Origin of the sequence: Chiayiivirga flava (assembly GCF_014202825.1) — a bacterium.
GTDB lineage: Bacteria > Pseudomonadota > Gammaproteobacteria > Xanthomonadales > Xanthomonadaceae > Chiayiivirga > Chiayiivirga flava.
The window spans coordinates 1-54,278 of sequence record NZ_JACHHP010000008.1; the positions used below are offsets into that span (position 1 = coordinate 1).

General features: G+C 68.7%; 60 protein-coding genes (1 of these 60 running past the window's edge). 48 read left to right on the forward strand and 12 right to left on the reverse strand.

The features are described from left to right. The 34 genes from HNQ52_RS16310 to HNQ52_RS16475 form a co-directional block, all read left to right on the forward strand. Positions 1-276, forward strand: a 276-nt coding sequence (locus tag HNQ52_RS16310; RefSeq protein WP_484484180.1) for an EF-Tu C-terminal domain-related protein, incomplete at its 5' end; no start/stop codon positions are given. 110 nt (positions 277-386) lie between these two features. Beyond that, positions 387-698, forward strand: a complete 312-nt coding sequence (gene rpsJ / locus HNQ52_RS16315) for a 30S ribosomal protein S10 (protein ID WP_183962309.1) — start codon at positions 387-389, stop codon at positions 696-698. 10 nt (positions 699-708) lie between these two features. After that, on the forward strand, positions 709-1,347 hold the full coding sequence (gene rplC, locus HNQ52_RS16320) for a 50S ribosomal protein L3 (RefSeq protein ID WP_183962311.1): 639 nt from the start codon (positions 709-711) through the stop codon (positions 1,345-1,347). 12 nt (positions 1,348-1,359) lie between these two features. After that, positions 1,360-1,962: a 50S ribosomal protein L4 gene (gene rplD, locus HNQ52_RS16325; RefSeq protein ID WP_183962314.1), complete on the forward strand. Its 603-nt coding sequence runs from the start codon at positions 1,360-1,362 to the stop codon at positions 1,960-1,962. After that, positions 1,959-2,255 carry a 50S ribosomal protein L23 gene (gene rplW / locus HNQ52_RS16330; RefSeq protein WP_183962316.1) on the forward strand — a complete coding sequence of 99 codons (297 nt, stop codon included), beginning with the start codon at positions 1,959-1,961 and terminating at the stop codon, positions 2,253-2,255. The genes rplD and rplW overlap by 4 nt, the downstream gene beginning before the upstream one ends. A gap of 16 nt (positions 2,256-2,271) precedes the next feature. Next, the gene (rplB, locus tag HNQ52_RS16335) at positions 2,272-3,093 is read left to right on the forward strand and encodes a 50S ribosomal protein L2 (RefSeq protein WP_183962318.1); all 822 of its coding nucleotides are present in this window, start codon (positions 2,272-2,274) and stop codon (positions 3,091-3,093) included. Between the two features lie 12 nt (positions 3,094-3,105). Beyond that, a complete protein-coding gene (gene rpsS / locus HNQ52_RS16340) occupies positions 3,106-3,381 on the forward strand; it encodes a 30S ribosomal protein S19 (protein ID WP_183962320.1) in 276 nt (91 codons plus the stop codon). An 11-nt stretch (positions 3,382-3,392) separates the two neighbouring features. After that, a complete protein-coding gene (gene rplV / locus HNQ52_RS16345; protein WP_183962322.1) occupies positions 3,393-3,728 on the forward strand; it encodes a 50S ribosomal protein L22 in 336 nt (111 codons plus the stop codon). Positions 3,729-3,746: 18 nt separating this feature from the next. Next, positions 3,747-4,493, forward strand: a complete 747-nt coding sequence (gene rpsC / locus HNQ52_RS16350; protein WP_183962324.1) for a 30S ribosomal protein S3 — start codon at positions 3,747-3,749, stop codon at positions 4,491-4,493. A 6-nt stretch (positions 4,494-4,499) separates the two neighbouring features. Further along, positions 4,500-4,913 (forward strand): 50S ribosomal protein L16, encoded by a 414-nt coding sequence (gene rplP / locus HNQ52_RS16355; RefSeq protein WP_183962326.1) that lies wholly within the window; start codon positions 4,500-4,502, stop codon positions 4,911-4,913. Continuing rightward, on the forward strand, positions 4,913-5,098 hold the full coding sequence (gene rpmC, locus HNQ52_RS16360) for a 50S ribosomal protein L29 (RefSeq protein ID WP_183962328.1): 186 nt from the start codon (positions 4,913-4,915) through the stop codon (positions 5,096-5,098). Before rplP ends, rpmC begins: the two co-directional genes overlap by 1 nt. A gap of 10 nt (positions 5,099-5,108) precedes the next feature. Next, complete coding sequence (rpsQ, locus tag HNQ52_RS16365) at positions 5,109-5,375, forward strand: 30S ribosomal protein S17 (RefSeq protein WP_183962330.1); 267 nt, start codon at positions 5,109-5,111, stop codon at positions 5,373-5,375. Between the two features lie 12 nt (positions 5,376-5,387). Further along, positions 5,388-5,756: a 50S ribosomal protein L14 gene (gene rplN / locus HNQ52_RS16370; RefSeq protein ID WP_183962332.1), complete on the forward strand. Its 369-nt coding sequence runs from the start codon at positions 5,388-5,390 to the stop codon at positions 5,754-5,756. A 17-nt stretch (positions 5,757-5,773) separates the two neighbouring features. Beyond that, positions 5,774-6,088, forward strand: a complete 315-nt coding sequence (rplX, locus tag HNQ52_RS16375; protein WP_183962334.1) for a 50S ribosomal protein L24 — start codon at positions 5,774-5,776, stop codon at positions 6,086-6,088. Positions 6,089-6,099: 11 nt separating this feature from the next. After that, on the forward strand, positions 6,100-6,639 hold the full coding sequence (gene rplE / locus HNQ52_RS16380; RefSeq protein ID WP_183962336.1) for a 50S ribosomal protein L5: 540 nt from the start codon (positions 6,100-6,102) through the stop codon (positions 6,637-6,639). A gap of 18 nt (positions 6,640-6,657) precedes the next feature. Further along, on the forward strand, positions 6,658-6,963 hold the full coding sequence (gene rpsN / locus HNQ52_RS16385; RefSeq protein ID WP_183962338.1) for a 30S ribosomal protein S14: 306 nt from the start codon (positions 6,658-6,660) through the stop codon (positions 6,961-6,963). Positions 6,964-7,090: 127 nt separating this feature from the next. After that, entirely contained in the window at positions 7,091-7,486 is a 396-nt protein-coding gene (rpsH, locus tag HNQ52_RS16390; protein ID WP_183962340.1) for a 30S ribosomal protein S8, read from the forward strand. 12 nt (positions 7,487-7,498) lie between these two features. Next, positions 7,499-8,026 (forward strand): 50S ribosomal protein L6, encoded by a 528-nt coding sequence (gene rplF / locus HNQ52_RS16395; RefSeq protein ID WP_183962342.1) that lies wholly within the window; start codon positions 7,499-7,501, stop codon positions 8,024-8,026. 78 nt (positions 8,027-8,104) lie between these two features. Continuing rightward, a complete protein-coding gene (gene rplR, locus HNQ52_RS16400) occupies positions 8,105-8,464 on the forward strand; it encodes a 50S ribosomal protein L18 (protein WP_183962344.1) in 360 nt (119 codons plus the stop codon). A gap of 126 nt (positions 8,465-8,590) precedes the next feature. Further along, positions 8,591-9,106 carry a 30S ribosomal protein S5 gene (gene rpsE / locus HNQ52_RS16405; protein WP_183962346.1) on the forward strand — a complete coding sequence of 172 codons (516 nt, stop codon included), beginning with the start codon at positions 8,591-8,593 and terminating at the stop codon, positions 9,104-9,106. Beyond that, entirely contained in the window at positions 9,099-9,311 is a 213-nt protein-coding gene (gene rpmD / locus HNQ52_RS16410) for a 50S ribosomal protein L30 (protein ID WP_183962348.1), read from the forward strand. Before rpsE ends, rpmD begins: the two co-directional genes overlap by 8 nt. Before the next feature lie 28 nt (positions 9,312-9,339). Continuing rightward, positions 9,340-9,777 carry a 50S ribosomal protein L15 gene (rplO, locus tag HNQ52_RS16415; protein ID WP_183962350.1) on the forward strand — a complete coding sequence of 146 codons (438 nt, stop codon included), beginning with the start codon at positions 9,340-9,342 and terminating at the stop codon, positions 9,775-9,777. Between the two features lie 94 nt (positions 9,778-9,871). Continuing rightward, a complete protein-coding gene (secY, locus tag HNQ52_RS16420; protein WP_221282133.1) occupies positions 9,872-11,140 on the forward strand; it encodes a preprotein translocase subunit SecY in 1,269 nt (422 codons plus the stop codon). Between the two features lie 203 nt (positions 11,141-11,343). Further along, on the forward strand, positions 11,344-11,700 hold the full coding sequence (gene rpsM, locus HNQ52_RS16425; RefSeq protein ID WP_183962354.1) for a 30S ribosomal protein S13: 357 nt from the start codon (positions 11,344-11,346) through the stop codon (positions 11,698-11,700). Between the two features lie 3 nt (positions 11,701-11,703). Continuing rightward, positions 11,704-12,093: a 30S ribosomal protein S11 gene (gene rpsK, locus HNQ52_RS16430; protein ID WP_183962356.1), complete on the forward strand. Its 390-nt coding sequence runs from the start codon at positions 11,704-11,706 to the stop codon at positions 12,091-12,093. Between the two features lie 13 nt (positions 12,094-12,106). Then, a complete protein-coding gene (rpsD, locus tag HNQ52_RS16435; RefSeq protein ID WP_183962358.1) occupies positions 12,107-12,736 on the forward strand; it encodes a 30S ribosomal protein S4 in 630 nt (209 codons plus the stop codon). Between the two features lie 91 nt (positions 12,737-12,827). Continuing rightward, the gene (locus tag HNQ52_RS16440) at positions 12,828-13,826 is read left to right on the forward strand and encodes a DNA-directed RNA polymerase subunit alpha (protein WP_183962360.1); all 999 of its coding nucleotides are present in this window, start codon (positions 12,828-12,830) and stop codon (positions 13,824-13,826) included. Between the two features lie 172 nt (positions 13,827-13,998). Continuing rightward, complete coding sequence (gene rplQ, locus HNQ52_RS16445; RefSeq protein WP_183962362.1) at positions 13,999-14,385, forward strand: 50S ribosomal protein L17; 387 nt, start codon at positions 13,999-14,001, stop codon at positions 14,383-14,385. A 139-nt stretch (positions 14,386-14,524) separates the two neighbouring features. Continuing rightward, positions 14,525-15,772 carry a Dol-P-Glc:Glc(2)Man(9)GlcNAc(2)-PP-Dol alpha-1,2-glucosyltransferase gene (locus HNQ52_RS16450; RefSeq protein ID WP_183962364.1) on the forward strand — a complete coding sequence of 416 codons (1,248 nt, stop codon included), beginning with the start codon at positions 14,525-14,527 and terminating at the stop codon, positions 15,770-15,772. Positions 15,773-15,779: 7 nt separating this feature from the next. Further along, positions 15,780-17,048 (forward strand): Dol-P-Glc:Glc(2)Man(9)GlcNAc(2)-PP-Dol alpha-1,2-glucosyltransferase, encoded by a 1,269-nt coding sequence (locus HNQ52_RS16455; protein WP_183962366.1) that lies wholly within the window; start codon positions 15,780-15,782, stop codon positions 17,046-17,048. Positions 17,049-17,090: 42 nt separating this feature from the next. Then, a complete protein-coding gene (locus tag HNQ52_RS16460) occupies positions 17,091-17,594 on the forward strand; it encodes a disulfide bond formation protein B (protein ID WP_183962368.1) in 504 nt (167 codons plus the stop codon). A gap of 66 nt (positions 17,595-17,660) precedes the next feature. Continuing rightward, positions 17,661-19,034, forward strand: coding sequence for a class II 3-deoxy-7-phosphoheptulonate synthase (locus HNQ52_RS16465; RefSeq protein ID WP_183962369.1), 1,374 nt, complete (start codon positions 17,661-17,663; stop codon positions 19,032-19,034). Between the two features lie 99 nt (positions 19,035-19,133). Further along, positions 19,134-22,298 carry an amidohydrolase family protein gene (locus HNQ52_RS16470; protein ID WP_183962371.1) on the forward strand — a complete coding sequence of 1,055 codons (3,165 nt, stop codon included), beginning with the start codon at positions 19,134-19,136 and terminating at the stop codon, positions 22,296-22,298. Positions 22,299-22,308: 10 nt separating this feature from the next. Beyond that, positions 22,309-23,628: an amidohydrolase family protein gene (locus HNQ52_RS16475; RefSeq protein WP_183962373.1), complete on the forward strand. Its 1,320-nt coding sequence runs from the start codon at positions 22,309-22,311 to the stop codon at positions 23,626-23,628. On the opposite strand, the gene HNQ52_RS16480 is transcribed toward HNQ52_RS16475, so the two are convergent. Together HNQ52_RS16480 and fusA are read right to left on the reverse strand one after the other, a co-directional pair. Beyond that, on the reverse strand, positions 23,625-24,206 hold the full coding sequence (locus HNQ52_RS16480) for a P-loop nucleotide/nucleoside kinase family protein (RefSeq protein WP_183962374.1): 582 nt from the start codon (positions 24,204-24,206) through the stop codon (positions 23,625-23,627). The two genes, HNQ52_RS16475 and HNQ52_RS16480, sit on opposite strands and share 4 nt — an antisense overlap. Before the next feature lie 54 nt (positions 24,207-24,260). Further along, on the reverse strand, positions 24,261-26,309 hold the full coding sequence (gene fusA / locus HNQ52_RS16485; RefSeq protein WP_183962376.1) for an elongation factor G: 2,049 nt from the start codon (positions 26,307-26,309) through the stop codon (positions 24,261-24,263). Between the two features lie 323 nt (positions 26,310-26,632). Here fusA and HNQ52_RS16490 point away from each other — a divergent pair, with 323 nt between their 5' ends. From HNQ52_RS16490 to HNQ52_RS16525, 7 genes are all read left to right on the forward strand, one after another. Then, a complete protein-coding gene (locus tag HNQ52_RS16490) occupies positions 26,633-27,214 on the forward strand; it encodes a glycine zipper 2TM domain-containing protein (RefSeq protein WP_183962378.1) in 582 nt (193 codons plus the stop codon). A gap of 169 nt (positions 27,215-27,383) precedes the next feature. Beyond that, positions 27,384-28,526: a carboxylate-amine ligase gene (locus HNQ52_RS16495; protein WP_183962380.1), complete on the forward strand. Its 1,143-nt coding sequence runs from the start codon at positions 27,384-27,386 to the stop codon at positions 28,524-28,526. A 7-nt stretch (positions 28,527-28,533) separates the two neighbouring features. Continuing rightward, positions 28,534-29,325 carry a gamma-glutamyl-gamma-aminobutyrate hydrolase family protein gene (locus HNQ52_RS16500; RefSeq protein WP_183962382.1) on the forward strand — a complete coding sequence of 264 codons (792 nt, stop codon included), beginning with the start codon at positions 28,534-28,536 and terminating at the stop codon, positions 29,323-29,325. Between the two features lie 354 nt (positions 29,326-29,679). After that, complete coding sequence (locus HNQ52_RS16505; protein WP_183962384.1) at positions 29,680-32,289, forward strand: bifunctional aspartate kinase/diaminopimelate decarboxylase; 2,610 nt, start codon at positions 29,680-29,682, stop codon at positions 32,287-32,289. Then, on the forward strand, positions 32,282-33,970 hold the full coding sequence (locus HNQ52_RS17330; RefSeq protein ID WP_246387902.1) for a MurL-like N-terminal domain-containing: 1,689 nt from the start codon (positions 32,282-32,284) through the stop codon (positions 33,968-33,970). Before HNQ52_RS16505 ends, HNQ52_RS17330 begins: the two co-directional genes overlap by 8 nt. After that, positions 33,951-35,387, forward strand: a complete 1,437-nt coding sequence (murD, locus tag HNQ52_RS16520; protein ID WP_183962386.1) for a UDP-N-acetylmuramoyl-L-alanine--D-glutamate ligase — start codon at positions 33,951-33,953, stop codon at positions 35,385-35,387. Before HNQ52_RS17330 ends, murD begins: the two co-directional genes overlap by 20 nt. 61 nt (positions 35,388-35,448) lie before the next feature. Continuing rightward, positions 35,449-36,231 carry a dienelactone hydrolase family protein gene (locus HNQ52_RS16525; RefSeq protein WP_183962388.1) on the forward strand — a complete coding sequence of 261 codons (783 nt, stop codon included), beginning with the start codon at positions 35,449-35,451 and terminating at the stop codon, positions 36,229-36,231. 258 nt (positions 36,232-36,489) lie between these two features. On the opposite strand, the gene HNQ52_RS16530 is transcribed toward HNQ52_RS16525, so the two are convergent. Then, a complete protein-coding gene (locus HNQ52_RS16530; RefSeq protein WP_246387903.1) occupies positions 36,490-37,494 on the reverse strand; it encodes a polyprenyl synthetase family protein in 1,005 nt (334 codons plus the stop codon). Positions 37,495-37,667: 173 nt separating this feature from the next. On the opposite strand from HNQ52_RS16530, the gene ssb reads away from it, so the two are divergent. Continuing rightward, complete coding sequence (ssb, locus tag HNQ52_RS16535) at positions 37,668-38,207, forward strand: single-stranded DNA-binding protein (RefSeq protein ID WP_183962390.1); 540 nt, start codon at positions 37,668-37,670, stop codon at positions 38,205-38,207. 47 nt (positions 38,208-38,254) lie between these two features. Here ssb and HNQ52_RS16540 read toward each other — a convergent pair whose 3' ends face one another. Genes HNQ52_RS16540 through HNQ52_RS16555 form a run of 4 tightly spaced genes read right to left on the reverse strand, consistent with a single transcriptional unit; the run spans position 38,255 to position 42,786 of the window. Next, positions 38,255-39,247 carry a lysylphosphatidylglycerol synthase transmembrane domain-containing protein gene (locus HNQ52_RS16540; protein WP_183962391.1) on the reverse strand — a complete coding sequence of 331 codons (993 nt, stop codon included), beginning with the start codon at positions 39,245-39,247 and terminating at the stop codon, positions 38,255-38,257. Beyond that, the gene (gene clsB, locus HNQ52_RS16545; RefSeq protein ID WP_183962393.1) at positions 39,240-40,544 is read right to left on the reverse strand and encodes a cardiolipin synthase ClsB; all 1,305 of its coding nucleotides are present in this window, start codon (positions 40,542-40,544) and stop codon (positions 39,240-39,242) included. The genes HNQ52_RS16540 and clsB overlap by 8 nt, the downstream gene beginning before the upstream one ends. Further along, positions 40,541-41,341: an endonuclease/exonuclease/phosphatase family protein gene (locus HNQ52_RS16550; protein WP_183962395.1), complete on the reverse strand. Its 801-nt coding sequence runs from the start codon at positions 41,339-41,341 to the stop codon at positions 40,541-40,543. The genes clsB and HNQ52_RS16550 overlap by 4 nt, the downstream gene beginning before the upstream one ends. Beyond that, positions 41,338-42,786 carry an alpha,alpha-trehalose-phosphate synthase (UDP-forming) gene (locus HNQ52_RS16555; protein ID WP_343059409.1) on the reverse strand — a complete coding sequence of 483 codons (1,449 nt, stop codon included), beginning with the start codon at positions 42,784-42,786 and terminating at the stop codon, positions 41,338-41,340. The genes HNQ52_RS16550 and HNQ52_RS16555 overlap by 4 nt, the downstream gene beginning before the upstream one ends. 251 nt (positions 42,787-43,037) lie before the next feature. Between HNQ52_RS16555 and HNQ52_RS16560 the strand changes: the two genes are divergently transcribed. From HNQ52_RS16560 to HNQ52_RS16575, 4 genes are all read left to right on the forward strand, one after another. Next, the gene (locus HNQ52_RS16560) at positions 43,038-43,469 is read left to right on the forward strand and encodes a CopL family metal-binding regulatory protein (RefSeq protein ID WP_221282132.1); all 432 of its coding nucleotides are present in this window, start codon (positions 43,038-43,040) and stop codon (positions 43,467-43,469) included. A gap of 229 nt (positions 43,470-43,698) precedes the next feature. Continuing rightward, positions 43,699-45,417, forward strand: a complete 1,719-nt coding sequence (locus HNQ52_RS16565) for a TolC family protein (RefSeq protein WP_183962399.1) — start codon at positions 43,699-43,701, stop codon at positions 45,415-45,417. Positions 45,418-45,576: 159 nt separating this feature from the next. Then, complete coding sequence (locus HNQ52_RS16570; protein ID WP_183962401.1) at positions 45,577-46,995, forward strand: multicopper oxidase family protein; 1,419 nt, start codon at positions 45,577-45,579, stop codon at positions 46,993-46,995. After that, the gene (locus HNQ52_RS16575; protein WP_183962403.1) at positions 46,992-48,173 is read left to right on the forward strand and encodes a BaiN/RdsA family NAD(P)/FAD-dependent oxidoreductase; all 1,182 of its coding nucleotides are present in this window, start codon (positions 46,992-46,994) and stop codon (positions 48,171-48,173) included. The genes HNQ52_RS16570 and HNQ52_RS16575 overlap by 4 nt, the downstream gene beginning before the upstream one ends. 122 nt (positions 48,174-48,295) lie before the next feature. Here HNQ52_RS16575 and HNQ52_RS16580 read toward each other — a convergent pair whose 3' ends face one another. From HNQ52_RS16580 to HNQ52_RS16590, 3 genes are all read right to left on the reverse strand, one after another. Next, entirely contained in the window at positions 48,296-49,147 is an 852-nt protein-coding gene (locus HNQ52_RS16580) for an Lnb N-terminal periplasmic domain-containing protein (RefSeq protein WP_183962405.1), read from the reverse strand. Positions 49,148-49,176: 29 nt separating this feature from the next. After that, positions 49,177-50,331 carry a chromate efflux transporter gene (gene chrA, locus HNQ52_RS16585; RefSeq protein WP_246387904.1) on the reverse strand — a complete coding sequence of 385 codons (1,155 nt, stop codon included), beginning with the start codon at positions 50,329-50,331 and terminating at the stop codon, positions 49,177-49,179. A 105-nt stretch (positions 50,332-50,436) separates the two neighbouring features. Further along, positions 50,437-51,336, reverse strand: a complete 900-nt coding sequence (locus tag HNQ52_RS16590; RefSeq protein ID WP_183962409.1) for a dienelactone hydrolase family protein — start codon at positions 51,334-51,336, stop codon at positions 50,437-50,439. Positions 51,337-51,556: 220 nt separating this feature from the next. Between HNQ52_RS16590 and HNQ52_RS16595 the strand changes: the two genes are divergently transcribed. Then, positions 51,557-52,057: a M48 family metallopeptidase gene (locus HNQ52_RS16595; RefSeq protein ID WP_183962411.1), complete on the forward strand. Its 501-nt coding sequence runs from the start codon at positions 51,557-51,559 to the stop codon at positions 52,055-52,057. Between the two features lie 10 nt (positions 52,058-52,067). Here the strand turns inward: HNQ52_RS16595 and HNQ52_RS16600 are convergent, their stop codons facing one another. After that, the gene (locus HNQ52_RS16600; RefSeq protein WP_183962413.1) at positions 52,068-52,622 is read right to left on the reverse strand and encodes a hypothetical protein; all 555 of its coding nucleotides are present in this window, start codon (positions 52,620-52,622) and stop codon (positions 52,068-52,070) included. A gap of 65 nt (positions 52,623-52,687) precedes the next feature. Beyond that, the gene (locus HNQ52_RS16605) at positions 52,688-52,954 is read right to left on the reverse strand and encodes a DksA/TraR family C4-type zinc finger protein (protein ID WP_183962415.1); all 267 of its coding nucleotides are present in this window, start codon (positions 52,952-52,954) and stop codon (positions 52,688-52,690) included. 247 nt (positions 52,955-53,201) lie between these two features. Here HNQ52_RS16605 and HNQ52_RS16610 point away from each other — a divergent pair, with 247 nt between their 5' ends. Further along, positions 53,202-54,278, forward strand: the 5' portion of a protein-coding gene (locus HNQ52_RS16610) for a TldD/PmbA family protein (RefSeq protein WP_183962417.1). It continues 558 nt past the right edge of the window; only the first 1,077 of its 1,635 coding nucleotides appear in the window; the start codon lies at positions 53,202-53,204; its stop codon lies off the right edge, out of view.

Consider the following 54,278-nt stretch of genomic DNA (forward strand, 5'->3'; position numbering starts at 1 on the left):
GAATTCGAAGCCGAAGTGTACGTGCTGTCGAAGGAAGAGGGCGGCCGCCACACCCCGTTCTTCAAGGGTTACCGTCCGCAGTTCTACTTCCGCACGACCGACGTGACGGGCGCCTGCCAGCTGCCGGAAGGCGTGGAGATGGTGATGCCGGGCGACAACGTGAAGATGGTGGTGACGCTGATCGCGCCGATCGCGATGGACGAAGGCCTGCGTTTCGCGATCCGCGAAGGCGGCCGCACCGTCGGCGCCGGCGTGGTGGCGAAGGTTCTGAAGTAAGCATCGCTCGACTGCTGCCGGGGTTCGCGCCCCGGCAGTGTTCCAGACATGTTCGTACGACGCGCCGGAAACGACGCGCCACTTATCCAGCTCTTTGAAGGAATACCGCAATGGCGGACCAGAAGATTCGGATTCGACTCAAGGCGTTCGACCATCGCCTGATCGATCGCTCCGCGAGCGAGATCGTCGAAACGGCCAAGCGGACCGGCGCGCAGGTGCGCGGCCCGATCCCGCTGCCGACCAAGATCGAACGCTACACCATTCTCGTGTCGCCGCACGTCGACAAGGACGCGCGCGACCAGTACGAGACCCGCACGCACAAGCGCGTGCTCGACATCGTCGATCCGAACGACAAGACCGTGGACGCGCTCATGAAGCTCGAACTCGCGGCCGGCGTCGACGTCCAGATCAAGCTGTACTGAGGCACCGACCATGACCATCGGAATTGTAGGCCGCAAGTGCGGCATGAGCCGGATCTTCACCGAAGCCGGCGAATCCATCCCGGTGACGCTGATCGAGGCGTCGCCCAATCGCATCGTGCAGATCAAGTCGGACGACACCGACGGCTACACCGCGGTGCAGGTCACCGCCGGCAACAAGCGCTCCGCGCTGGTGAACAAGCCGCTCGCGGGTCACTACGCCAAGGCCAAGGTCGAAGCCGGCCGCGGTCTGTGGGAGTTCCGCGTCGACGCGGACAAGGTCTCGGGTTACGAGGTCGGCGGCGAGATCCGCGCCGACATCTTCGAGGTCGGCCAGAAGGTCGACGTCCAGGGCGTGACCAAGGGCAAGGGTTTCCAGGGCACGATCAAGCGCTGGAACTTCACCATGGGCGACGCGACGCACGGCAACTCGCTGTCGCACCGCGCGCCGGGTTCGCTCGGTCAGCGCCAGACGCCGGGTCGCGTCTTCCCGGGCAAGAAGATGTCCGGCCACATGGGCGATCGCCAGCAGTCGACGCAGAATCTCACGGTCGTGAAGGTCGACGTCGAGCGCGGTCTCATCGCGATCCGCGGCGCCGTTCCCGGCGCTCCGGGCGGCGACGTGATCGTGCGTCCGGCCTCGAAAGGTTAAGGGAGAACGATGATGGAACTTTCAGTCGTCGGTAGCAACGAAGCGCTGTCGGTGTCCGACGCGGTCTTCGGTCGCGAGTTCCGCGAGGACCTTGTGCACCAGGTCGTCGTTGCCTACCGCAACGCCGGTCGCGCCGGTACCAAGGCGCAGCTCACGCGCTCGGACATGTCCGGCACCACCAAGAAGTTCAAGAAGCAGAAGGGCGGCGGCGCGCGTCACGGCGATTACCGCGCTCCGATCTTCGTCGGCGGTGGCCGCGCGTTTGCCGCCAAGCCGCGCGATTTCTCGCAGAAGGTCAACCGCAAGATGTACCGCGGCGCGATCCAGTCGATCCTGTCCGAGCTCAACCGCCAGGGCCGCATCACCTTCGTCAGCTCGTTCGAATGGACGGACGCGAAGACCAAGTCGCTTGCGGCCAAGTTCAAGGACATGGGCGTCGAGCGTCCGCTGATCGTCACCGAAGACGCGTCCGAAGCGCTGTTCCTCGCCGCCCGCAACCTGCCGTACGTGCAGGTGCGCGACGCGCAGGGCATCGACCCGGTGTCGCTGGTCGGCGCGCGCAGCGTGATCATGACCGTCGACGCGGTGAAGAAGATCGAGGAGTGGTTGGCATGAGCACCGAAAAGATTCTGAGCACCCTGCGTTCGCCGCACGTGTCCGAAAAGACCGCGCGCGCGCAGGAGCTGTCGAACCAGTACGTGTTCGAAGTGGCCCAGGGCGCGACCAAGGCCGACGTGAAGAGCGCGATCGAATCGCTCTTCTCCGTCACGGTCGAGGGCGTGAACCTGGTCAACGTGAAGGGCAAGATGAAGTCCTTCAAAAACCGTGCTGGTCGCCGCGGCGACTGGCGCAAAGCCTACGTTCGCCTGGCCGAAGGCCAGAGCATCGACGTGATGGCTAAGGCCTGAAGGTAAGTAGTACGCCATGGCACTGATCACTCACAAGCCGACTTCGCCGGGCCGCCGCTCCAAGGTGAGCGTCGTGACCCCGAACCTGCACAAGGGCGCGCCACATGCCCCGCTGCTCGAGCCGCAAGGCAAGACCGGTGGCCGCAACAACGCGGGCCGCATCACCACGCGTCACCGCGGCGGTGGCCACAAGCAGCACTACCGCCTGATCGACTTCAAGCGCGACAAGGAAGGCATCGCCGCGCGCATCGAGCGCATCGAATACGATCCGAACCGCACCGCGCACATCGCGCTCGTGCTGTACGCCGACGGCGAGCGCCGCTACATCATCGCGCCCAAGGGCGTGTCGGTGGGCGACCCGCTGATGGCCGGCCGCGACGCGCCGATCAAGACCGGCAACACGCTGCCGCTGCGCAACATCCCGATCGGCTCGACGGTGCACTGCATCGAGATGAAGCCGGGCAAGGGCGCCCAGATCGCGCGTTCGGCCGGCGCCTCGGCGCAGCTGATCGCGCGCGAGCAGGGCTACGCCACGCTGCGCCTTCGCTCCGGCGAAATGCGCAAGGTGCCGGCGGATTGCCGCGCCACCCTGGGCGAAGTCGGCAACAGCGAGCACAGCCTGCGCAAGATCGGCAAGGCCGGCGCCAAGCGCTGGTTGGGCATTCGCCCGACCGTCCGCGGCGTGGTCATGAACCCGGTCGACCATCCGCACGGCGGTGGTGAAGGCCGCACCTCGGGCGGTCGTCACCCGGTCTCCCCGTGGGGCCTGCCGACCAAGGGCTACAAGACCCGCAACAACAAGCGCACCGAACAGTTCATCGTTCGCCGCGGCAAGTAACAGGACAAGGTCATGGCACGTTCACTCAAGAAGGGCCCGTTCGTCGATCTCCACCTGCTCAAGAAGGTGGACGCCGCGAGCGCGAGCAACAGCAAGAAGCCGATCAAGACCTGGTCGCGGCGCTCGATGGTGATCCCCGACATGGTCGGTTTCACCATCGCCATCCACAACGGCAAGCAGCACGTGCCGGTGCTCGTCAACGAGAACATGGTCGGGCACAAGCTCGGCGAGTTCGCCGTGACGCGCACCTTCAAATCGCACGGCGGCGACAAGAAGTCGGGCAAGTAAGGAACATGACGATGGAAACCAGAGCCATCCTGCGCGGCGCGCGCATCTCGGCCCAGAAGGTCCGCCTGGTCGCGGATCAGGTCCGCGGACTCCCGGTCGGCCGCGCCAGCGACCTGCTGCAGTTCAGCCCGAAGAAGGCCGCCCACGTCGTGCGCAAGCTGCTGTTGTCCGCGGTCTCCAACGCGGAGAACAACGACGGCGCCGACGTCGACGATCTGAAGATCACGCGCATCTTCGTCGACGAAGGCTCGACGATGAAGCGCTTCCACGCCCGGGCCAAGGGCCGCGGCGCCCGCATCCTCAAGCGCACCAGCCACATCACCGTGGTTGTGGGCGACGCCAAATAACGGACGGAAGGAACACCCATGGGTCACAAAGTACATCCGACCGGAATCCGTCTTGGCATCGCCAAGGACTGGAATTCGAAGTGGTACGCCAACAAGCGTGAGTTCGCGGGCTACCTCGCGGCCGACCTCAAGGTGCGCGAGATGCTGCGCAAGAAGCTGGCGCAGGCCGGCATCAGCCGCATCCAGATCGAGCGTCCGGCCAAGACCGCCCGTGTGACGATCCACACCGCCCGTCCGGGCGTGGTGATCGGCAAGAAGGGCGAGGACATCGAGAAGCTGCGCAAGGAAGTCTCGACCATGATGGGCGTTCCGGCGCACATCAACGTGACCGAGGTGCGCAAGCCCGAGCTCGACGCCCAACTCGTCGCCGAATCGATCGCGCAGCAGCTCGAGCGCCGCATCATGTTCCGCCGCGCGATGAAGCGCGCCGTCGGCAACGCGATGCGCCTCGGCGGCCTCGGCATCAAGGTCAACGTCTCGGGCCGTCTCAACGGTGCGGAAATCGCCCGTTCGGAGTGGTACCGCGAAGGTCGCGTCCCGCTGCACACGCTGCGCGCGGACATCGACTACGGCTTTGCCGAAGCGAGCACCACGTACGGGATCATCGGCGTGAAGGTCTGGATCTACAAGGGCGAAGTCTTCGACTACACCCAGCAGGCCCAGGAGAAGGCGGACGATTCGCAGCCCTCGCGCGGCGATCGTGGCGACCGTGGTGACCGTGGCGATCGCGACCGTCCGTCGCGCCCGGCCCGCGAACAGAGGTAATCAGTCATGCTGCAACCGAAACGAACCAAGTACCGCAAGGTGCACAAGGGCCGCAACGAAGGCTACAGCTGGAACGGCGCTGCGGTGTCCTTCGGCGAGTACGGCCTGAAGGCGACCACGCGCGGCCAGCTGACCTCGCGCCAGATCGAGGCCGCGCGCCGCACGATCAGCCGCTACGTCAAGCGCGGCGGCAAGCTCTGGATCCGCGTGTTCCCGGACAAGCCGATCACCAAGAAGCCGATCGAAGTGCGTATGGGTAACGGCAAGGGCAACGTCGAGTTCTGGGTCGCTCCGATCCAGCCCGGCCGCATGCTCTACGAGATCGAAGGCATTCCGGAAGACTCCGCGCGCGAAGCGTTCCGCCTCGCCGCCGCGAAGCTCTCGGTCCAGACCACCTTTGTCACCCGGACGGTGCGCTGATGGACATCAAACAGTTGCGTAGCAAGTCGCCCGAGGAACTGGCAGCACACCTGCTGGACCTGCGTCGCGAACAGTTCAATCTGCGCATGCAGAAAGGCACGGGTCAGTTGAACCAGACCCACCAGGTTCGGAATGTCCGTCGCGAAATCGCGCGGCTCAAGTCCGTCCTCGGCACGAAGAAGTAAGGGTGCGGACATGAGCGACAACGAAACCAAGGCAAAGCACACGGTCGAAGGCCGCGTGGTCAGCAACAAGATGGAAAAGACCGTGACGGTCCTGGTGGAACGCCAGGTCAAGCACGGCCTCTACGGCAAGTACATCAAGCGCTCGACGAAGCTGCACGCGCACGATGAATCCAATGCCTGCAAGGAAGGCGACGTCGTGCGCGTGACCGAGATCGCGCCGATGTCCAAGACCAAGAACTGGCGCGTGGTGGAAATTCTCACCCGCTCGGCCGAATAAGGAGGACGAGCCATGATCCAGACTCAATCCTACCTCGACGCCGCCGACAACTCGGGCGCCAAGGAACTGATGTGCATCAAGGTGCTCGGCGGCTCCAAGCGCCGGTACGCCCACATCGGCGACATCATCAAGGTCAGCGTCAAGGACGCGATCCCGCGCGGCAAGGTCAAGAAGGGCGAAGTCTACGACGCCGTCGTGGTGCGCACCCGCAAGGGCGTGCGTCGCGCGGACGGTTCGCTGATCCGCTTCGACGGCAACGCCGCCGTGCTTCTGAACAACAAGCTCGAGCCGATCGGCACGCGCATCTTCGGACCGGTCACGCGCGAACTGCGCGGCGAGAAGTTCATGAAGATCGTCTCGCTCGCCCCGGAAGTGCTGTAAGGCGAAAGGACAGAACCATGAACCGCATTCGCAAGGGCGACCAGGTGGTCGTCATCACGGGCAAGAACAAGGGTCAGCGCGGCGAAGTCGTGCGTATCAGCGGCGACAAGGTCGTCGTCTCGAACGTCAACCTCGTCAAGCGCCACACCAAGCCCAACCCGCAAGCCAACCAGCCCGGCGGCATCGTCGAGCGCGAGGCTGCGATCCACATCTCCAACGTCATGCTCTTCAATTCGGCGACGAAGAAGGGTGACCGCGTTGGCATCAAGGTGCTCGAGGATGGACGCAAACAGCGTGTGTTCCGCTCGAGCAATGAGGCGGTCGACGCCTGAGGAATGCTGAAATGAGCCGGCTTGAGACTATCTACAAAGAAACCGTCGTTCCGAAACTGATGGAACGCTTCGGCTACAAGAACGTGATGCAGGTGCCGCGCCTGTCCAAGATCACCCTGAACATGGGTGTGGGCGAAGCCGTGGGCAACAAGAAGGTGCTGGAAAACGCGGTGGCCGACATGGCCAAGATTTCGGGCCAGAAGCCCATCGTGACCCACGCCCGCGTCTCGGTCGCCTCGTTCAAGATCCGCGACGGCTGGCCGATCGGCTGCAAGGTCACCCTGCGCCGCCACCAGATGTACGAGTTCTTCGACCGCCTGATCAACATCTCGCTGCCGCGCGTGCGCGATTTCCGCGGCCAGTCGGGACGTGCATTCGACGGCCGGGGCAACTACAATATGGGGCTCAAGGAGCAGATCATCTTCCCGGAAATCGACTTCGACCAGATCGATGCCGTCCGCGGAATGGATATCGCCGTGACCACGACCGCCCGCACCGACGAAGAAGCCAAGGCGCTGCTCGAAGCGTTCGGCTTCCCGTTCCGCAACTGACTTCGCGAGATTTAGACCATGGCAAAGACCTCGATGATCAACCGCGATATCAAGCGGAAGAAGATCGCGAAGAAGTTCGAAAGCAAGCGCGCGGAGCTCAAGAAGATCATCGCGAATCCGAAGGCCTCGTACGAGGAAAAGTCGGACGCGCAGATGAAGCTGCAGAAGCAGCCGCGCGATGCGTCGCCGTCGCGCCAGCGCAACCGCTGCGAGATGACCGGCCGTCCGCGCGGTGTCTATCGCAAGTTCGGCCTGGGCCGCAACAAGCTGCGCGAAGCCACCATGCGCGGCGACGTGCCGGGCCTGCGCAAGGCCAGCTGGTAACACACTCCGCCGGCGGCGACGCCGTCGGTCCTTCCGCCGGCCCCGGCCGGCGGACGCACACGCTCCACCCACAATCTGGTTTCGCGATTCTTTCGCGGATATCGGTGCTTCGATCCAAGGAAACATCATGAGCATGACTGATCCCATCGCCGACATGCTGGTGCGCATCAAAAATGCGGCCGCGGTTGGCAAACAGACGGTGAAGATGCCGTCGTCCAAGAACAAGGTCGCGATCGCGGAAGTGCTGAAGGCCGAGGGTTACCTCGCCGACGTGCGCGTGACCGGCGACGGCCCCAAGCCGATCCTCGAAATCGCGCTGAAGTATTACCAGGGCAAGCCGGTGATCGAGCGCCTGGAGCGCGTCTCGAAGTCGAGCCTGCGCGCCTACCGCGGCAAGGACGCGCTGCCGAAGATCCTCGGCGGTCTGGGCGTCGCGATCATCTCGACCTCCAAGGGCATCATGACCGACAGCCAGGCCCGCACCGCGGGCGTGGGTGGCGAAGTCATCTGCCTCGTCGCCTAAGGAGACTTCACGATGTCCCGTGTAGCCAAGAAAGTCATCAACCTCCCGAAGGGCGTTGAAGTCAACGTGTCGGCCGAGCAGTTGTCGGTCAAGGGTCCGAAGGGCACCCTCAACCTCGTCAAGCCGCAGGGCGTGGACGTGAAGATCGAGAACGGCCAGGCGACGATGGTCGCCGCCAACGCCGACGACATCGCGCTGGCCGGCACCATCCGCGCCATCCTCGCGAACATGGTCGCCGGCGTCACCGACGGCTTCACCCGCAAGCTCGAACTCGTCGGCGTCGGTTACCGCGCCGCGATGCAGGGCAAGGACCTGAACCTCTCGCTCGGCTTTTCGCACCCGGTGCTGTTCCCGGCGCCGGAGGGCATCACGATCGAGACGCCGACGCAGACCGAAATCCTGATCAAGGGCAGCGACAAGCAGCGCGTCGGCGAAGTGGCCGCGAAGATCCGTTCGTTCCGCCCGCCGGAGCCCTACAAGGGCAAGGGCGTGCGTTACGCCGGCGAGAAAATCATCATGAAGGAAGCCAAGAAGGCTTAATGCGGTTCCCTCCGCAAGAGCCCGGCCATCCTTGGCTGGACTTTCCAAAGCCAACTTGTCGTCTCTGAGGTTACGAATATGTCCGTTGAAAAGAACATCGCCCGCCTGCGCCGCGCCAAGTCCACGCGCGCGCACATCCGCAACCTCGGCGTCGCGCGCCTGTCGGTGCTGCGCACCGGCCAGCACCTGTACGCGCAGGTCTTCTCGTCCGACGGTTCGACCGTCATCGCGTCGGCCTCGACGCTGCAGGCGGACGTCAAGGACGGCCTGAAGAGCAACAAGAACAAGGACGCCGCGGCCAAGGTCGGTCGCGTCATCGCCGAGAAGGCCCGTGCGGCCGGCATCGAGGCGGTGGCGTTCGACCGTTCGGGCTACCGCTACCACGGCCGCATCAAGGCCCTGGCCGATGCGGCGCGCGAAGGCGGCCTCAAGTTCTGATCGGTTTTGCGACACCGGACGCGGTCATTTGCCCGCGTTCGTCTCCCTGGCCTTGTCGGCCGCGATACATCCAACAACTCCAAGCGGCCAACGTGCCGTAATCACTGATCCGGAAATTATCGAACCATGAGCAGCAACGATCGTAACGATCGCGACAACGGCGACGGCATGCTGGAAAAGCTTGTCGCGGTCAATCGCGTCAGCAAGACCGTCAAGGGCGGTCGCCAGTTCACCTTCACCGCGCTGACGGTCGTCGGCGACGGCGCCGGCAAGGTCGGCTTCGGGTATGGCAAGGCGCGCGAAGTGCCGGTGGCCATTTCCAAGTCGATGGAGCATGCGCGCCGCGCGATGATCAACGTCGAACTGAACAACGGCACGGTGTGGTACGCCATCAAGGCCAACCACGGCGCGGCCAAGGTGTTCATGCAGCCGGCGTCGGAAGGTACCGGCGTGATCGCCGGCGGTGCGATGCGCGCCGTGCTCGAAGCGGTGGGCGTGAAGAACATCCTCGCCAAGGCCGTCGGTTCGCGCAATCCGATCAACCTCGTGCGCGCCACGATCAAGGGCCTGCAGGCGATGTCGTCGCCCGGCCAGATCGCGGCGAAGCGCGGCAAGTCCGTGGAGGAACTGCGCAATGGCTAAGACCGCGAAGAAGGCCGACGCGGCCGCGACCGGCACCGTGAAGGTGCGCCTGGTCAAGGGCCTGCGCGGAACCCAGGCACGCCACCGCCTGTCGGTGAAGGCGCTGGGCCTGAACAAGATCAACGACGTGCGCGAACTGCCGGACAACCCGTCGGTCCGCGGCCTGATCGCCACCGTGTATTACCTGGTGCAGGTCGAGCAGTAAGCCTGCCGATCGCCTGAAGGAAACAGTCATGCAGCTCAACACACTCACCCACGCCCCCGGCGCCCGCAAGGAACGTGTCCGCGTCGGTCGCGGCATCGGTTCGGGCCTGGGCAAGACCTGCGGCCGCGGCCACAAGGGCTCCTACGCGCGCACCGGCAAGGGCAAGATCAAGCCGGGTTTCGAAGGCGGCCAGATGCCGCTGCAGCGCCGCCTGCCGAAGGTCGGCTTCCGCTCCAAGCTGAAGATCGACACGGCCGAAGTGCTGCTCTACAAGCTCGCGCTGGTCGAGGGCGACACGATCGATTTCGCCGCGCTGCGCGCCGCGAAGCTGGTCCCGTCGACGGCGAAGTACGCCAAGATCGTGCTCAAGGGCGGGATCGACAAGAAGATCGTGCTCAAGGGCATCGCGACGACCGCCGGCGCCCGCGCCGCGATCGAAGCCGCCGGCGGCAAGATCGAGGAGTAAGGCTTTGTCGCAGGCATCCAAAGCCGCGTCCGCCCTCGCCGGCGCGGGCAAGTTCACCGAGCTGCGGCAGCGCCTGCTGTTCGTGCTCGGCGCGATGATCGTGTTCCGTCTGGGCACCTTCATCCCCGTGCCCGGCGTGGATTCCGAAGCGATGCTCGCGTTCATGGACGCGCAGGCCGGCACCATCGTGGACATGTTCAACATGTTCTCCGGTGGTGCGCTGGAGCGCTTCAGCATCTTCGCGCTCAACGTGATGCCCTACATCTCGGCCTCGATCATCGTGCAGCTGTGCGCGCAGATCTTCCCGAGCCTGCAGTCGCTGCGCAAGGAAGGCGAATCCGGCCGGCGCAAGCTCACGCAGTACACGCGTTACGGCACGATCCTGCTCGCCGTTTTCCAGTCCTACGGCGTGGCCTTCGCGCTGCAGTCCCAGGGCGCCGCGGCCGGGCAGGCGATCGTGTTCAATCCGGGGCCGGGCTTCCTGTTCACGGCCGTGGTGTCGCTGACGGCCGGCACGATGTTCCTGATGTGGCTCGGCGAGCAGATCACCGAACGCGGCGTCGGCAACGGCATTTCGCTGATCATCTTCGCCGGCATCGTCGCGGGGCTGCCGAGCGCGGTCATCAGCACGCTGGGACTTGCGCAGAGCGGCGAGCTGAGCTGGTTTTCGGTGATTGCGGTGTTCGTGCTGGTGCTGCTGGTGACGGCGTTCGTGGTGTTCGTGGAGCGCGGTCAGCGCCGCATCACGGTCAACTACGCGCGTCGCCAGGGCGGGCGCCAGGCGTACATGAACCAGAGTTCGCACCTGCCGCTCAAGCTCAACATGGCGGGCGTGATCCCGGCGATCTTTGCGTCGTCGATCATCATGTTCCCGGCCACGGCGTCGAGCTGGTTCGCGGCCGGCTCCGAATCGCGCTGGTTGCAGGGCGTGGCATCGGCGCTGGCGCCGGGCGAGCCGCTGCACATGGTGCTGTTCGCGGTGCTGATCGCGGGTTTTGCGTTCTTCTACACCGCGCTCGTGTTCAATTCGCAGGAAACCGCGGAGAACCTGAAGAAGTCGGGTGCATTGATCCCGGGCATCCGTCCGGGCAAGGCGACCGCGGACTACATCGACGGCGTGCTGACCCGGCTCACGGCCTGGGGCGCGCTGTACCTGGTGCTGGTCTGCCTGCTGCCGGAAATCATGCGCACGATGTGGGCGGTTCCGTTCTATTTCGGTGGCACCTCGCTGCTGATCGTGGTCGTGGTGGTGATGGACTTCACCGCCCAGATCCAGGCGCATCTGATGTCGCATCAGTATGAAAGCCTGATGAAGAAGTCCAACTTGAAGGGCGGTTCCCGCGGCGGCTTCGCGCGGGGATAAATCGATTCTGTCCCGCGCAAGAGTCGCGCGGGCGCCCGGTACAACGGGCAGGATCGGCTTGACGCCGGAGCGTGGGCACACTCCCCACGCCGGGTCTCCTGCTGCCTCCGGGCAGCGGGGGGCTTCTAACTAACCCGAAGCCTTGTTATCATTTCTGATTCACTGCGCCCGAAAGGCGCAAAATCACTGTCGGAGAACGCGTAATGGCGCGCATTGCGGGTGTCAACCTTCCCGTCCAGAAACATGTCTGGATCGGGCTGCAGAGCATTTTCGGGATCGGTCGCACCCGGTCGAAGAAGGTCTGCGATTCCGCTGGGGTCGAATCCAGCACCAAGATCCGTGACCTCACCGAAGCCCAGGTCGAGCGCCTGCGTGCCGAGGTGGGCAAGTACATCGTGGAAGGCGACCTGCGCCGCGAAGTCGGCATCAGCATCAAGCGCCTGATGGACTTGGGCTGCTACCGCGGCCTGCGCCACCGCCGCGGCCTGCCGATGCGCGGCCAGCGTACCCGCACCAATGCCCGCACCCGCAAGGGCCCGCGCAAGGCGATCAAGAAGTAAATCATGAACAAGCCAGCTGCCAAGACCAAGAAGAAGATCCGTCGCGTCGTCACCGACGGCATCGCGCACGTGCATGCATCGTTCAACAACACGATCATCACGATCACCGATCGCCAGGGCAATGCGCTGTCGTGGGCCACGTCCGGAGGTGCCGGCTTCCGCGGTTCGCGCAAGTCGACCCCGTTCGCCGCGCAGGTCGCCGCCGAGAAGGCCGGCAAGGCCGCGCTCGACTACGGCCTGAAGACGCTCGAAGTGCGCATCAAGGGCCCGGGCCCGGGGCGCGAATCGGCCGTGCGTTCGCTCAACAACGTCGGCTACAAGATCATCAACATCGTCGACGTCACGCCGATTCCGCACAACGGCTGCCGTCCGCCGAAGAAGCGCCGCGTCTAAGGAACCCACGACCATGGCACGTTATATCGGTCCCACCTGCAAACTCGCCCGTCGCGAAGGCGCAGACCTCAGCCTCAAGAGCCCGGCGCGCGCGCTCGACTCCAAGTGCAAGCTCGAACAGAAGCCCGGCCAGCATGGCCCGGTGGCCAAGAAGGGCCGCCTGTCGGACTACGCCGTGCAGCTGCGCGAGAAGCAGAAGGTCAAGCGCATCTACGGCCTGCTGGAGCGCCAGTTCCGCAACTACTACAAGAAGGCGTCGTCGAAGAAGGGCAACACCGGCGAGTCCTTGCTGCAGCTGCTCGAAACGCGTCTTGACAACGTCATCTACCGGATGGGCTTTGCCGTCACGCGCGCGTCGGCCCGCCAGCTCGTGTCGCACCGCGGCATCACGGTCAACGGCAAGGTCGTCAATCTGCCGTCGTACCAGGTGCGCCCGGGCGACGCGATCACGCTGACCGAAAAAGCCCAGCGCCAGCTGCGCGTGCAGGAGTCGCTGACCCTGTCGCAGGAAATGGATCTGTTCCCGAGCTGGGTCGAAGTCGACGCGAAGAAGTTCGCAGGCGTGTTCAAGGCCGTTCCGGAACGCAGCGACCTGCCGTCGGATATCAACGAAGCGCTGATCGTCGAGCTGTACTCGAAGTAAGCCTCGTCTCCGGTGGGCGCCTCCGCGGCGCCCCCTGCGGTATCCGCGCATCGCCGCTGCGCTGTTTGCAAGTCTCCCTGGAGAACGCTGAATGTCCGTTTCCCCGAATCAGGTACTGCGTCCGCGCGGTCCCAACATCGAACGCATCGGAACGCACCGTGCCAAGGTCGTGATCGAGCCGCTGGAGCGCGGTTACGGCCACACCCTCGGCAACGCGCTGCGTCGCGTGCTGCTCTCCTCGATTCCCGGCTTCGCCGTGACCGAGGTCGAGATCGATGGCGTGCTGCACGAGTACACCACCGTCGAAGGTCTGCAGGAAGACGTCATCGACCTGCTGCTGAATCTGAAAGACGTCGCCATCCGCATGCACAACGTCGAGCAGGCCACGCTCACGCTGGTCAAGCAGGGCCCGGGCGTCGTCACCGCCGGCGACATCAAGACCGACCACAACGTCGAGATCCTCAATCCCGAGCACGTGATCTGCCACCTCACCAAGGACACGGCGCTGAACATGCGCCTGAAGGTCGAGCGCGGTTACGGCTACCAGCCGGTGTCGGCGCGCCGCCGTCCGGACGAGGAAACCCGTGCGATCGGCAAGCTGATGCTCGATGCGTCGTTCTGCCCGGTGCGCCGCGTGGCGTACGAAGTCGAGAGCGCCCGCGTCGAACAGCGCACCGACCTCGACAAGCTCGTGCTGCACATCGAAACCAACGGCACGATCGACGCCGAGGAAGCCGTCCGCACCGCGGCCGACATCCTCACCGACCAGCTGTCGGTGTTCGGCGACTTCACCCAGCGCGACCGCGGCGCGGCCAAGCAGGTCGGCGGCAGCGGCGTGGATCCGGTGCTGCTGCGCCCGATCGACGATCTGGAACTGACGGTGCGTTCGGCCAACTGCCTCAAGGCCGAGAACATCTACTACATCGGCGACCTGATCCAGCGCACCGAAGTCGAGCTGCTGAAGACCCCGAACCTCGGCAAGAAGTCGCTGACCGAGATCAAGGAAGTCCTGGCGCAGCGTGGCCTGTCGCTCGGCATGAAGCTCGAGAACTGGCCGCCGGCGGGTCTGCAGGCCGGCATGCTGGGCTGATGCATCGGGCGCGCCGGTCCCGGCGCGCCGTTTCACGCGATGTGTTCCAGGCGGGCCGCGTCATCGCCCGCGACGGTCACGGACAGGAGGTCCGGGCCGACCACAAGACCAACAATGTTGGCCACGGACGGCATCAGCAAAGCCACAGAACAACTTTCAGAGGATTCACTCCATGCGTCACATGAAGTCCGGCCGCAAGTTCAACCGCACCAGCGCCCACCGCGAAGCGATGTTCCGCAACATGGCGGCGTCGCTGATCAAGCACGGCCTGATCCGCACGACCCTGCCGAAGGCCAAGGAACTGCGCCGCGTCGCCGAGCCGCTGATCACGCTGGCCAAGGTCGATGGCGTCGCCAACCGCCGCCTCGCGTTCGCGCGCCTGCGCGACAAGGAAGCCGTCGGCACGCTGTTTGTCGAACTTGGACCCCGTTACCAGTCGCGTCCGGGCGGTTACCTGCGCATTCTCAAGTGCGGTTTCCGCGACGGCGACAATGCGCCGATGGCGTATGTCGAACTCGTCGATCGTCCGCGCGCGCAGGCCGACGCCGCCGCCGAGTGATCGCGGCCGTCAGGTGAGTTTCCCGAGCCCCGGACGGCAACGCCCGGGGCTCGGCGTTTCAGCGGTCCGGAACCGGTCACGGCGCGCGACGGCGCAGACGTCCGGCGTCGCCGAGGCCACGAGGTAGTCGACCCAGCGCATGCCCGCCCCCTTCTCAACGTCCCGCAGCCGCATCGAACTGGGCTGGCTCGGCCTCGCGCTGGCGTGGGCCGTGATGGTGCTGTGCACCTGGACCGGCGCGGTGCTCGGCGACGAGTGGGTGCATTGGCACCAGATCGCGCGGTTCGTGCATCACGACTATCGCGTCTTCGACGAATATCTCACCAACATTCCCGGCTACCACTGGCTGATGACCGCGCTGCTCTGGCTGTTTGGCGGCGAGTGGGTGGGCCAGGCGCGCGCGATCAATTCCGCCTTCGGGCTTGCCGCGCTGCTGGCGTTCCACGTCGCGCGGCGCGATCTGCACCCGTCCGACGCGCAGCGAGAAACCGCGCTGATGCTGTTCCTGCCGGTGCTGTTCCCGTACTGGTTCCTGGTCTACACCGACACGCTCGCGCTGGCGTTCCTGCTCGCCGCGGCGCTGGCGCAGGTGCGCGGCCGGCACGGCTGGGCCGCGCTGGCGCTGGTCGGCTCGATGGCGGTGCGGCAGAACAACGTGTTCTGGGTCGGCTTCCTCGCGTTGCTGACGCTGTGGCCGCTATGGCGCGACGCGCGTTTCCGGGTCTGGACGGTGTGGCGCGACAGTATCGCGCTGGCCTGGCCGTACGGGCTGGCCGTGCTCGCGTTCCTCGCCTACTGGGCGTGGAACGGGTCGATTTCCTACTCCAATGCGCAAGGCGTGAATGCGCACCCGGACGTGAAGTTCGACGTCGGCAATCCGTATTTCCTGCTGTTCATCGCAGGCTGCCTGCTGCCGTTGCAGGCCGTCGCCGGCGTGCGGCGGTTTGTCGCGGCCGCGCGGCGCCGGCCGTGGCTGTGGCTGGCGCCGGTGCTCGTGTTCGGGCTGTACGCGTGGCTGTTCAAGGTGCATCACCCGTACAACACCTTCGAGGGCGACTACTTCCTGCGCAACACCTTGCTGCAGACCGTGGCGAAGCAGTACACGCGGCCGTGGTTCGTCTTCGGCGCCATCGCCACGCTGGCGGCGTGCGGTCTGGCATGCACGCGCTTCGTGCGCTCCGAATACCGCTGGCTGCTGCCGCTGTCGCTGGTGTTCGTCGGCGCGTCGTGGCTCATCGAGACGCGTTACGCGATCGTGCCGATGGCGCTGCTGCTGCTGCTGCGCGTGCCCGAACGCGACTGGATGGAGCGTGTCACCCTGGTCTGGTGGATCGGCATCGCGACGTGGTTCGCGGTCGGCATCTTCGATTTTCATTTCATGATCTGATCCGGCGATGGCGTCCGCACCGTTCGCATCGCGGCGCAGCCGCGTCCAGCTCGGCGTGCTGTGCATGGCGCTGGTGTGGATCGCGATGTGGTTCGTCGGCTGGACCACCATCCCGCACTCGGACGAGTGGCTGCACTACTACCAGAGCCTGTATTTCAGCCGCGGCAACTTCGAGGTGTACGTCGGCACGCTGACGAACATCCCCACGTACCACGTGTGGCTCGCCTTGCTGATGAAGGTGTTCGGGTTCGAGGCGCTCGGCGCGGCGCGGGTCGTCAACAGCCTGTACGGGCTTGGCGCGCTCGGCGCGTTGTATGCCATCCGCCGCACGCTGCACCAGGCCGATGCGCTGCGTTCGACCGCGCAGCTGATGTTCCTGCCGCCGCTGTTCGTGTTTTTCTTCATCGCCTACACCGACGTGCTGGCGCTGGCGCTGATCCTCGCCGCGCTGCTCGCCTGCCTGCGCGGTCGGCACGGGTGGGCCGCGCTGGCGCTGCTGCTGGCCACGGCGGTGCGACAACCGAGCGTGTTGTGGGCGGTGTGTTTTGCGCTGGTCGCCGCGTGGCCGGTGCTGCAGCGGGCGTACGCGGCGGCGCCGTGGCGCGTTGCGACGCTTGCGCCGCACGCGAAGGACACGCTGCGGATCGTCTGGCCGTACATCGGCACGGTGGTCGCGTTTTTCGTTTACTGGGCGTGGAACGGATCGATTTCGTTCTCCAACGCGCAGGCCGAAGAGGCGCACCCGGACCTGAAGTTCGACGTCGGCAATCCGTACTTCCTGCTGTTCCTCGCCGGCTGCCTGCTGCCGCTGCAGACCTGGGCCGGGCTGCGGCGGTTCGCGGTTGCGGCGCGCCGGCGGCCCTGGTTGTGGCTGGTGCCGGTGGCGGTGTTTGCGCTGTATGCGACGGCATTCGAGGTGGCGCATCCGTACAACACGTTTGCCGGCGACTATTTCCTGCACAACATGTTTTTGCAGCGGCTGGCGGTGGACCGGGTGCTGTGGGGCGTGGTCGGCCTGGGCGCCACGCTCGCCGCGTGCGGCCTCGGCTGCACCCGCTTCGCGCTGCCGCAGGGCTGGCTGGTGTTGCCGTTCGGCGTGCTTTTCGTCGCCGCATCGTGGCTGATCGAACCGCGCTATGCCATCGTGCCGCTGGCGCTGCTGCTTGCGCTGCGGGGGTCGGAGAGCGATCGCGGCGAAGCCATCACGCTGGCACTTTGGGCCGTTGCCGCGGTCTACGTGGCCTGGGGCGTGTTCGAGTTCCGCTTTTTTCCCTGAGCCGCCGTCGCCCGACGCCATTCCACCTGCGAGGATGCATCGATGAATCCGTTCACCTGGTCCTACCGCTGGCAGGCCGCGCTCGGCGCCGGCATCTGCGCCGCGATGCTCGGCTATGCGCTGTACGTGCAGCACGGCATGTTCATGCAGCCGTGCCCGCTGTGCATCCTGCAGCGCGTCGCCTTCGTGGCAATGGGCGTGTTCTTCCTGCTTGGTGCGGTCACGGGGGAGCGTCCGGCGTGGCTGCGCAAGCTGTCGGCGGCGCTGGTGTTCCTGTCGGCCGCCGCCGGCGCCGGCATCGCGGGCTGGCATGTGTATCTGCAGAGCCTGCCGCCGGGCGACGTGCCGTCCTGCAGCGGGATGGACATCGGCTACATGCTCGATGCGTTCCCGCTGCAGAAGGTGGTCGAGAAGATTTTCACCGGCTCGGGCGAATGCGCGGTCGTGGACTGGACCTTCCTCGGACTCTCGATGCCCGCCTGGACCCTGATCTGGTACGTCATCCTTGGCGCGGGCGCGCTCTGGGCGGGCTTCCGCCGTCGATAGCCGGCCGCGGGCCGAGGACTGTGGCATCATGTCGCAATGCAACGAAACACTCTCCGGCACACCGCCATGAACGCCAGCGAAACCCGCCCGCAACCCGTCAATCTGCCGCAGGACTGGACGCCTGCGTCGTGGCAGCGTCGTACCGCGCTGCAACAACCGGTGTACCGCGATCCGATCGCGCTCGGCGCAGCGCTGGAGCAGCTGGGGCGCTTGCCGCCGCTGGTCACCTCGTGGGAAATCCTCGCGCTCAAGCGGCAGATCGCGGATGCGCAGGAGGGCCGCCGTTTCGTGCTGCAGGGCGGCGACTGCGCCGAAAGCTTCAGCGACTGCGAATCGGGCCTGATCTCCAATCGCCTGAAGGTGCTGCTGCAGATGAGCGTGGTGTTGGTCTACGGCCTGCGCCTGCCGGTGGTGCGCGTGGGCCGGTTCGCCGGGCAGTACGCCAAGCCGCGTTCGGCCGACACCGAGACCCGCGACGGCGTTACGCTGCCGTGCTACCGCGGCGACCTCGTCAACGCCCCGGCGTTCACGCCCGCGGCGCGCGAGCCCGATCCGCAGCGCCTGATCGAAGGCCACGCGCGCTCGGCGATGACGATGAATTTCGTCCGCTCGCTGATCGACGGCGGCTTCGCCGACCTGCACCACCCCGAATACTGGAACCTCGACTGGATGGGGCATTCGCCGCTGGCGGCCGAGTACCAGAAGACGGTCGCGGCGATCGGCGACGGCGTGCGTTTCATGGAAACGCTGTCCGGCACGCCGATCCACAACCTCAACCGCATCGACTTCTACACCTCGCACGAAGCGCTGCTGCTGCACTACGAGGAGGCGCTGACGCGCCAGGTGCCGCGCCAGTGGGGCCACTTCAACCTGTCCACGCATTTCCCGTGGATCGGCATGCGCACCGCCGCCGACGGCGGCGCGCATCTGGAATACATGCGCGGCATCCGCAACCCGGTGGCGGTGAAGGTGGGCCCGACGGTCAAGCCGGACGAGCTGCTGCGCCTGATCGACGTGCTCAACCCGGACGACGAGCCCGGACGCCTGACCCTGATCCACCGCATGGGCAACGCGAAGATCGCCGACGGCCTGCCGCCGCTGCTCGATGCGGTGAAGCGCGACGGGCGCCGGGTGTTGTGGGTGGCCGATCCGATGCACGGCAACACCGAAAGCCTGGCCAACGGCGTGAAGACGCGCAGGTTCGCCAACGTCTGCGGTGAGGTGGACCAGGCGTTCGATATCCACGCCGCGGCAGGCACGCGCCTGGGCGGCGTGCATCTGGAGCTCACCGGCGAAGACGTGACCGAGTGCATGGGCGGCGCGCGCGATCTCACCGAAACCGATCTGGCGCGTGCGTACCGCTCGCAGGTCGATCCGCGCTTGAACTACGAACAGTCGCTGGAGTTGGCGATGCTGATCGTGCGCAAGCGCGGCGGCTGACGGGCGACGAATCGCCGAGCCGACGCACCCATGACTTCTGGGGGATAGGGCCCCGGTCTGCCGCCGCTATCGTGGCTCGACGTTCCACGGGGAAAACCGATGCATTTCCATTCGACGCCGCCGTGCCGCGGCATGTTGCTGCGCGCCGCAATGCTGGCCGCGCTTGCCGGCACTGCCCATGCGCAGCAGGGCACCGTGCCCAGCGAAGGTATCGCCGATCGCCCCTCGCGCCTTGTCGCGCTGGTGGACGCGCGCGCCGTCACCGAACCGGGCACGGTCACGGACAACGCCACGATCGTGCTGCGCGACGGCCGCATCGAATCGGTGGCCCGCGGCGGCAAGCCACCTGCGGGCGCCGAGGTGCGCGATCTTGCCGGCAAGACCGTCTTCGCCGGTTTTGTCGACCCGGTGTCCACGCTCGGCCTGCCCGACGACATGCGCGCCGGCGGCATCAAGCCGCTCGCGTCTCCCGGCCAGCCGCCGCACGAACAGACCACCGACCAGGCCGGCGCCCGCCACTGGAACCGCCGCGTGCGGCCCGAGTGGTCGGTGGCCGACCGCCTCGACATCAAGCCCGACGAATCGAAAAACCTGCGCGCGCTCGGCTACACCGCCGTCCTGTCCGCGCCGCAGGCCGGCATCGTGAAAGGCCAGGGCGCCGTGCTCAGCCTGCGCGATGGCAGTGCGGAACGGGATCTGCTGCTCGCGCGCGACCGTAGCCAGCATCTGGGCTTCGACTTCGCCTACGGCAGCGAGTACCCCGGCTCGCTGATGGGCGCCATCGCGCTGATCCGCCAGACGCTGCTCGACGCGCGCTGGCAGCACTCGGTCCAGACCTACACCGGCCGGGCGCCGATCGATCGTGCCGCGGCCAATGCCGCGCTCGACGCGCTGTACCCGGCCGCCACCGGCACACAGCGCGTGTTCTTCCAGCTCGACGACGAGCTCGACGTGGGTCGCGTCGCGAAGATCGACACCGAATTTGGCCTCGACACCGTGCTGATCGGCACCGGCTTCGAATACCGCGTGCTGCCGCAGGTGCGTGCCGCAGCATCGCCGTTCGTGTTGCCGCTGAATTTTCCCGACGCGCCGGACATCGAGAACGCGGAGGTCTCGATCAACGCCTCGCTCGCCGACCTGCAACACTGGGAGCAGGCGCCGGCCAACGCCGCGCGCGTGGCGGCCGCGGGCGTCGAGTTCGCTTTCACCACGCACGGCATCAAGGAGCCGGACAAGCAGTTCTGGAACAACCTGCGCCGCGCCGTTCGCGCCGGGCTGAGCGAGGACGCGGCGTTGCGCGCGCTCACGGTGACGCCGGCGGCGCTGATCGGCGAAGCGGCGCGCCTGGGCCGGATCGCGCCGGGGCAGCTTGCGAACCTTGTCGTGGCCGATGCGGCGCTGCTGCGCGACGACAACGCGGCGATCTACGAAACCTGGGTCGAAGGCGAGCGCTTCGAGCACAAGCCGCTGGCGGCGCCCGTCCTCGCCGGCGACTGGACGCTCGCCTGGGCCGACGGCAAGGGCCCCGCGCGCTGGCGCGTGAAGGGATCGGGCGACAAGGTCGACATCACCGCCGGCAGCGCCACCTTCAAGGCCAGCGTCGCCGGCGAGCGACTCGTCGCCCTCCCGCCGAATGCGCTGTTCGGCGCGGGCGAGGGCGGGGCGCGCATCGCGGCCACGATGCGCGGCGATGCCATCGAAGGCTACCGCGATCTTGCCGACGGGCGCCGCGTGCGCTTCACCGGCACGCGCACCGGCACCGCGCCCGCGGCCGACACGACGAAGGACGACACATCCGCCGATCCGATTCCCGCGTACCGCGGTTATCCGGCCGGCGAGTACGCGCGCGACGCGGCACCCGCGCGCGAGACGCTGCTCATCACCAATGCCACGGTGTGGACCAACACCGACGACGGCGTCCTCACGAACGCCGACGTGCTCGTGCGCGACGGCAAGATTGCCGCCGTCGGCATCGGACTCGCCGCGCCGTCGGGCGCGAAGACCCTCGACGCCGGCGGCCGCCACGTCACGCCCGGCATCATCGACGCGCACTCGCACACCGCCATCGCGCGCAACGTCAACGAACCCTCGCATGCGGTCACCACCGAGGTGCGCGTGGCCGATGTCATCGACCCGACCGACATCGACATCTACCGCCAGCTCGCGGGCGGCGTCACCACCGCCAACCTGCTGCACGGCTCGGCCAATCCGATGGGCGGCCAGAACGCGGTCATCAAGCTGCGCTGGGGCGCCGATGCCGACGGCCTACTGCTCGACGGGGCAAAGCCCGGCGTGAAGTTCGCGCTCGGCGAAAACGTCAAGCAGTCCGGCTGGGGCGACAGCTTCAACACGCGCTACCCGCAGACGCGCATGGGCGTGGAGCAGATCATGCGCGACCACTTCAACGCCGCACTCGCGTACGACGCGGACATCGCACGCAAGGACGGCGTGCCGCGCCGCCGCGACCTGCGCCTCGAAGCGCTGGCGCAGATCGTGTCCGGCGAACGCCAGATCCACATCCACTCCTACCGCCAGGACGAGATCCTGATGTTCGTGCACCTCGCGAAGGAGTACGGCATTCCCGGCGTGACCTTCCAGCACATCCTCGAAGGCTACAAGGTGGCCGACGCGATGGCCGGCATCGGCGCCGGTGCCTCGACGTTCGCCGACTGGTGGGCCTACAAGATGGAGGTGTACGACGGCATTCCGCACAACGGCGCGCTGATGACGCGTGCCGGCGTGGTGAGTTCGTTCAACTCCGACAGCAATGAGATGGCGCGCCGGCTCAACATGGAGGCGGCCAAGGCGGTGAAGTACGGCGGCCTGAGCGAGGAGGAGGCGCTCAAGCTCGTCACGCTCAATCCGGCGAAGCAGCTCGCCGTGGCCGAGCGCATCGGCGCGCTGGCACCGGGCATGGATGCGGACCTCGTGTTGTGGTCCGACCATCCGCTGTCGAACTACGCGCGTGCCGATCTCACCTTCGTCGACGGCCGCCGTTACTTCGATCGCGAACAGGACCGCGCGCTGCAGCAGCAGGTGGCCGGCGAGCGCGAACGCCTGTTGCAGAAGATCGGTCGCGCCCGCCTCGACACGCTCGCATTGAAGCCGGAAGACGCGAAGGACGCGGCCAAGGCACCGGACCCGGCACTCGTCGCGCTGTTCCTGCGCGACCGGCACGCCTTCGAATCGCTCGCGCCGTCGCGCTCGGTCTACCACAACGGCGCCGATCTCCAGAGTTGCGGCATCAACGACCATGTGCACTGAGGCCACGACGATGACATCGCTCCGTATCGCAACCCTCGCGCTTGCAGGGCTCCTCGCCTCGGCCGCGACCGCGCACGACGGCGTGCCCGCGGCGCCGCAGTCCGGCCCTGTCGTCATCGACGGCGCCACCGTGCATACCGTGTCCGGCGACACCATCGAACGGGGCCGCGTGCGTTTCGAGGACGGCAAGATCGTCGCCGTCGGCGGCGGCGATGTCTCGACCGCCGGCGCCACCGTCGTCGATGCGACGGGCAAACACGCCTATCCCGGCCTTATCGCGGCGTACAGCGTGCTCGGCCTGGTCGAAGTGGGTGCGGTGCGCGCCACCGTCGACGTGGCCGAGGTCGGCGCCAACGCCGCCAACGTGCGCGCCGAAGTGGCGGTGAACCCGGACAGCGAACTGATTCCCGTCACGCGCAGCAACGGCGTGCTGCTGGCGCTCAGCGCGCCCCAGGTCACCGGCGACGGCGTCATCGGCGGCACCTCGGCGCTGCTGCAGCTCGAAGGCTGGACGTGGGAAGACATGACCGTGCGTGCGCCGATCGCGCTGCACGTGTACTGGCCGAGCGGCTTCGTGCCGGCGGGGTTTCCCGAGGAGATGGCCGAGGCCGCGCGCAAGGCGGTGGCCGGCAAGCGCGACGCGCTGGCGCGCGCGTTCGAGCAGGCGCGCGCCTACGCCGGCGACGGCACGCGCACCGGCGCGGACGATTTGCGCCTGGCCGCGATGAAGCCGTTCGTGGCGGGCGAGCGTCCGGTGTTTTTCCACGCCGAGGATGTGCAGAGCCTCAACGACGCGCTCGATTTCGCGCAGAAATACGCGCTCAGGCCGGTGCTCGTCGGCGCCGGTGAAGCCTGGCGCCTCACCGACCGCCTGCGTGCGCTGCGTGTGCCGGTGATCGTCGGCGGCACGCACACGCTGCCGTTGCGGCGCTTCGATCCGGTCGACGCCACGTTCGCGAACGCCGCGAAACTGAAGGCGGCCGGCATCGATTTCGCCATCGCCACGCCGGGCGACGGCTTCGACACGACCAACCTGCGCAACCTGCCGTATCACGCCGCGACCGCGGCTGCGTACGGTCTGTCGAAGGACGACGCGCTGCGCGCGATCACGCTGTGGCCGGCGCGCATCCTCGGCGTCGACGATCGCGTCGGCTCGCTCGACGTGGGCAAGGACGCGACGCTGTTCCTCACCGACGGCGATCCGCTCGAAGCGCGCACCACGGTCGAACGCGCGTGGATCGGCGGCCGCGAAATCGATCTGGCCAACCGCCAGATGCGGCTGTACGACAAGTACCGCCAGAAGTATCCGCAGACGCGCGACGCGCGCTAGCCGGCGGCGATGCGGGCACGGGCCGCGGCCAGTGCCGCGGCCACGAGTGCGTCCTTCGGCAGGCGTGCATCGATGGCAACGCAGGTGGCCGGTGGCGGCTCGAAGCGCGCCATGATCTCGTCGACGAGGGCCGGGCTGCGATCGAGCGCGAGGTGGCGGCCGGTGGCGATGTCGTGCGCCACGCGCCGGCGCGCGACCTCCGGCGGGCAGTCCAGGAACAGCGGCAGCGACAGCACGCGGTGCGGCGCCAGCGTGCGGTCGAGCCGTTCCAGGTCGCGGTGGCGCGAGAACGTCACGCCGTCGATGACGCTGCCGCTGCCGAGCATGCAGTTGACCTCCACCGCCAGCAGCACGGCGCGCATCGCGGCGCTTTTTTCGGCATAGCTGTAGCTGCACCGCGGGAACATCGCGGCGCGGATCGTGTCGCGGCACACGCGGCGCAGGCCGAATTCGCGTTCGAAGGCCGCCGCCACCACCGACTTGCCGGCGCCGGGCAGGCCGATCAGTGCAACGACCAGCGGCGGCGGCATGTTCGCCGCGGCATCGTGCGATCCGGTCGGGCTGTCGATGTCGCTCATGCACGCAGCCTTGCGCGGCGGCACGCGCAACGCAAGCGTTCTCCGGCCGTCCGGTCAATCCTCCTCGACGCGCGGTCGGAAGCTCTCCACCAGCTGCTTCTGCACGTTCGGCGGCACCGGCTCGTAATGGCTGAATTCGATGGTGTAGCGCCCGCGGCCGGCGCTCGCGGCCTTGAGCTCGTTCGAATAGTCGGTGACCTCGGCCAGCGGCACCTGCGCCTTCACCACCAGCTCGCCGCCGCGCTGCGAGTCGGTGCCGTTGATGCGAGCGCGCTTGCCGGCAAGACCGCCGGTGATGTCGCCGATGTGCTGCTCGGGCACGGTCACGTCGAGGTTGACGATGGGTTCGAGCAGGATCGGGCGCGCCTTGCCGATGGCGTCGAGGAAAGCCTTCCTGCCTGCGGCAACGAACGCCACTTCCTTCGAATCGACGGGGTGGTACTTGCCGTCGTAGACGATCACGCGCACGTCCTGCACCTGGTAGCCGGCCACCGCGCCGTGGTCGAGCACCTGGCGTATGCCCTTCTCGATCGCCGGAAGGAACTGGTTCGGAATCGCACCGCCGCGGATCTCGTCGACGAACTCGAATCCGCCGCCGCGCGGCAACGGCTCGATGCGCAGGAACACCTCGCCGAACTGGCCGGCGCCGCCGGTCTGCTTCTTGTGGCGGTGGTGGCCGTCGGCGCGTGCGCCGATCGTTTCGCGGTAGGCGATGCGCGGCGGGCGCGTGCTGACCTCCACCTGGTAGCGCTCCTTCATCCGCTCCAGCATCAGCTTCAGGTGCAGCTCGCCGAGGCCGCGGATGACGGTTTCGTTGAGTTCGGCGTTGTGTTCGACGCGGAAGCAGGGGTCTTCCTCGGCCAGACGATGCAGCGCGGTGGCGAGTTTCTGCTCCTGGCCCTTGTGCAGCGGCTCGATCGCGAGACCGAACATCGGCCGCGGAAAATCGAGGGGCTTGAGGTGGATGTGATCCTCGTCGTGGCTGTCGTGCAGGATCGCGTCGAAGTGCACGTCCTCGATCTTCGCCACGGCCGCGATGTCGCCCGGGACCGCTTCGTCGATTTCCACGTGTTCGCGCCCGCGCAGCCGGTACAGGTGCGCCACCTTGAACGGCTTGCGCCCGTCGTCGACGAACAGCTGCGTGTCGCGTCGCACGGTGCCCTGGTAGACGCGGAAGATCCCGAGCTTGCCGACGAACGGGTCGTTGACGATCTTGAACACGTCCGCGATCACGTGCGCCTGTGGGTCCGGACGCGATGCGATCGGCGTCGCGTCCGCGCCGATGCCCTTCACGAACGGTGGCGGATTGGCCTCGCCCGGATGCGGCAGCAGGCGTTCGACGATGTCGAGCAGCTCCCTGACGCCGGCGCCGGTGCGCGCGGAGACGAAACAGATCGGCACCAGATGACCCTCGCGCAGGCACTGCTCGAAGGCATCGTGCAACTCCTCGCCTTCGATGCCGCTCTCGCCGTCCTCGAGGTAGCGGCCCATCACGTCCTCGTTGATCTCCACGACCTGGTCGATGATGCGCCGATGCGCCTCGGCCACCGATCCGATGTCGGAGTCGCCGTCGGGCCGGAAGAAACAATCGACGACGGCGGCGCCGCCGCGGGACGGCAGATTGATCGGCAGGCACTCGCTGCCGAAGGTGTCGCGCAGCTGGTCGACCAGCGCGGCCGGATCGACGCCGTCGTGGTCGATCTTGTTGACCACGAGCAGACGCGCGAGGCGTCGTGCCCTGGCGTGCTCCATGAGCCGGATCGTGCCGTGCTCGATGCCGCTGGCTGCGTTCACCACCACCGCGCAGGTCTCCACCGCCGCCAGTGCCGACAGCGTCGGGCCGCGGAAGTCCGGGTACCCGGCGGTGTCGATCAGGTTGATGTGCACGTCGCCGTGGTCGATCGCGGTGATCGTGCTGTTGATCGAGTGGCCGCGCGCCTTTTCCATCGGATCCGAATCGGAGAAGGTGCTGCCGCGCTCCACCGTGCCTGCCGTCTGGATCGCGCCGCCGGCATGCAGCAGGGCTTCGAACAGTGTGGTTTTGCCGGCGCCCTGGTGGCCCGCGAGGACCACGTTGCGGATCTGTTGCGTGTTGTGGCGCATGCCTGGCCTCCCCCGTTGTGCACGTGGCGATGAGGCCGTCATGGTCGTCCGGGCTGCAGGGTCGACACTGCAGGGATCTGTGTGCCGGGCGCGGCGGCCGGGCGGTCATGGCGGTCCGGCCGCAGGCGCGGCCGTCGGCACAGCCTTCCAGCCGCGGCGCGGGCGGTCAAGCGTGCGGTGCAGCATCGCCCGCCCCGCTACCGACGCCATAGCGCTGTCCGCACGCTAAACGGCAGCGCAAAAGTTCAGAACGGATTAAGCGCCTGCGCCCCAACCTGCGTATGTGGGCGGCCGCATCGCGCCGCCCGTTCCGGAGGATGGACATGAAACGCCTGCTGCTTCCGTTGGCCCTCGCCGCGTCCGCGCTGTCGGGTACCGCGATCGCGCAGAACTACGGCGGCTACGACAATTACGACGGCGGCTATGCCGACGCCGGCTACGACTATGCCGAGGTCGTGAGCGTGGATCCGCTCATTGATGTGGTGAACCGGCCGATCCGTCGCGACGAGTGCTGGCAGGAGCCGGTCACCTACCGCGAGCCGGTGCGGTACCGCGGCGGTTCGCGCAACCATGCGCCTGCGGTGCTCGGCGGCATCATCGGTGGCCTGGTCGGCAACCAGTTCGGACACGGCCACGGCCGCGACGCCGCAACGCTGGCCGGCGCCGCGCTCGGCTATGCCGCGGTGCGCGACGCGCAGCCGCGCCACGGCGGGTACTACGCGGGCGGCCGCGAATACACCACGTACGAGCAGCGTTGCGCGACGCGCACGCAATACGTGTCCGACGAACGCGTGAACGGCTACAACGTCACCTATCGCTACAACGGCCGCCTGTACCAGACGGTCACCGATTACCACCCGGGCGATTCGATCCGGGTGCGCGTGGATGTCAGCGCGGCACCCTGATACCCGCGTCCAGCTCGCTCTCTCACGGAAGAGAACAACGGGACCTGCGGGTCCCGTTTTCATTGCGGCGCCCGTTCGGCTGCGCGCGGTGGCGCGTCGTTCATCCGCGGCGGCGCGCGCCGCGCGACCATCCGGTCTCCGGGCGGCACGCCGCCACGCCGAGGTCCGCATGCCGCCACGTCCCGCCTACACGTTCGGCATCGAGGAGGAATTCTTCCTCGTGTCGCCGCGCACGCGCCAGGCCGTGTCGCGCGGCAGCGGCGCGCTGATCGAGGCCTGCCGCGCCCGGCTCGGCGACTGCATCGAGGCGGAAATGCTCGGGCCGCAGCTGGAGATCGCCTCGCCGGTGTTCGAGGATGCCGACACGGCGCTGGCCACGCTGCGCCGCCTGCGCCGCGACATCGCGGCGCTCGCGCAGCCGCACGGAATCGCGATCGTGGCGGCCGGCACGCATCCGCTGTCGGCCTGGCAACGGCAGCGCACCACGCGCAAGCCGCGCTACCAGCAGCTGGTGCGGGACTTCCGGCTGATCGGCCGCCGCAACCTGGTGTGCGGCATGCACGTGCATGTCGAAGTGCCGGCGCGGCACGATCGCGTGGTGCTGATGAATCGCCTCCTGCCGTGGCTGCCGCTGTTCCTCGCCTTGTCGACGTCCTCGCCGTTCTGGGCGCGGCGCAACACCGGACTCATGAGCTACCGCCAGGCCGCGTATGACGAGTTCCCGCGCACCGGCATCCCGGATTTCTTCGCCGACCAGGCCGACTACGACGCCTTCGTCGCCACGCTGGTGCGTGCCGGCGCGATGGAGGACGCGAGCCACGTGTGGTGGGCCATCCGCCCGGCGCTGCGCTACCCGACGCTCGAACTGCGCATCGCCGACTGCTGCACCGCGGTCGAGGACGGTGTCGCGCTGGCGACGCTCTACCGCTGCCTGGTGCACTGCCTGGTGCGCCGGCCGTCGCTGGGCAAGGCGCGCGGCACCGCGACGCGGCGCATCGTCGACGAGAACCGCTGGCGCGCGAAACGCGACGGCATCGAGGCCGAGTTCATCGTCGAGGGCGAACGCGATCCGGTGTCGCTGCGCACCGTGCTGGCGCGCCTGCGCGAGACGATCGCGCCGGATGCCGCCGCGCTCGGCTGCGACGCCGCGCTGCGCCAGCTCGACGTGATCCTGACACGCGGCACGAGCGCGCAGCGCCAGCTGGCGGTGTACCGGGCCGCACGCGACGCCGGGGCCGGGCAGCTCGACGCCGTCCGCGGCGTCGTAGACTGGCTGATCGAAGCCACCGTCCCGCCGCCGGCCCACGCCTGACCGTCCCATGTCCAACGCATCGCGCAAACTCCTCATTGCCCTGTCGCCACGCATCCTGCGCCAGGTGCCGGTCGAACTCGGCTTCCGCGGCAAGACGCTGCAGTACCTGGAGCAGTCGGTGGCGCACTGGGCAATGGCGCTCGACGCGATGGTGGTGATGGTGCCCACGGTCGAACGCGAAGGCGCCATCCGCCGCGCCAACATCGACATCGGCGACATGGTGGCCGCGCTCGACGGACTCATCCTGCAGGGCGGCGCGGACATCGATCCGCGCGCCTACGGCGAGGAGCCGTCGGCCACCGTCGGCCCCATCGACGTGGTGCGCGACCGGTTCGAACTCGACCTGCTGCGCGGGTTCGTCGCGGCCGGCAAACCGGTGTTCGGCATCTGCCGCGGGATGCAGCTGATCAACGTCGCCAGCGGCGGCACCCTGCACCAGGATCTGTGCACCGACGGCGTGACCGCGTTTTCGCACGTGCATGCCGACGCCTACGATCTGCACGAGCACACGTTGCGCATCGGCGAGGGTACGTTGCTCTCGCGCCTGTACGACGGCGCCACCGCGGCCCGGGTGAACTCGATCCATCACCAGGGTGTGGAGACGCTGGGTGCCGACCTCGTGGCGGAGGCCTGGGCCGACGACGGCGTGGTGGAAGCCATCCGCGGCACGGGCGACGGATTTCTCGTCGGCGTGCAGTGGCACCCCGAATTCCATGACGCGCGCAGCCCGACGCTGCTGGCGCCAGACCCGCTGATGCAGGCGTTTCTGGATGCGGCACGTGTGCGGCGGGACGGGTAGGCGCGGGGCCACTCGCGCCGCCCACATCGGATATCACCACGCGGCATCAGCCTCCGCACCACCGCCTGCCTGATTCCTTCTCCCACCGGGAGAAGGTGCCCGGCAGGGCGGATGAGGGAAGGGCGCCACAGCGCTGTCTGGCGCGCGCCAAGCAATGTTCCGGCGAATGTCAGGCCCGCCCCTCATCCGCCTTCGGCACCTTCTCCCGGCGGGAGAAGGAGAAGCGGCGAAGCAGCTCTGTACCGTTGTGGCTCGACACCGTCATTCCCGCGCCACAACCCATGCTGCAATGCGCCACGCGCGCCCGCATAATCGTCTGACGCCCGCGTCGTTATCGCAATCCCAAGGAACCCCATGTCGCTCTCCGTGTCGCCCGGCGCCGCCGCGCCGTGGATCGTGCTGAAGTTCGGCGGCACCAGCGTGTCGCGCCGCGACCGTTGGGACACGATCGGCAGGCTGGCGAGCGAGCGGAAATCGGCGGGCGCGAACGTGCTGGTGGTGGTGTCCGCGGTCTCGGGCGTCACCAATGCGCTGCAGGCACTGATCGACCACCACGCCGACGGTGCCGACCGCCTCGCGCGCGCCGCCGCGCTCGAGACCCTGCATCGCGAGTTCGCCGCCACGCTGGATCTGGATCCCGACGCGGTGATCGGCGCGCTGATCGGCGAGCTGCACGCACTCGCACGCGATGCGCGCGGCGACAGCGCGCAGCTCGAGTGGCAGGCCGACCTGCTCGCGCTCGGCGAACTCTTCAGCAGCCGCTTGGGCTCGGCCTACCTGCAGGCGCAGGGCATCGACCTGCGCTGGAGCGATGCGCGCGATCACCTGCGCGCGGTCTCGCTGCCGAACGCGAGCGCGTGGTCCGCACGCCTGTCGGTCAACTGCGACACGCGGCGCGACGCGGCCTGGCACACGCGCTACGCCGCGCAGGGCGATCTGCTGATCACGCAGGGCTTCATCTGCCGCGATGCCGGCGGGCGCACCGCGATCCTCGGCCGCGGCGGCTCGGACACCTCGGCAGCGTACTTCGGTGCGCTGCTCGGCGCGCAGCGCGTGGAGATCTGGACCGACGTGCCGGGCATGTTCAGCGCCAACCCGCGCGCCGTGCCGCAGGCACGCCTGCTGTCGAAGCTCGACTACGAGGAAGCGCAGGAAATCGCCACCACCGGTGCCAAGGTGCTGCACCCGCGCTGCATTTCGCCGTGCCGCGACGCGGGCGTGCCGCTGTGGATCCGCGACACGTCGAACCCCGATGTCGCCGGCACCGTGATCGACGCGGCCGCGGCCGACGCCGCGCCCGGCGTCAAGGCGATCAGCTCGCGCCGCGGCATCGTGCTGGTGTCGATGGACGGCATCGGCATGTGGCAACAGGTCGGCTTTCTTGCCGACGTGTTCGAGCGCTTCAAGCGCCACGGCCTGTCGGTGGACCTGATCGGATCGAGCGAAGCCAACGTCACCGTCTCGCTCGATCCCAGCGACAACCTCGTCAGCTCGAACGTGCTCGAAGCCCTGTGCGCCGACCTCGCCGAAGTCTGCCGCGTGAAGGTCATCGCACCGTGCGCGGCGGTCACGCTGGTCGGCCGCGGCATGCGCTCGCTGCTGCACAAGCTGTCCGACGTACTCGCGGAGTTCGGCCGCGAACGCGTGCACCTGATCTCGCAGAGTTCCAACGACCTCAATCTCACCTTCGTCGTCGACGAGACCGTCGCCGACGGCATGCTGCCGCGCCTGCACGAACTGCTGATCCATGCCGGCGCGATGCCGGTCACGGAGACTGCGGTGTTCGGGCCGAGCTGGGCCGCGCTCAACGGCAGCACGGTGGAGCGCGCGACGCCGTGGTGGCATGGGAAGCGCGACGCCTTGCTCGCGCAGGCCGACGCCGGCACGCCGCGGTACGTGTATGACCTTGCCACCGTGCGGGCGCGTGCGCGGTCGATGCGCGATCTGGGCGCGCTCGACCGCCGTTTCTACGCGATCAAGGCCAATCCGCATCCCGACATCCTGCGCACGCTCGAAGCCGAGGGCATCGGCTTCGAATGCGTGTCGGCCGGGGAACTCGCGCACGTGTCCGGCCTGTTCCCGCGGCTCGATCCCACGCGCGTGCTGTTCACCCCGAGCTTCGCCGCACGCGCCGAATACGAGGATGCGCTGCGCCGCGACGTGTGGATCACGCTCGACAGCCTGCCTCCGCTCACGCACTGGCCGGAACTCTTCCGCGGCCGGCAGGTGTGGCTGCGGCTCGATCCCGGCTTCGGCCGCGGCCACCACGAGAAGGTGCGCACCGGCGGCAGCGGCGCCAAGTTCGGCCTGCCGCTGTCCGGCCTCGACGCCTTCCTCGCGCGCGCCAGGGCACTGGACGTGCGCGTGTTCGGCCTGCACGCACATCTGGGCAGCGGCATCGTCGATCCGCAGCACTGGCGCGAGGTGTTCGGTCGCCTCGCGGGCATCGCCGATTCGATCGGCAGCATCGCCGCGTTGAACCTCGGCGGCGGCATCGGCGTGCCGGCCGAGCCCGATGCGCCGGTCTTCGACATCGAGGCGCTGGCCCGCGTCCTGTCGGAAGCGAAGGCCGCCTGCCCGCAGTACGCGCTGTGGATGGAACCGGGCCGCTACCTCGTCGCCGAGGCCGGCGTACTGCTGCTGCGCGCCACGCAGGTCATCGACAAGGACGGCGTCGCGCGCATCGGCGTCGACGGCGGCATGAACGCGCTGCTGCGTCCGGCGCTGTACAACGCCTGGCACGAGATCGCCAATCTGACCCGCCTGCACGAGCCGGCCGATCGCCGCTTCGACATTGTCGGCCCCATCTGCGAAACCGGCGACGTGCTGGCGCGCCGCCGTGCGCTGCCGCACACGCAGGAGGGCGACGTGCTGCTCGCCGCCACCGCGGGCGCGTATGGCGCGGTGATGGCCTCGAACTACAATCTGCGCGGGCTGCCACAGGAGGTGGCGATCGATGAGTGATGCAGCGGTGGATGCGGCGGTGTTCCGGCGCGATGCGATCGAGGCGTTCCGGTTCGTGCGTCGCAGCTTCGATGCGGCGACCGGCGAGGCGCAGTTGGTGTATGCGTTCGACGACGGCGTGGCGCTGGTGGAGACGTTGCAGTTTCCCGGCGCGCCGTTCGTGCTCGATGCGGCGCGCGCGGCGGCGGTGGATCGTGCGCTCGGGCTGTTGCACCTGATCGCGGGTGTGAGCTACTACAAGGCGGCGGTGCCGAAGACCTTGCGGGTGGAATCGCAGCCGCTCGATGCCGATCTCGCCGCGCTGCTCGTGTCGCTGTACGAAAACGGCCTCGGCGAGTTCGCCTACCGCAACGGGTTGTCGCTGCGCGGCAACATCAACTTCATCGGTGTCGATGCGGATTCCCCCAGCGAAGTCCGCTCGCCGCAATTCCACCATACCCTTTCATCGTCATTCCCGCGGATGCGGGAATCCAGCGCCTCTGCTTTGCTTGAATCAGCGACGGCGAAAGAACAGCGACAAGAAGAGGCACTGGATTCCCGCATTCGCGGGAATGACGAAGGGAGGTTGCGTGAGGACGGGGATGGCGCGGACTTCGGTGCTGCGTCGAATGCATCGGCCGCATCGGCCACATCCGCCACATCCGCCACACCCGCCACACCCGCCACACCCGCCGCATTGTTGGTGCCTGCCGCACCGAGTCGCGATGCGCAGAACAACGCTGCACCACACCTTGCCCTCCGCTCCCACGCTCTCACCGCCATCGGTGGCGGCAAGGATTCGCTCGTCAGCATCGAAACCCTGCGCAGCCTCGGCATCGACCAGACCGTGGCCTGGATCGGCAGCGCTCCGCTGATCCGCGCCTGCGCCGAGCGCACCGGCCTGCCGCAGCTCAACATCACGCGCCAGCTCTCGCCGCTGCTGTTCGAGTACAACAAGCAGGGCGCGTACAACGGCCACATTCCCGTCACCGCGGTGAACAGCGCCATCCTCGTGCTCGCCGCGCTGCTGCACGACGCCGATCAGGTCGTGTTCTCGAACGAACGCTCGGCCAGCTACGGCAGCCTCATCCCCGGCACGGGCGAAGTGAACCACCAGTGGTCGAAGGGCTGGGACTTCGAACGCGACTTCGCGCGTTACGTGCACGCGCACATCGCTGCCGACCTGCAGTACTACTCGCTGCTGCGGCCGCTGAGCGAACTCGCCGTTGCGCGCCAGTTCGCGAAGCTCGATCGCTACGATGCGCACTTCTCCAGCTGCAACCGCAACTTCCACCTGCTCGGCGAACGTCCCGCGCAGCGCTGGTGCGGCGTCTGCCCGAAGTGCCACTTCGTCTTCCTCGCGCTCGCGCCGTTCGTGCCGAAGCCGCGGCTCACCGCGATCTTCGGCCGCAACCTGCTCGACGATGCCGCGCTCGCACCCGCCTTCGACGCGCTGATCGAATACCGCGACCACAAGCCGTTCGAATGCGTCGGGGAAGGACGCGAATCGCGCGCGGCGCTGGCCGCGCTCTCGCAACGCACGGCCTGGCAGGAGGATGCGATCGTGGCGCGTTTCGCGCGCGAGATCCTGCCGCAACTCGATCCCGCCGATCTCGAACTCGCGCCGCTGCTCGCGGCGCAGGGCGAGCACGGCGTCCCGCCCGCACTCTGGAACCGCGTGCATGCAACTTTCGCAGCTTGAAGGCAAACGCGTCGCGATCTGGGGCTACGGCCGCGAAGGCCGTGCCGCGCTCGCTGCGCTGCGCTGGCGCCTGCCGCGCGCGCCGCTGGCGCTGCTGTGCTCGGAGTCGGAAGCCGCGGAGGCGATGCAACTCGGCGACCCTGCGCTGTACATCTTCACCGAAGAGGTGACCTCCGCACTGCTGGCGCGCTTCGATATCGTCATCAAGTCGCCGGGCATCAGTCCCTACACGCCGGTGGCACGCGCGGCGCTGGCCGCGGGCGTGCGCTTCACGTCCGGCACCGCGCTGTGGTTCGGCGAGATGCCGGACGCGAGCACGATCTGCGTCACCGGAACCAAGGGCAAGAGCACCACCACGGCGCTGATCGCGCATCTGCTGCGTGCCTCCGGCGCACGCGTGGCGCTGGCCGGCAACATCGGCATGCCGCTGCTCGAACTGCTGGACGACGAGCCCGCGCCCGATGCGTGGGCGATCGAACTGTCGAGTTACCAGACGCCCGAGGCGCAGGCGCCCGAAGTGGCGGTGGTGCTCAACATTTTCCCCGAGCACCTCGACTGGCACGGCGGCGAGGAACGCTACATCGCCGACAAGCTCGCGCTGGTCACGCGCGCCAACCCGCGCCACGTGGTGCTCAACGCCGCCGACGCGCGCCTCGCGGCGTTCGGCCGCGGCAGTGCGCTGCAGGCGGTCGCGTCCGAGCGCAGCACCGGCTTCGACGAAGGTCCGCGTGCGGCGGCACTGCACTGGTTCAATGCGCGCGAGGGCTGGCATTCGCGCGGCAGCGTCATCTACCGCGGCGATGACGCCATCCTCGACGCCGCCACGCTGCCGCTGCCCGGCGCGCACAACCGCGGCAACCTGTGCGCTGCGCTCACCGCCATCGAGGCGCTGGGCCTGGACGCCGTGCCGCTCGCGAAACACGCGGCCACGTTCCGGCCGCTGCCGCACCGCCTGCAGCCGCTCGGTACGCGCGACGGGCGCGAATACGTCAACGATTCGATCAGTACCACGCCGCACGCCAGCCTGGCCGCGCTCGACTGCTACGCCAACCGCCGCGTCGCCATCCTCGTCGGCGGCTACGACCGCGGCCTCGACTGGTCGGTCTTCGTCGAGCGCATGAGCCGCGAGCCGCCGATCGCCGTCATCGCGATGGGACAGAACGGCGCGCGCATCGCCGAGGGCCTGCGCGGCGCCGCGCGCGGCGGACGCTTCACCCTGATCGAAGCGCCGGAGCTCGCCGATGCGGTGCGCGAGGCCGAACGCGCGCTCGGCGCCGACGGGGTCGTGCTGCTGTCGCCGGGGGCGCCGAGTTTCCCCCGCTACCGCGATTACGTGGAGCGCGGGCGGCATTTCGCCAAGCTGGCGGGCTTCGATCCGAACGCGATCAGCACGATTCCGGGGCTGGGGATTTCCTGACCTCGTGCGCGCGTCGCGGGACGCATTACGATGGCGCATCCCCACCCGCAGGAGTTCCGTCATGCGCACGATCCTGAGTCTGTGCCTCGCCGCCGCCACGCCGCTCGCCCTCGCCGCACCGCAGGCGACTCCGGTGGAGTGGGAGCTCGACGGCACCACCTTCAGCGGCATGCTGGTCTACGACCACGCCAGCAGGGAACCGCGCCCCGGTGTGCTGATGATGCCGAACTGGATGGGCGTGACCGACGATGCGGTGGCGATGGCCAAGCGCGTGGCGGGCGACGACTACGTGGTGCTGATCGCCGACGTCTACGGCAAGGGCGTGCGTCCTGCGGACGCGACCGAGGCGAAGGCGCAGGTGACGGACGCATACCAGAACGTCGACCGAACGATGGCACGCGCCGCCAAGGCGCTCGCGGTGCTCGCGACGAATGCGCACAAGGCGCCGCTGATCGCCGACAGGATCGGTGCGATCGGCTTCTGTTTCGGCGGCTCGGTGGCGCTGGAACTGTCGCGCCACGGCGCGGATCTCGACGGCGTGGTCACGCTGCACGGCGGGCTGCGGGCCGCACGACCCGCCGACACGACCTTCAAACCGAGCGTGCTCGTGCTCAACGGCGCGGCGGACAAGAGTGTGTCGGCAGAAGAAATCGCGGGTTTCCGCGCCGAGATGGACGCGGCGAAGGCGGACTGGCAGTTCGTCGACTTCAGCGGCGCGCTGCACTGCTTCTCGGAGCCGGAAGCCGATGGCGTGAAGATCCCCGGCTGCAAGTACGACGAACGTTCGGCGCAGCGCGCGATGCGGATGGCGAGCGATTTCTTCGAGGAAAAGCTCGGCGGTTGACCAGCGCGCCATCGGCTCGAACGCCCCTCTCCCGCCGGGAGAGGGGTTGGGGTGAGGGGCCGGTCGAATCGAAGCGCCGGAGCCTTGTGTCCGACCTTCGACTGAAACGCAGTTCCGCATTGCCACTCGGCATGCGTCCGGGAGCCGGGCGACCGCGTGCGGTCGGGCGGCTCAGCCGAGCTTCGAGCGTCGACCTGGTCTCGAACCTTCTCCCACGGGAGAGGGCCGGGTGCGTGAAAGACGCGGCTCGGACACGGGTCAGTGATCGCGCTCCACGGCATACCGTGCCAGCCCGCGCAAGGCGTCGGTCCACGCATTCGCCGCAATGCCGTCCAGCGCCCGCTCCGCCGCCTGCGCGTAGTCCAACGCACGCACCCGGCTGTATTCGATGCCACCACTCGAACCGATCGCCGCCAGCACGTCGGGCATCGCCGACGTATCCCCGTTCTCGACCGCCGCGCGCAGCCGCGCCCGCGTCGCCGCGTCCGCATGCGCCATCGCATGGATCAGCGGCAGCGTCGCCTTGCCTTCGGCCAGATCGTCGCCGAGGTTCTTGCCGAGCGCGGCGGCATCGGCGGTGTAGTCGAGCACGTCGTCGGCGATCTGGAAGGCATAGCCGAGCGCCATGCCGTAGTCGTGCATCGCCTGCTCGGTGGCCGCGTCTGCGTCGCACAGCACCGCACCCAGGCGCGTGGCGGCGGCGAACAGCACGGCCGTCTTGCGCTCGATCACGCGCAGGTAGGCGGCTTCGTCGGTGTCCGGGTTGTTCACGTGCAACAGCTGCAGCACCTCGCCCTCGGCGATGGCGTTGGTGGTGTCGGCGAGGATGCGCATCACGCGCATGCGGTCGAGCTCCACCATCAGCTGGAAGCTGCGCGAGTAGAGGAAGTCGCCGACCAGCACGCTCGCGGCGTTGCCCCACAGCGCATTGGCGGTCTTGCGGCCGCGGCGCAGGTCTGATTCGTCGACCACGTCGTCGTGCAGCAAGGTGGCGGTGTGGATGAATTCGACCACGGCCGCAAGCTGCAGGTGGTCCGTGCCGGCGTAGCCGAGCGCACGCGCGGCGAGCAGATGCAGCATCGGACGCAGGCGCTTGCCGCCGGCCGCGACGATGTGTTCGCCGATCTGGTTGATCAACAGCACGTCCGACGCCAGGCGCGCGCGGATCAGCGCATCGACGCCGGCCATGTCGACGCGCGTGAGCGCCTGGATCTGCGCCAGCGAGGGCACGGCGGAACGAGGGGCGGAGATCGCGGCATTCATCCGCCGATTATACGGTCTGCGCCGTGCCGGACCGGCGTATGTGCGGCACCCCGGCAGCGCGGAAATCGCAGCCGTCGCCGGGCGGAATGCCGACTGCCGCGCGGGCGGAGGCCGCTATACTTGCCGCATCCCGACGCCGCCCACCGAGCGGCCTTTTCATAGGAATCAGCAACATGGCGCGTGGCATCAACAAGGTGATCCTGGTCGGCAACCTCGGCGCGGACCCCGAGGTGCGGTACACGGCCGGCGGTTCGGCCATCACCAGCATCCGCATCGCGACGTCCGAATCGTGGAAGGACAAGCAGACCGGCGAGCAGCAGGAACGCACCGAGTGGCACCGGATCAAGTTCTTCGGACGGCTGGCCGAGATCGCCGGCGAATACCTGAAGAAAGGGCGGCAGGTGTACGTGGAAGGCAGCCTGCGCACCGACAAGTACACCGACAAGGACGGCGTGGAACGCTACACCACCGACATCATCGCCAACGAGATGCAGATGCTCGGCGGCATGGGCGAGGGCGGCGGTGGCGGTGGCGGCGGCGGCCAGCGCGAGCGACCGGCCCGCGGCGCGGGTGGCGGCTACGAGCGCGGTGGCGGCGGCTACGACCGCGGCGGTGGCGGCAGCAGCTACGACCGCCCGTCCGCTGGCGGTAGCGGCGCGCCGCGCAGCGCACCGCCGGCGGACAATTTCGAGGATGACGAAATCCCGTTCTAGTCATCCCGCTCCAGATTGCCGGACGATGCGCGCGTCGGTGCGTCCCTTCAGGCATTGACCGGCGCGGCGTGCACCTTGGGCCGGCGCGTGCCGCGTGCGCGCAGTTCGAGCACGAGAAACGTGACGAGGCCCAGCAGCAGCGGCCCGAGGTAATGCACGCAGCGGTAGGCGAGCAGGGCGGCGAGCAGGCGCGACTCGCCCACCGCACTGCCGAGCGACGCAAGGAACACGCCCTCGATCACGCCGAGCCCGGCCGGGATGCGAACGACGAGCCCGGCCACCGCGGACGCCAGCAGCGTCACGATCACCAGGTCGAATCCCACCCGCGGGCCGAGCAGCAGCGCGAGCGACGCCGCGCCGAGGATCCACACCGGCACCGACAGCGCCAGCTGCAGCAGCGCGTGGCGCAGCGACGGCAGTTCGATGGTCTGCCCGCGCAGGGTGAAGCTGCGTCGCGTGGCGCGCGCGCAGGCCCACAGGTAACCGGCGGCGGCCAGCAGCAGCGCGCCGCCGATCAGGCGCAGCGGCACCGCACCGAGGCCCCACGCCGCCGGCGGTTCCGACCACAGCAGCAGCAGCGCAAGCCCGAGCGTGACGACGTATCCCGACCAGTTGGTCAGCAGGTTGAACGCAACGATGCGCACCCCTTCGCCCGACGGCACGCCGCGCGCGGTGTAGAGCCGCAGGCGCACGCCGAGTGCGCCGAGGATCGCGCCCAGATTGAGATTGAAGGTGTAGCTCACGAAGCCGATCGCCGCGACCGAGCGCTGCGGCAGGCCCGGCGTCACGTGCCGCGCCGCGAGCAGCTCGTAGCCGGCGTAGAGCAGGTAACACGCGAGGCTGCATGCGCCGGCCAGCAGCAGGGAGTGCAGCGGCAATTCGCGCAGCGCGGTGGCCACCTCGCCCCAGTCCAGGCCGCGCCCGATCGACACCAGCATCGCGGCAACGCCGATGTAGAACGCGATGAGCAGGCCGCGCAGCGTCCAGCGTTTCAGCGGCGTAGGCGCGCGTGCCGCGCCAGGACCGGCAGCCTCACGCATGCTCGCGCCTGCATTCGCGCGGGGGTTGCGTGGCGCGGTAGCTGCTCACGTGTTCGAGGACGGGCGCGGGATCGGCGTCCGGTGCCGGTCCGTCGGACGCGGGAGACGAGGCCGGCGGCGTCTGCGCCACCACTTCCGGCAGGGTCGGCACGTGCGCCGGCAGCAGCCCCAGCAGGCGCGGGAAATGCCGCAGCAGATGGAACAGCACCACGCCCATCAGCGGGCGCAGCACGCCGCGCGCGCGCGGGTCGTCGTCGGTGACCGGCGTGCAGTGTTCGCTCGCCAGGGCCTGCAGGCGCTCGTGCAGATGCGCGTTGAACGCCGCGTCCTGCACCAGCACGTTGGCCTCCAGATTCATCGCAAGGCTCAGCGGATCCAGGTTGCTCGATCCGACCGTGGCCCAGGTGTCGTCGACCAGCGCCACCTTGCCGTGCAGCGGACGGCGGCAGTATTCGAGGATCTTCACCCCTGCCGGCAGCAGGTAGCGGTACAGCGAACGCGTCGCCGCCGTGACCCACGGCATGTCCGGGTGGCCCTGCAGGATCAGCTGCACCTCGACGCCGCGCCGCGCCGCGTCGCGCAGTCCCTTGAGGATGCGGTAACCGGGCACGAAGTAGGCGTTGGCGATGACGATGCGCTTGCGCGCGGCGCGGATCGCGGCGCGGTAGTGGCGTTCGATGTCGTCGCGATGGCGTCCGTTGTCGCGGATGACGAACGCGACGCGCGCGCCCTCGCGTGCCGGCGCGGCGACGGCGGGCGCGCGGCGGCGGCGATGCCAGGGACGCGGCGCGGGGTCGATCAGAGCGCGCGCCGCGGCGCGGATGTCGTCCACGGCCGGACCTTCGACGCGGATCGAGTAGTCCTGCTTCGCTTCGGGGCCGAAATCGGCGAGATGGTCGGCGGAAAAATTGATCCCGCCGACGAAGGCGACCTTGCCGTCCACCACCACGATCTTGCGGTGCAGGCGCCGGAACCAGTGCGTGCGCAGCCCAAACAGCCGCGGCCGCGGATCGAAGACCCGGATGCGCACCCCGGCGGCGCGCAGCGACTCGAGGTACGTCACCGAGAACTCCGGAGAACCGAAGCCGTCGATGGTGATCTCCACCGACGCGCCGTTGTTCGCCGCAGCGATCATCGCCTGCCGCAATTCTTCGCCGACCTTGTCCTCGAACAGGATGAAGGTTTCGATGATCACCTCGCGCGTGGCGCCGCGGATGGCGTCGAACACGGCGGGATAGAAGCCCTCGCCGTTTTCGAGCAGCTCGACGCGGTTGCCGTGATGCCAGGTCGTCTTCATGCGCTCACCTGCGCGTAGAGTGGGACGTGGTCGGACAGGTGCGGCCACGGATGGGTGTCGAGCACGGCGGCGTCCTCCAGGGTCACCCCGCGCACGTAGATGCGGTCCAGGCGCAGCAGGGGCCAGCGCCCGGGAAACGTGCGTGCGCCGACGCCGTCGCGTTCGACGAAGACATCGCGCAGGCCCACGGCGTCGAGCGCGGCGCCGATGCGTTCGCGCCAGTCGTTGAAATCGCCGGCGACGATGAGCGGGGCGTCGTCGGGGATGGCCTGCGCCACGTAGTCGACCAGGCGCTCGACCTGCGCGCGGCGCTGCGATTCGCGCAGGCCAAGATGCACGCAGATCGCATGCACCACGGTGTCGGTGCCCGGCAGCGCCAGCTCGCAGTGCAGCAGTCCGCGGCGCTCGTGCGGGCCCATCGACACATCGATGTTGTCGTGTCGCGCGATCGGAAACTTCGACAACAGGGCATTGCCGTGATCGCCGTCGGGATACACCGCGTTGCGTCCGTATGCGTACTGCGGCCACATGCTGTCGGCGAGGAACTCGTACTGCGGCTGCGCCGGCCAGGTGGGATGGCGCTGCGCGTGGCGCCGGTGCGCGCCGAGCACTTCCTGCAGGAACACGACATCGGCGCCGGTGGCGCGCACCGCGTCGCGCAATTCGTGCAGCACGAAGCCGCGGTTGAGGAAGCCGAACCCCTTGTGCATGTTGATCGTCAGCAGCCGCAGCGGCTGCCGTTGCGCGGGCGCGGCGCGCGGGGCGGCGCGTGCCGGGGCTGCGGACGCCGCCGTCATCCCGCCGTCCGGGCCAGGGCGTCGAGGAAGTCCTGCCGCCATTGGTGGATGTTGCCCGCGCGCAGGCGCTGCATGCCGGTGGTCCAGCGCGCGCGGCGCTCGGCGAGCGGCATGTCGAGCGCGCGCGCCAGCGCGGCGGCCACGGCATCGGTGTCGAACGGGTTCACGAGCAGGGCGCAGTCGGCCAGTTCCACCGCCGCGCCGGCGAAGCGCGAGAGCACGAGCACGCCCGGATCGTGCGCGGGCTGGCAGGCCAGGTACTCCTTCGCGACGAGGTTCATGCCGTCGCACAGCGGCGTCACCACGCCGACGCGCGCGATGCGGTAGAAGCCCGCCAGCTGCGCGTGCGGATAGCCCTGGTTGACGTAGCGCACCGGGGTCCACGAGGCGTCGGCGTGGTGCCCGTTGATGTCGCCGACCAGTCGCTGCACCTCGCGGCTCAGCGCGCGGTATTCGTTGACCTCGCGCCGGCACTCGGGCGCGATCTGCAGGAACGTCGCGCGCCGGCGCATGCGCGGCCGCCGCGCCAGCAGGCGACCGAAGGCCTGCAGGCGCTGCGGCAGTCCCTTGGAGTAGTCGAGCCGATCCACGCCGATCAGCAGGTGCCGGTCGCCGAGGCTGTCCTGCACCGTGCGCACGTCGGCGTCGTCGACCGCCGCCTCGGACAGGCGTGCAAGCGCATCGACGTCGATGCCGATCGGAAAGCACGCCACCGCGCAGCGATGGCCGTCGATGAATTCGGCGCCGTCGTCGTCCACCCGGCGTACCTGCGGCAGCGTGGCGAAATAGTCGCGCAACGCGCTCGCATCGGCGGGCGTCTGCAGGCCGACGAGATCGTAGTGCGCGAGCGCGCCGAGCGTGCGCTCGTGCTGCGGCAGGTGCAGCAGCGTGCGCGCGGCCGGCAGCGGCGTGTGGAGGAAGAACCCGATGCGGCAGCGCACCCCGCGCGCGCGCAGCATCCCGGCGAGCGGGAACAGGTGGTAGTCGTGCACCCACACCGTGTCGTCGTCGCGCAATTCGGCCGCGAGCCACGCGGCAAACGTTTCGTTGACCTGCAGATAGTGCTTGAGCGCGCCGGCGCGGAAGCGCATCAGGTCGATCCGCGCATGCAGCAACGGCCAGAGGCAGCCGTTGGCGAAGCCGGCGTAGTAGCCCTCGAACTGCGCGGCATCGAAATCGAAGGTGCGGTAGCGGATGCGGTCGACGTCGTGCGCGTGCAGCGCCGTGGCGCGGGCGGTTTCGCCGCTCCAGCCGACCCACGTGCCGCCACGCGATTCCAGCAGCGACAGCATGGCCTGCGCGAGGCCGCCTGCCTGCGTCTGCCCGCGCTGCATCACGCGATTGGAGACGACGAACAGGCGCCCGGACGCGGATGCGGGCCGCGACATCGTCTCGATCGCATCGTCCGGAATCTGCTGCGTGCGGGTGTCGGTGAATGTGTCCATGGCGTCCCTGCGCGTGCACGATTCCCGCGTTGATGCAGGTCGCGTGCCAACGGATGCTGCAGTGCGGCAGTGCGGCCGCCTGCGATACTGACGCGACGCGGCCGTCCGCAACTAATGCATTTTGCATGCTGCCCATTCCTGCATCCTGCAGGCCGCGTCGCCCTCGTATCCGCATCGGCATGCGAACCCGACGCCGTTTCGCTGTTGCGCAGGTTGAAAGTTGCATGCCGCGGGCGCAGTCTTGTCGGCGCATGTCGCGCACCCTTCTCCATCTGCTGCTGGTGTTCGGGCTCGTTCTCAACGCGGTCGCCGCCCCGTGGGGCGAGGCGCACGCGCACGCCCGACATGCCTCGCCTGCGGCGCACGGCGACGGAGCGAACGCCGACGCCGCGGCGCTCCCCGACCTGCCCGCGCACCACCACGGCATGCGACACCACGGCACGTCGATGCCCGACGTGCAGCCGGATGCTGCGCCTCACGCCCACCACGCGGCCGACACGGCCGCATCGCACGATGCGTGCTGCGGCGGCCTGGCCTGCCAGTGCGGATGCGTGTTGCCGCCCGCGGTGCCGGGTTGCGCGGGGTGTGCGCTGCGCCTGCCCGGCCACGCCGACCTTGTCGCCGGCGCCGTGATCCTCGCCGTCGAACGGCGCGATTCGCCGCCGTTTCGGCCACCGGCCTGACCCGCGTCTGAGGCCCGATCCGTGCGGTCGGCGGTGGCCACGCAGGTCGCTCGCCGTCTCGCGCGCAGTTTGTGGTCGCGCGTCGGTGGCCGGCACCGCATCGGTGCACGGTCTTCGTGACGCATCCGCTGCGCCTCGCGCAGCTCCCGTCCATCGCAGGTGGCGCGCCCCGAGCGCGCCTGCACCAGGCGCGCCTGCAGCACGCGTGCCTGCACCCGGAGTGTCCGACATGCGTTTTTCCTTCCTTCCCGCGACCCTCACGGTCGCGGCCCTCGCGCTCTCCGCCTGCGCCGGCCTTCCGCGCGAGCGCGGCTACGCGCAGGCCGATGCGCTGGTCCAGGCGCGGCTGGGCGCTGCGCCGGACTGGGCCGCACGGCTCGATGCCACCGCACCGCCACCGGAGATTCCGCGCGATCCGCTGGGCGTCGACGACGCCATCGCACTGGCGTTCGCCCACAGCCCGCGCGTGCTCGCCGCGTACGCGCGCATCGGCATCGGCCGCGCCGAGCTCGACGATGCGCGCCGTCTCGCCAATCCCACCCTCGGCTATTCGCGTCTGACGCCGGACGGCGGCGGCGGCTCGCAGATCACGCGCAGCGTCTCGTTCGGCCTGTCCGACCTGCTGCAGCTGGCCTCGCGCAAACGCTTCGCCAACGGCGATTTCGAGCGCCTGCAGCAATCCGTGGCCGACGATCTGCTCGCGCTCGCCAGCGACACCGAAGCGGCCTGGTATGCAGCGGTCGGCGCCGCGCAGATCCAGGCGATGCGCGACCTCGTCGCCGACGCCGCGGAGCACGCGGCCACGCTCGCGCAGCGTTTTTTCGATGCGGGCAACATCAACCGCCTGCAACTGGAACTCGAACGCGCCGCGGCGTCGCAGGCGCGCATCGACGCGGTGCATGCGCAGGCCGATGCGCTGCGCGCGCGCGCAGCGCTCGCCGATCTGCTCGGCCTGCCGCTGCACGCGTCTTGGCGCACGCAGGCGCAACTGCCCGCGCCCGCGGACACGGCCTTCGATGGCGAGGCGCTGGTGGCGCTCGCGCTGGAGCGGCGCCTCGACCTTGCCGCCGCACGCCGCGACGTGGCACTGCGCGAGGACGCGCTCGGCGTCACGCGCCGCTGGCGCTGGCTGGGCGACGTCGAGCTGGGCTACGAGCGCGAACGCGAGGGCGACGGCACGCTGATGCGCGGGCCGTCGCTGTCGCTCGGGCTGCCGATCTTCAACCAGGGGCAGGGTGCCGTCGGTCGCGCGCAGGCGCAGCTGCTCGACGCGCGCGCGGCACTCGACGCGTCCGCGCTGGACGTGCAGAACGGCGTCCGCGCCGGCATCGAACGCCTCGCGCTCGCGCGCGACATCGCCGAGCGGTACCGCCGCGTTCTGGTGCCCGCGCGCGAGGCCATCGTCGGACGTACCCAGGAGCAGGTGAATTTCATGCTGCGTGGAGTGTTCGAGCTGATCGCGGCAAAACAGGCCGAGTACGACGCCTACCAGGCCTACCTCGAAGCGGTGCGCGACTACTGGACCGCGCGTGCCGAACTGCGCCGGCTCGTCGGCGGCGCGCTGCCGGACGATGTGGCGCAGCGGGAGGCGACGATCGGTGTCGAGGCGATCGTGCCCGTGGCTGTCGATGCATCGATGGATCATTCGCAGCATGGAATGGCGATGCCGGCGGAGGGCACCGGCGCGGCGCCGAGCGATCCGCACGCAGGGCACGACCTGGCGCCGCCGGAGGTTGCGGAAGGCGAGGACGATCCGCACGCCGGACACCACATGCCGGCGCAGGACGAGCACGATCCGCACGCGGGTCACGACATGTCGAGGCCAGCGCCCGTGGATGCCGGGGGCGATCCGCATGCGGGGCATCGCATGCCGTCGCCTGAGTCCGACGGTGATCCGCATGCCGGGCATCGGAGGCATGACGAGGCGCCGACCCAGAGCGATGAGTAGTCGTCCCGCTTCGCAGGATCAGGAGCAAGAGCAACCCCATCCCGACCCTTGCCCCGTCAAGGGGGAAGGGCTCAACGGCAAGAGCCGAAACGAGTTCGAACAGCTTCCACGCGACTGCGTGCGAGTCATGTTCGACACCGCACGAACACGGAGACACCCATGACACTTTCACGACGCAACTGGTTCGGCTGGGCCACGGCCGGCGCACTCGCACCGCTCGGCCTGCTGGCGCGCCGCGCCTTCGCGCAGGAAGCGCACCCGCAACCGGCGCAGGGAGCAGCGCCTGCGACAGAAGCAGCCACGCCCGCAGCGCAGCCGACCGGCGCCGCCGCACGCGGCGACTACACGCCCGTGCGCACGCTCAACGGCTGGACCCTGCCGCCGCGCATGGTCGACGGCGTGAAGGAATTCCATCTCGTGGCCGAGGAGATCGAGCACGAATTCGCACCGGGCTGCGTGGCCAAATGCTGGGGCTACAACGGCACCACGCCGGGGCCGACGATCGAGGCGGTGGAGGGCGATCGCGTGCGCCTGTACGTCACCAACAATCTGCCCGAACACACCAGCATGCACTGGCACGGACTGCTGCTGCCGAGCGGCATGGACGGTGTCGGCGGGCTCTCGCAGCCGCACATCAAGCCCGGCGAAACCTACGTCTACGAATTCACGCTGCGCCAGCACGGCACCCACATGTACCACCCGCACGCGGACGAGATGACGCAGATGGCGGTCGGCATGATGGGCCTGTTCATCATCCATCCGGCCGCGGGCGAGCCCGAACGCATTGACCGCGACTACGCGATCCTGCTGCACAACTGGGCGCTGCATCCGGGCACCTACCGACCGGATCCGTCGGTGATGCAGGATTTCGACCTGTGGACGTTCAACAGCAAGGTGTTCCCCGCGATCGACGCCATCGTGGCGCGCAGCGGCGAACGCGTGCGCATCCGTATCGGCAATCTCTCGATGTGGAACCATCCGATCCACATGCACGGCCCGCGCTTTGCCGTGACCGGTGGCGACGGCGGGCGCTGGCCGCGCGCGTTGTGGCGCAACGAGGTCACGGAGATCGTCGGCGTCGGGCAGACGCGCGACCTTGAATTCGTCGCGGTGCCTGGCGACTGGGCCTTCCACTGCCACATGGCGCACCACACGATGAACGCGATGGGGCACGAGATCCCGAACACGCTCGGCGTCGACCAGTCCGGCGTCGAGGCGAAGATCCGTGCGATGCTGCCCGGCTACATGGCGATGGGCGAAACCGGCATGGCCGAGCACCAGGCGCACACCGAATCGGGCCACATGCCCGGACCGGAAAACACGCTGCCGATGATGATGGGGCAGGGCCCGTTCGGGCCGCTGGAGATGGGCGGCATGTTCACCGTGATCAAGGTGCGCGACGACCTCGCGCGCGGCGACTACGCCGACCCGGGCTGGTACGCGCATCCACGCGGCACGGTCGCGAGCCGTGTCGATGCGTCCACGCTCGGCGAACCGGTACGCCGCGTCGCACCGCCGCGGTCGCCGCCCACGCACGAGGCAACGCCGGTCGACCATTCGAAGATGCATCACGGATGACGACGCCGGACGATGTGATCGTCATCGGCGGCGGCGCCGCCGGACTGATGTGCGCGATGACCGCCGGTGCGCGCGGCCGCCGCGTGCGCGTGCTCGAGCACACGAACCGCTGCGGCAAGAAGATCCTCATGTCCGGCGGCGGACGCTGCAACTTCACCAACACCGGCACTACGCCGGCACAGTTCCTGTCGGCCAATCCGCATTTCTGCAAATCGGCGCTCGCGCGCTACACGCCGGCGCAGTTCATCGCGCTCGTGGAGCGGCACGGCATCGCGTACCACGAGAAGGAACTCGGGCAATTGTTCTGCGACGCGTCGTCCAGGCAGATCGTGCAGATGCTGCTCGACGAAAACGCCGCGGCCGGCGTGCGCATCGATACCGGCTGCGAAGTGCAAGGCGTCGAACGCGGCGACGACGGATTCCGCGTCTCCACCTCGCTCGGCACGTTGCATGCGCCGTCGCTCGTGATCGCCACCGGCGGCCTGTCGATCCCGCGCATGGGCGCAACCGGTTTCGGCTTCGACATCGCACGGCAATTCGGCCACGGCGTCGTCGCAACACGCGCGGGCCTGGTGCCGCTCACGCTCACCGGCAAGCCGGCCGATGTGCTGGCGGACCTGAGCGGCGTCGCGATGCCGGTCGAGGCGCACGCCAACGGCATGGCGTTCCGCAACTTCCTGCTGATCACGCACCGCGGCGTCAGCGGCCCGGCGATCCTGCAGATCTCGAACTACTGGCAACCCGGCGATGCGCTGCACATCGACCTGCTGCCCGACGGGGACGCGCTGGACATCCTGCGTGCACAGCAGGCCGCGCGTCCGGCCGCGGAGCTGCGCACCGTGCTCGCGGACCTGCTGCCCAAACGCTTTGCCCAGCGCCTGTGCGAGACCGGGTTCGGCAGCCGCCCGATGCGCCAGTACGACGCACCGGCGCTGCGCGACATCGCCACGCGCCTGCAGCGCTGGCCGCTGGTGGCGAGCGGCACCGAGGGTTACCGCACCGCGGAAGTCACCCTCGGCGGCGTCGACACTAACGGCCTGTCGTCGAGCACCATGCAATCGCGCCTGGTGCCCGGCCTGTACTTCATCGGCGAAGTGGTCGACGTCACCGGCTGGCTCGGCGGCTACAACTTCCAGTGGGCGTGGGCGTCGGGGCACGCGGCGGGGATGGCGGTGTAGCGCCGCGGCCTCGTCGGCGAACGACAAGGTGCCGCTCCCTGCGAGCAGGCTGCCACTCACGTGATCCGTAAGACTGACGCAATACGCAGGCGACGCGACGCGCCCGCGCGCTCGATGGTTTCTCAGTTTTCGCCGTCGCGCATCCGGATCGCGCGGGAAAAGTCCGGGCTGTCCGCAAAGCGCGCCGCCGCATCGTTGATGCGGTGCGCGGCGCGGTAGCTCTCGCGCGGCAGTGCCGTGTCGATCAGGCCCAGGTCGTAGGCCAGGTCGTCGGCGTAGGCCGGCAGCACCGTCCTGTAGCTGAGCGGCACGGTGCCGGGGGCGAGTTGTTCGATGTGGTCGACGATGTTCGTGGTGCAGGTGTTGGTCAGCGTATTGTAGAACTCCGGTTGCGCCGCCAGCGCGTTGGCGCGCTCGAGCATGCCGACGAACAGCGCGCGCGCCTGCGCCGGGGTGGCGCGCATGCGGTAGAGGTGGACGTCGTCGCGGCGGTGGTTGGCGCGCAGGCCGATGAGGTCGCGTTCGTCGCCGACGACGTAGGTGAGTTCGTACTGGCGCAGCAGGCCGAGCACGGGCGAGAAGGATTCGCCGGTTTCCTTGCGGATCTCCGCGGAGATGGCCACGTACTGTCCGTCGCTGAAACCGAAGCTCAGCAGCGTGTGCGCAGGTCCGCGCCAGGCGGCGAACGGCTCCACCATGAACCAGAGCGATTCGAGTGTCGCCAGATCGTAGCTGCGGGTTTCCCAGCGCACGTCGAAGTCGGTGGTGGAGCGATAAAGCGCGTTGCGCACGTTGGACACGGTGACGCTGTCGCCGTCGATGCGCGCCGTCGGCAGGCGCACCTGGTCCGGCGCCCAGTCGCGGTCGTTGGACGGGCGCAGCAGCAGGACGAGGAGCAACCACGCCACCAGCGCGCCCGCGAGCAGGGCGCATGCAACGGCGACGAAACGACGGCGACGCAGGACGGTGAGCATGGCGCCATCGTAGCGCGGCTTGCGGCGCCTCAGTGCGCCGCGCCGACGCCTGCAAGCGCGATGCCGCCCGCGGTGCACGCGAGCACCACCACCAGCGCCGGTGCACGCACGGCGAGCAATGCGAATGCGGCGATGGCGATGCCCGCATCGGGCAGGCCATGCACGGTGCGGAGCCACAGCGGGTCCACCAGCGCGGCGGCAAGCAGTCCCACCACCGCCGCGTTCACGCCCGCGAGCATGCGTGCAACGTCGCCGCGCCGCGCAATGTGTCGCCAGAACGGCAGCACCCCGCCCACCACCAGCAGCCCCGGCAGGAAGATCGCGCCAAGGCACAGCGCCGCGCCGGCAACGCCGCTGCCGCCGAGCGCGCGCTCGCCCACGAATGCGGCAAAGGCGAACATCGGGCCGGGCATCGCCTGTGCCGCGCCGTAGCCGGCGAGAAACGTGTCCGGTTCGACCCAGCCGGGCGCGACGACCGCCTGCTCCAGCAACGGCAGCACGACATGCCCGCCACCGAACACCAGCGCGCCGCTGCGGTACAGGGCGGCGGCCACGTCGAGCAGCGGCGGCCCGGACACCGTCGCCGCCGCTGCCAGCAGGAGTCCGAACACGAGCAGCAGCCATGCGCCGGTGCGGCGTCCGACCTGCACGCCGAACGCGGGTGCTTGCGGCGCCGTGACGGTCGGGCACAGCCAGCGGCCGAGCACTGCGCCCGTGGCGATCACGGCAAGCTGCGCCCAGGCCGACGCGGCGGCAAGCATGGCGACGCAGGCCAGCGCGGCGAGCAGCAGGCGCGATCGATCCGGCGCCAGGGCACGGGCCATCGTCAGCACGGCGTGCGCGACGACGGCGACCGCAGCGAGCTTCAGCCCGTGCAGCGCGCCCCGGCCAACATCGCCCGAGACGTGTTCGCTGGCGCCCGCGAACGCGAACAGCAGCAGCGCCGACGGCAGGGTGAACGCGCAGAAGGCCGCGAGTGCACCGGCCCAGCCCGCGCGCATCAGCCCCAGCGCGAACCCGAGCTGGCTGCTTGCCGGGCCCGGCAGGAACTGGCACAGCGCCAGCAGCTGGGCGTACTGGGACTCGTCGAGCCAGCGGCGGCGCTGCACGAACTCACGGTGGAAATAACCCAGGTGCGCGATCGGCCCACCGAATGCGGTCAGGCCGAGCTTGAGGAACGCCATGCCCACCTCGAGCGCAGTACCGTACCTCGATGATGCCGACGTCTCACCGGTGGCGTCCCGGCGCGTCATGCGCGCGTCAGCGTGCTGCGGCCGACAGGGGTCCGATCACCGACGCAGCGTGCGCGCGAACAGCGCCAGCGTGCGCGACCACGCCTCCTTCGCGGCCGCCTCGTCGTAGCGCGGCGTGGTGTCGTTGTGGAATCCGTGCAGCGTGCCCGGCGGCTGGAACAGGGCGAAGGTCTTGCCATGTTCCTTCAGGGCGGCCTCGTACGCGGGCCACTGCGCGTTGACGCGTTCGTCGTCGGCCGCGAGCACCACCAGCAGCTCCGCGCGGATGGCCGGCACGTCCTCGATCGGGGCCGGCGCGCCGTAGAACGGCGCCGCCGCGGTCAGTTCCGGCACGCGCGTGGCGAGGAAATTCACCATCGCGCCGCCGTAGCAGAACCCCACCGCGCCGAACGTTTGCGGGGCACCGGGCAGGCCGCGCAGGTAACGCACGGCGGCGAGGAAATCCTCGCGCGTCTTGGCCTGGTCGAGCTTGCCGAACAGCGCGCGCGCCGAATCCTCGTCGCCGGGATAGCCGCCGAGCGGCGCGAGCGCATCGGGCGCGAAGGCCTGGAAGCCTTCGAGCGCGAACCGGCGCGTCACGTCCTCGATATGCGGATTGAGGCCGCGGTTTTCGTGCACCACCAGCACCTGCGGCAGCGAGCCGTCGGCGTCGGCCGGCTGCGCGAGATATCCCTTGCCGCTGCCGTGCCCCTGCGGCGCATCGAACGTGACGATCTTCGTTTCCAGCCGGACATCGTCCGGTGCGACTTGCTGCGCCGCAGCGAAATCCGGAGCCAGCGCCGCAAGCAGCGCAGCCGCGCCCGACGCGCCGGCGGCGAACCCGGCCGCGCGCTGCAGGAAGGCGCGGCGGTCGATGACGCCGTGTACATAGTCGTCGAACAGGCGCATGACCTGCGGATCGAAGTCGCTGCTGTTGCGGCGCGCGGGTGCGCTCATGCTGTGCTCCTGCGGCGGGTACGGGTGGCGAGACGGCACGGATCGTCGATGGAGACCACCGTGCCCCTCAGCTCAATAACGCAGCCGGCGTGCGCTGTCCATGCCGGCCGCGCCGGCGCGGGCGCGCCGGGCCGCGAACCGGGCGCGGGGGCAGAGCCGTGCGCGGCAAGCGCGCGCCCCGTGACTGTGCGGAGCGGCCCGCTGCCTCTATCGTGTCGCAATGCAGACGCTGAAGTATCTCGCCGGTTATCCCGAACACGTGCGCGAGCGCGTGCGCACGTTGCTGGCGGAGGACCGCATCGCACCGATGCTGCGCGAACGCTACGGCGCGTCCCATGCCATCCGCACCGATCGCCAGCTGTACGAGTACGTGGTCGCGATGAAGGAGCGCCATCTGCGCCAGGCCGTGCCGCTGCACAAGGTGGTCTACGACCGCCGCCTGCAGGTGATGCAGCACGCGCTCGGCCTGCACACCAGCGTCTCGCGCGTGCAGGGCCACAGACTCAAGGCAAGTCGCGAGATCCGCATCGACGCCGTGTTCATCGATGCCCCGGCCGATTTCCTGCGCATGATCGTCGTGCACGAACTCGCGCACCTGCGCGAGCCCGATCACACCAGGGCGTTCTACCAGCTCTGCTCACATATCGAGCCGGACTATCACCGGCTCGAATTCGATCTGCGGCTCTACCTGACGCTGCGCGATCTGCCGCGCGACGCCTGACGCACCGCGGCTATTGCGGCTGCGCGGCCTCGAGCCCCGTCGGCCCGCCGACGGCCCGGGCATGGTTGCGCTGCAGGTACTCCACCAGCACGCTAGCGATGCGCTCGAGCATCGCGTTGTCGCTGCCGCCGAACGAATACGCGCCGCCCATGGCCGCGGCGCGCTGGTAGAACTCCGGCTCCGCGACCACGGCGCCGCTGGCCTTGTCGGTCAGCCGCACGGTGAGCCGAACCGCGGAACTGCCGGCCATCGCGCCGGCCCAGACGCGATTGCCGCCACTGACGAACTTGAGCTCCCGGATCGTCGGTTCCAGCACGAGGGTGGCGCCCGCGCCGCGCGACCACTGCGCGAGCAGCGGCTTCACCTTCGCATCGATGTGCTGCTGGATCTTCGCCACGGCCTCGGGCTCGGCGACGCCGGCCGCGATCGCGACCGGCCGCAGCTCGAAGGCCTCGAACGTGTTCAACGCGCGCGTCGGCGGCGGGTTGTCGCTGACGGTGGGGCGGATCTGGGTCGCGCAACCGGCGAGCAGCACGGCGGCGGCGAGGAGGGCGGGCAGTTTCATGGCATGCATCCGGACAGGCGGGGATACCGCGCTTGACGCGATGCGCACGGCGATCGTGTCAGCCCTCAGCGCAGCTGGCTGTCCTTGCTGCCCCGGCGGTTGTATCCGCTCGCCGCACCCTGTTCGCGGTCGGCCGCGTCCTGGCACGCGATGCACAGACGCACGCCCGGCACGGCCTTGCGCCGCGCCGCAGGAATCGTCGCATCGCATTCCTCGCAGTGCGTCAGCCCCGGCCCCGTCGGCAGCTGGCTGCGCACGCGCTTGATGGCGTCCTTGATGGTGGCGTCGATCTGGTCCTGCACCGCGCCGTCGCCCGCCCAGCCTGTGGCCATCAGAGGTCTCCCGGGAAAAAACGTGATCTGACACAAGGTTTGCGCCGCCGAGGCCGAATTCAAGGTGTCCGGGCCGTGCCGCGCGCCGTCGCGGACGGCCCGTGTCCATGCCTTTCGCCACATGCCGTCGCCGACGCGAGCCCCGAGCATGCAATGATCCGTGGACGGCGGAACTGCGCATGCTCGGTTTCTGCCCCCGCGACGCCGGCCGTTGCCGCGCTCACGCTCTTTCGCAGTGGAGGACACGATGGACAGACGCACATTCGTCAAAGCGACCAGCCTCGGCGCGGCCGCCTTGTTCGTGCCGGCCTACGGGCGGCTGATCGCGGCAGAAGCCCTGGCCGAAACGCTCGACCCCGCGCAGAAGAAGCGCCTCGCCGACATCGCGCTGAACGCGTCGAAGGATGCCGGCGCAAGCTACTGCGACGTGCGCATCGGCCGCTACCTGAACCAGTTCGTCGTCACGCGCGAGGACAAGGTGCAGAACGTGGTCAACACCGAAACCACCGGTGCCGGCATCCGCGTGATCGCCAACGGCACCTGGGGCTTCGCCGCCACCAACGATCTCAGCGACGCCGCCGTGGCGCGCGCCGCCAAGCAGGCGGTGGCGATCGCCAAGGCCAACTCGCGCCTGCAGACCGAGCCCGTGCAGCTGGCGCCGGTGAAGGGCGTGGGCGAAGTCTCCTGGGCCACGCCCATCAAGAAAAACGCCATGCTGGTGCCGGTGAAGGACAAGGTCGACCTGCTGCTCGCGGCCAACGCCGCGGCCCTGGCGGCCGGCGCCAACTACGCCAACAGCACGCTGTTCCTGGTCAACGAGCAGAAATACTTCGCGTCCACCGACGGCAGCTACATCGACCAGGACGTGCACCGCATCTGGGCACCGATGCAGGTCACCGTGGTCGACACCGCCAGCGGCAAGTTCAAGAACCGCGGCGGGCTCTCCTCGCCGATGGGCATGGGCTACGAATACCTCGAGCCCGACGCCGGCAAGCGCATCGTGCAGCCCGGCGGCGTGGTGGCCTACTTCAGCGCCTACGACATCGTCGAAGATGCCAAGGCCGCCGCGAAGCAGGCGAAGGAAAAGCTCAAGGCCCCGTCGGTGAAGCCCGGCAAGTACGACCTCGTGCTCGACCCCGCCAACCTCTGGCTCACCATCCACGAATCGGTCGGCCACCCGACCGAACTCGACCGCGTGCTCGGCTACGAGGCCAACTACGCCGGCACCAGCTTCGCCACGCTCGACAAGTGGAGGTCGAAGAACTTCCAGTACGGCAGCGACAAGGTCAGCATCTTCGCCGACAAGACGCAGGAGCTCAGCCTC

Excerpts from the sequence above, each read along its gene's own strand:
- chrA (WP_246387904.1), bottom strand. The coding sequence starts at position 50,331 with ATGGCGTTCCTCAAGCTCGGCCTGACCGCATTCGGTGGGCCGATCGCG.
- HNQ52_RS16475 (WP_183962373.1), top strand. The coding sequence starts at position 22,309 with ATGACATCGCTCCGTATCGCAACCCTCGCGCTTGCAGGGCTCCTCGCC.
- HNQ52_RS16580 (WP_183962405.1), bottom strand. The coding sequence starts at position 49,147 with ATGCTCACCGTCCTGCGTCGCCGTCGTTTCGTCGCCGTTGCATGCGCC.
- HNQ52_RS16500 (WP_183962382.1), top strand. The coding sequence starts at position 28,534 with ATGTCCAACGCATCGCGCAAACTCCTCATTGCCCTGTCGCCACGCATC.
- rpsD (WP_183962358.1), top strand. The coding sequence starts at position 12,107 with ATGGCACGTTATATCGGTCCCACCTGCAAACTCGCCCGTCGCGAAGGC.
- clsB (WP_183962393.1), bottom strand. The coding sequence starts at position 40,544 with ATGAAGACGACCTGGCATCACGGCAACCGCGTCGAGCTGCTCGAAAAC.
- HNQ52_RS17330 (WP_246387902.1), top strand. The coding sequence starts at position 32,282 with ATGAGTGATGCAGCGGTGGATGCGGCGGTGTTCCGGCGCGATGCGATC.
- rpsN (WP_183962338.1), top strand. The coding sequence starts at position 6,658 with ATGGCAAAGACCTCGATGATCAACCGCGATATCAAGCGGAAGAAGATC.
- HNQ52_RS16550 (WP_183962395.1), bottom strand. The coding sequence starts at position 41,341 with ATGACGGCGGCGTCCGCAGCCCCGGCACGCGCCGCCCCGCGCGCCGCG.
- rpsJ (WP_183962309.1), top strand. The coding sequence starts at position 387 with ATGGCGGACCAGAAGATTCGGATTCGACTCAAGGCGTTCGACCATCGC.
- HNQ52_RS16590 (WP_183962409.1), bottom strand. The coding sequence starts at position 51,336 with ATGAGCGCACCCGCGCGCCGCAACAGCAGCGACTTCGATCCGCAGGTC.
- HNQ52_RS16465 (WP_183962369.1), top strand. The coding sequence starts at position 17,661 with ATGAACGCCAGCGAAACCCGCCCGCAACCCGTCAATCTGCCGCAGGAC.
- rplD (WP_183962314.1), top strand. The coding sequence starts at position 1,360 with ATGGAACTTTCAGTCGTCGGTAGCAACGAAGCGCTGTCGGTGTCCGAC.
- fusA (WP_183962376.1), bottom strand. The coding sequence starts at position 26,309 with ATGCGCCACAACACGCAACAGATCCGCAACGTGGTCCTCGCGGGCCAC.
- ssb (WP_183962390.1), top strand. The coding sequence starts at position 37,668 with ATGGCGCGTGGCATCAACAAGGTGATCCTGGTCGGCAACCTCGGCGCG.
- HNQ52_RS16460 (WP_183962368.1), top strand. The coding sequence starts at position 17,091 with ATGAATCCGTTCACCTGGTCCTACCGCTGGCAGGCCGCGCTCGGCGCC.
- HNQ52_RS16490 (WP_183962378.1), top strand. The coding sequence starts at position 26,633 with ATGAAACGCCTGCTGCTTCCGTTGGCCCTCGCCGCGTCCGCGCTGTCG.
- HNQ52_RS16455 (WP_183962366.1), top strand. The coding sequence starts at position 15,780 with ATGGCGTCCGCACCGTTCGCATCGCGGCGCAGCCGCGTCCAGCTCGGC.
- rplR (WP_183962344.1), top strand. The coding sequence starts at position 8,105 with ATGTCCGTTGAAAAGAACATCGCCCGCCTGCGCCGCGCCAAGTCCACG.
- HNQ52_RS16540 (WP_183962391.1), bottom strand. The coding sequence starts at position 39,247 with ATGCGTGAGGCTGCCGGTCCTGGCGCGGCACGCGCGCCTACGCCGCTG.
- rplP (WP_183962326.1), top strand. The coding sequence starts at position 4,500 with ATGCTGCAACCGAAACGAACCAAGTACCGCAAGGTGCACAAGGGCCGC.
- rplO (WP_183962350.1), top strand. The coding sequence starts at position 9,340 with ATGCAGCTCAACACACTCACCCACGCCCCCGGCGCCCGCAAGGAACGT.
- rpsK (WP_183962356.1), top strand. The coding sequence starts at position 11,704 with ATGAACAAGCCAGCTGCCAAGACCAAGAAGAAGATCCGTCGCGTCGTC.
- HNQ52_RS16470 (WP_183962371.1), top strand. The coding sequence starts at position 19,134 with ATGCATTTCCATTCGACGCCGCCGTGCCGCGGCATGTTGCTGCGCGCC.
- rplV (WP_183962322.1), top strand. The coding sequence starts at position 3,393 with ATGGAAACCAGAGCCATCCTGCGCGGCGCGCGCATCTCGGCCCAGAAG.
- HNQ52_RS16560 (WP_221282132.1), top strand. The coding sequence starts at position 43,038 with ATGTCGCGCACCCTTCTCCATCTGCTGCTGGTGTTCGGGCTCGTTCTC.
- HNQ52_RS16595 (WP_183962411.1), top strand. The coding sequence starts at position 51,557 with ATGCAGACGCTGAAGTATCTCGCCGGTTATCCCGAACACGTGCGCGAG.
- rplN (WP_183962332.1), top strand. The coding sequence starts at position 5,388 with ATGATCCAGACTCAATCCTACCTCGACGCCGCCGACAACTCGGGCGCC.
- rpsC (WP_183962324.1), top strand. The coding sequence starts at position 3,747 with ATGGGTCACAAAGTACATCCGACCGGAATCCGTCTTGGCATCGCCAAG.
- HNQ52_RS16605 (WP_183962415.1), bottom strand. The coding sequence starts at position 52,954 with ATGGCCACAGGCTGGGCGGGCGACGGCGCGGTGCAGGACCAGATCGAC.
- HNQ52_RS16530 (WP_246387903.1), bottom strand. The coding sequence starts at position 37,494 with ATGAATGCCGCGATCTCCGCCCCTCGTTCCGCCGTGCCCTCGCTGGCG.
- rplX (WP_183962334.1), top strand. The coding sequence starts at position 5,774 with ATGAACCGCATTCGCAAGGGCGACCAGGTGGTCGTCATCACGGGCAAG.
- HNQ52_RS16555 (WP_343059409.1), bottom strand. The coding sequence starts at position 42,786 with ATGGACACATTCACCGACACCCGCACGCAGCAGATTCCGGACGATGCG.
- rplF (WP_183962342.1), top strand. The coding sequence starts at position 7,499 with ATGTCCCGTGTAGCCAAGAAAGTCATCAACCTCCCGAAGGGCGTTGAA.
- HNQ52_RS16495 (WP_183962380.1), top strand. The coding sequence starts at position 27,384 with ATGCCGCCACGTCCCGCCTACACGTTCGGCATCGAGGAGGAATTCTTC.
- HNQ52_RS16600 (WP_183962413.1), bottom strand. The coding sequence starts at position 52,622 with ATGAAACTGCCCGCCCTCCTCGCCGCCGCCGTGCTGCTCGCCGGTTGC.
- rplC (WP_183962311.1), top strand. The coding sequence starts at position 709 with ATGACCATCGGAATTGTAGGCCGCAAGTGCGGCATGAGCCGGATCTTC.
- rpsS (WP_183962320.1), top strand. The coding sequence starts at position 3,106 with ATGGCACGTTCACTCAAGAAGGGCCCGTTCGTCGATCTCCACCTGCTC.
- HNQ52_RS16570 (WP_183962401.1), top strand. The coding sequence starts at position 45,577 with ATGACACTTTCACGACGCAACTGGTTCGGCTGGGCCACGGCCGGCGCA.
- HNQ52_RS16440 (WP_183962360.1), top strand. The coding sequence starts at position 12,828 with ATGTCCGTTTCCCCGAATCAGGTACTGCGTCCGCGCGGTCCCAACATC.
- rplQ (WP_183962362.1), top strand. The coding sequence starts at position 13,999 with ATGCGTCACATGAAGTCCGGCCGCAAGTTCAACCGCACCAGCGCCCAC.
- rplB (WP_183962318.1), top strand. The coding sequence starts at position 2,272 with ATGGCACTGATCACTCACAAGCCGACTTCGCCGGGCCGCCGCTCCAAG.
- HNQ52_RS16505 (WP_183962384.1), top strand. The coding sequence starts at position 29,680 with ATGTCGCTCTCCGTGTCGCCCGGCGCCGCCGCGCCGTGGATCGTGCTG.
- rpsM (WP_183962354.1), top strand. The coding sequence starts at position 11,344 with ATGGCGCGCATTGCGGGTGTCAACCTTCCCGTCCAGAAACATGTCTGG.
- rpsH (WP_183962340.1), top strand. The coding sequence starts at position 7,091 with ATGAGCATGACTGATCCCATCGCCGACATGCTGGTGCGCATCAAAAAT.
- HNQ52_RS16565 (WP_183962399.1), top strand. The coding sequence starts at position 43,699 with ATGCGTTTTTCCTTCCTTCCCGCGACCCTCACGGTCGCGGCCCTCGCG.
- murD (WP_183962386.1), top strand. The coding sequence starts at position 33,951 with ATGCAACTTTCGCAGCTTGAAGGCAAACGCGTCGCGATCTGGGGCTAC.
- rpsQ (WP_183962330.1), top strand. The coding sequence starts at position 5,109 with ATGAGCGACAACGAAACCAAGGCAAAGCACACGGTCGAAGGCCGCGTG.
- rpmD (WP_183962348.1), top strand. The coding sequence starts at position 9,099 with ATGGCTAAGACCGCGAAGAAGGCCGACGCGGCCGCGACCGGCACCGTG.
- rpmC (WP_183962328.1), top strand. The coding sequence starts at position 4,913 with ATGGACATCAAACAGTTGCGTAGCAAGTCGCCCGAGGAACTGGCAGCA.
- secY (WP_221282133.1), top strand. The coding sequence starts at position 9,872 with ATGATCGTGTTCCGTCTGGGCACCTTCATCCCCGTGCCCGGCGTGGAT.
- rpsE (WP_183962346.1), top strand. The coding sequence starts at position 8,591 with ATGAGCAGCAACGATCGTAACGATCGCGACAACGGCGACGGCATGCTG.
- HNQ52_RS16450 (WP_183962364.1), top strand. The coding sequence starts at position 14,525 with ATGCCCGCCCCCTTCTCAACGTCCCGCAGCCGCATCGAACTGGGCTGG.
- HNQ52_RS16575 (WP_183962403.1), top strand. The coding sequence starts at position 46,992 with ATGACGACGCCGGACGATGTGATCGTCATCGGCGGCGGCGCCGCCGGA.
- rplE (WP_183962336.1), top strand. The coding sequence starts at position 6,100 with ATGAGCCGGCTTGAGACTATCTACAAAGAAACCGTCGTTCCGAAACTG.
- HNQ52_RS16480 (WP_183962374.1), bottom strand. The coding sequence starts at position 24,206 with ATGAGCGACATCGACAGCCCGACCGGATCGCACGATGCCGCGGCGAAC.
- rplW (WP_183962316.1), top strand. The coding sequence starts at position 1,959 with ATGAGCACCGAAAAGATTCTGAGCACCCTGCGTTCGCCGCACGTGTCC.
- HNQ52_RS16525 (WP_183962388.1), top strand. The coding sequence starts at position 35,449 with ATGCGCACGATCCTGAGTCTGTGCCTCGCCGCCGCCACGCCGCTCGCC.